44 protein-coding genes and 2 tRNA genes (1 of these 46 running past the window's edge) are annotated in these 57,671 nt (G+C 34.9%); 17 read left to right on the forward strand and 29 right to left on the reverse strand.

Annotated features, from left to right (window positions below; genetic code table 11):
- Nucleotides 1-701: 701 nt before the first annotated feature.
- The 9 genes from BZG02_RS10850 to sufB form a co-directional block, all read right to left on the reverse strand.
- On the reverse strand, nt 702-1,691 hold the full coding sequence (locus tag BZG02_RS10850) for a GSCFA domain-containing protein (protein WP_101261460.1): 990 nt from the start codon (nt 1,689-1,691) through the stop codon (nt 702-704).
- A 12-nt stretch (nt 1,692-1,703) separates the two neighbouring features.
- Complete coding sequence (locus BZG02_RS10855; RefSeq protein WP_101261461.1) at nt 1,704-2,543, reverse strand: alpha/beta hydrolase; 840 nt, start codon at nt 2,541-2,543, stop codon at nt 1,704-1,706.
- Between the two features lie 105 nt (nt 2,544-2,648).
- The gene (gene queG / locus BZG02_RS10860; protein ID WP_101261462.1) at nt 2,649-3,599 is read right to left on the reverse strand and encodes a tRNA epoxyqueuosine(34) reductase QueG; all 951 of its coding nucleotides are present in this window, start codon (nt 3,597-3,599) and stop codon (nt 2,649-2,651) included.
- 1,107 nt (nt 3,600-4,706) lie between these two features.
- Entirely contained in the window at nt 4,707-5,018 is a 312-nt protein-coding gene (locus BZG02_RS10865; RefSeq protein WP_101261463.1) for a metal-sulfur cluster assembly factor, read from the reverse strand.
- Between the two features lie 10 nt (nt 5,019-5,028).
- On the reverse strand, nt 5,029-5,451 hold the full coding sequence (locus BZG02_RS10870) for a SufE family protein (protein ID WP_101261464.1): 423 nt from the start codon (nt 5,449-5,451) through the stop codon (nt 5,029-5,031).
- Between the two features lie 132 nt (nt 5,452-5,583).
- Entirely contained in the window at nt 5,584-6,810 is a 1,227-nt protein-coding gene (locus tag BZG02_RS10875; RefSeq protein ID WP_218972225.1) for a cysteine desulfurase, read from the reverse strand.
- 56 nt (nt 6,811-6,866) lie between these two features.
- Entirely contained in the window at nt 6,867-8,228 is a 1,362-nt protein-coding gene (sufD, locus tag BZG02_RS10880; RefSeq protein WP_101261465.1) for a Fe-S cluster assembly protein SufD, read from the reverse strand.
- A gap of 76 nt (nt 8,229-8,304) precedes the next feature.
- Nucleotides 8,305-9,057 carry a Fe-S cluster assembly ATPase SufC gene (gene sufC / locus BZG02_RS10885; RefSeq protein WP_101261466.1) on the reverse strand — a complete coding sequence of 251 codons (753 nt, stop codon included), beginning with the start codon at nt 9,055-9,057 and terminating at the stop codon, nt 8,305-8,307.
- Between the two features lie 125 nt (nt 9,058-9,182).
- On the reverse strand, nt 9,183-10,634 hold the full coding sequence (gene sufB / locus BZG02_RS10890) for a Fe-S cluster assembly protein SufB (protein ID WP_101261467.1): 1,452 nt from the start codon (nt 10,632-10,634) through the stop codon (nt 9,183-9,185).
- A gap of 566 nt (nt 10,635-11,200) precedes the next feature.
- Between sufB and BZG02_RS10895 the strand changes: the two genes are divergently transcribed.
- The 8 genes from BZG02_RS10895 to thiL all read left to right on the forward strand — a co-directional run bounded on the left by BZG02_RS10895 (nt 11,201) and on the right by thiL (nt 20,256).
- Nucleotides 11,201-11,416 (forward strand): HTH domain-containing protein, encoded by a 216-nt coding sequence (locus tag BZG02_RS10895; RefSeq protein WP_101261468.1) that lies wholly within the window; start codon nt 11,201-11,203, stop codon nt 11,414-11,416.
- Nucleotides 11,417-11,754: 338 nt separating this feature from the next.
- Nucleotides 11,755-12,012: a hypothetical protein gene (locus BZG02_RS10900; protein WP_101261469.1), complete on the forward strand. Its 258-nt coding sequence runs from the start codon at nt 11,755-11,757 to the stop codon at nt 12,010-12,012.
- A gap of 50 nt (nt 12,013-12,062) precedes the next feature.
- Complete coding sequence (locus BZG02_RS10905; RefSeq protein ID WP_143470454.1) at nt 12,063-13,133, forward strand: hypothetical protein; 1,071 nt, start codon at nt 12,063-12,065, stop codon at nt 13,131-13,133.
- Nucleotides 13,134-14,636, forward strand: coding sequence for a radical SAM/SPASM domain-containing protein (locus tag BZG02_RS10910; protein WP_101261471.1), 1,503 nt, complete (start codon nt 13,134-13,136; stop codon nt 14,634-14,636).
- 12 nt (nt 14,637-14,648) lie between these two features.
- On the forward strand, nt 14,649-16,841 hold the full coding sequence (locus tag BZG02_RS10915; protein ID WP_101261472.1) for a peptidase domain-containing ABC transporter: 2,193 nt from the start codon (nt 14,649-14,651) through the stop codon (nt 16,839-16,841).
- 22 nt (nt 16,842-16,863) lie between these two features.
- On the forward strand, nt 16,864-18,150 hold the full coding sequence (locus BZG02_RS10920; protein ID WP_101261473.1) for an HlyD family secretion protein: 1,287 nt from the start codon (nt 16,864-16,866) through the stop codon (nt 18,148-18,150).
- A 30-nt stretch (nt 18,151-18,180) separates the two neighbouring features.
- Nucleotides 18,181-18,657 carry a hypothetical protein gene (locus BZG02_RS10925; RefSeq protein ID WP_101261474.1) on the forward strand — a complete coding sequence of 159 codons (477 nt, stop codon included), beginning with the start codon at nt 18,181-18,183 and terminating at the stop codon, nt 18,655-18,657.
- A 552-nt stretch (nt 18,658-19,209) separates the two neighbouring features.
- On the forward strand, nt 19,210-20,256 hold the full coding sequence (gene thiL, locus BZG02_RS10930) for a thiamine-phosphate kinase (RefSeq protein ID WP_101261475.1): 1,047 nt from the start codon (nt 19,210-19,212) through the stop codon (nt 20,254-20,256).
- A 215-nt stretch (nt 20,257-20,471) separates the two neighbouring features.
- Here the strand turns inward: thiL and BZG02_RS10935 are convergent, their stop codons facing one another.
- The 5 genes from BZG02_RS10935 to BZG02_RS10955 all read right to left on the reverse strand — a co-directional run bounded on the left by BZG02_RS10935 (nt 20,472) and on the right by BZG02_RS10955 (nt 25,951).
- Nucleotides 20,472-20,897 (reverse strand): transposase, encoded by a 426-nt coding sequence (locus BZG02_RS10935; RefSeq protein WP_245868083.1) that lies wholly within the window; start codon nt 20,895-20,897, stop codon nt 20,472-20,474.
- A 215-nt stretch (nt 20,898-21,112) separates the two neighbouring features.
- Nucleotides 21,113-21,895 carry an acyl-ACP--UDP-N-acetylglucosamine O-acyltransferase gene (lpxA, locus tag BZG02_RS10940; RefSeq protein ID WP_101261476.1) on the reverse strand — a complete coding sequence of 261 codons (783 nt, stop codon included), beginning with the start codon at nt 21,893-21,895 and terminating at the stop codon, nt 21,113-21,115.
- A gap of 75 nt (nt 21,896-21,970) precedes the next feature.
- Nucleotides 21,971-23,362: a bifunctional UDP-3-O-[3-hydroxymyristoyl] N-acetylglucosamine deacetylase/3-hydroxyacyl-ACP dehydratase gene (locus tag BZG02_RS10945; protein WP_101261477.1), complete on the reverse strand. Its 1,392-nt coding sequence runs from the start codon at nt 23,360-23,362 to the stop codon at nt 21,971-21,973.
- 57 nt (nt 23,363-23,419) lie between these two features.
- Entirely contained in the window at nt 23,420-24,457 is a 1,038-nt protein-coding gene (gene lpxD / locus BZG02_RS10950) for a UDP-3-O-(3-hydroxymyristoyl)glucosamine N-acyltransferase (protein WP_101261478.1), read from the reverse strand.
- Nucleotides 24,458-24,682: 225 nt separating this feature from the next.
- Complete coding sequence (locus BZG02_RS10955; RefSeq protein WP_101261479.1) at nt 24,683-25,951, reverse strand: HD domain-containing protein; 1,269 nt, start codon at nt 25,949-25,951, stop codon at nt 24,683-24,685.
- Between the two features lie 355 nt (nt 25,952-26,306).
- Between BZG02_RS10955 and rimP the strand changes: the two genes are divergently transcribed.
- The 3 genes from rimP to infB all read left to right on the forward strand — a co-directional run bounded on the left by rimP (nt 26,307) and on the right by infB (nt 31,099).
- The gene (rimP, locus tag BZG02_RS10960) at nt 26,307-26,771 is read left to right on the forward strand and encodes a ribosome assembly cofactor RimP (RefSeq protein WP_101261480.1); all 465 of its coding nucleotides are present in this window, start codon (nt 26,307-26,309) and stop codon (nt 26,769-26,771) included.
- 19 nt (nt 26,772-26,790) lie between these two features.
- On the forward strand, nt 26,791-28,026 hold the full coding sequence (gene nusA, locus BZG02_RS10965) for a transcription termination factor NusA (protein ID WP_101261481.1): 1,236 nt from the start codon (nt 26,791-26,793) through the stop codon (nt 28,024-28,026).
- Nucleotides 28,027-28,087: 61 nt separating this feature from the next.
- On the forward strand, nt 28,088-31,099 hold the full coding sequence (gene infB / locus BZG02_RS10970; RefSeq protein ID WP_101261482.1) for a translation initiation factor IF-2: 3,012 nt from the start codon (nt 28,088-28,090) through the stop codon (nt 31,097-31,099).
- 254 nt (nt 31,100-31,353) lie between these two features.
- Here infB and gcvH read toward each other — a convergent pair whose 3' ends face one another.
- The 15 genes from gcvH to BZG02_RS11045 form a co-directional block, all read right to left on the reverse strand.
- Entirely contained in the window at nt 31,354-31,728 is a 375-nt protein-coding gene (gcvH, locus tag BZG02_RS10975; RefSeq protein WP_101261483.1) for a glycine cleavage system protein GcvH, read from the reverse strand.
- A gap of 174 nt (nt 31,729-31,902) precedes the next feature.
- Nucleotides 31,903-39,462 carry a T9SS outer membrane translocon Sov/SprA gene (gene sov, locus BZG02_RS10980; protein WP_101261484.1) on the reverse strand — a complete coding sequence of 2,520 codons (7,560 nt, stop codon included), beginning with the start codon at nt 39,460-39,462 and terminating at the stop codon, nt 31,903-31,905.
- Nucleotides 39,463-39,505: 43 nt separating this feature from the next.
- A complete protein-coding gene (gene ruvA, locus BZG02_RS10985; protein ID WP_101261485.1) occupies nt 39,506-40,087 on the reverse strand; it encodes a Holliday junction branch migration protein RuvA in 582 nt (193 codons plus the stop codon).
- Nucleotides 40,088-40,229: 142 nt separating this feature from the next.
- Nucleotides 40,230-41,285, reverse strand: coding sequence for a 4-hydroxythreonine-4-phosphate dehydrogenase PdxA (gene pdxA / locus BZG02_RS10990; protein WP_101261486.1), 1,056 nt, complete (start codon nt 41,283-41,285; stop codon nt 40,230-40,232).
- Nucleotides 41,286-41,529: 244 nt separating this feature from the next.
- Nucleotides 41,530-42,969, reverse strand: coding sequence for a leucyl aminopeptidase family protein (locus BZG02_RS10995; protein WP_101261487.1), 1,440 nt, complete (start codon nt 42,967-42,969; stop codon nt 41,530-41,532).
- Between the two features lie 217 nt (nt 42,970-43,186).
- Nucleotides 43,187-43,567, reverse strand: a complete 381-nt coding sequence (locus tag BZG02_RS11000) for a hypothetical protein (RefSeq protein ID WP_245868084.1) — start codon at nt 43,565-43,567, stop codon at nt 43,187-43,189.
- Nucleotides 43,568-43,570: 3 nt separating this feature from the next.
- Nucleotides 43,571-44,569: a DUF4837 family protein gene (locus BZG02_RS11005; RefSeq protein ID WP_101261488.1), complete on the reverse strand. Its 999-nt coding sequence runs from the start codon at nt 44,567-44,569 to the stop codon at nt 43,571-43,573.
- A 29-nt stretch (nt 44,570-44,598) separates the two neighbouring features.
- Nucleotides 44,599-46,047, reverse strand: a complete 1,449-nt coding sequence (locus BZG02_RS11010) for a lytic transglycosylase domain-containing protein (RefSeq protein ID WP_180335696.1) — start codon at nt 46,045-46,047, stop codon at nt 44,599-44,601.
- A 215-nt stretch (nt 46,048-46,262) separates the two neighbouring features.
- Nucleotides 46,263-46,460, reverse strand: coding sequence for a twin-arginine translocase TatA/TatE family subunit (tatA, locus tag BZG02_RS11015; protein WP_101261490.1), 198 nt, complete (start codon nt 46,458-46,460; stop codon nt 46,263-46,265).
- A gap of 52 nt (nt 46,461-46,512) precedes the next feature.
- Entirely contained in the window at nt 46,513-47,868 is a 1,356-nt protein-coding gene (gene rseP / locus BZG02_RS11020) for an RIP metalloprotease RseP (RefSeq protein ID WP_101261491.1), read from the reverse strand.
- A 79-nt stretch (nt 47,869-47,947) separates the two neighbouring features.
- Entirely contained in the window at nt 47,948-49,096 is a 1,149-nt protein-coding gene (locus tag BZG02_RS11025; protein ID WP_101261492.1) for a 1-deoxy-D-xylulose-5-phosphate reductoisomerase, read from the reverse strand.
- Nucleotides 49,097-49,120: 24 nt separating this feature from the next.
- Entirely contained in the window at nt 49,121-49,993 is an 873-nt protein-coding gene (locus tag BZG02_RS11030) for a M23 family metallopeptidase (RefSeq protein WP_101261493.1), read from the reverse strand.
- A 122-nt stretch (nt 49,994-50,115) separates the two neighbouring features.
- Nucleotides 50,116-50,187: transfer RNA gene (locus BZG02_RS11035), tRNA-Met, on the reverse strand.
- Between the two features lie 62 nt (nt 50,188-50,249).
- Nucleotides 50,250-50,321: transfer RNA gene (locus tag BZG02_RS11040), tRNA-Met, on the reverse strand.
- A 175-nt stretch (nt 50,322-50,496) separates the two neighbouring features.
- Complete coding sequence (locus BZG02_RS11045) at nt 50,497-50,940, reverse strand: DUF4268 domain-containing protein (RefSeq protein WP_101261494.1); 444 nt, start codon at nt 50,938-50,940, stop codon at nt 50,497-50,499.
- A gap of 134 nt (nt 50,941-51,074) precedes the next feature.
- Here BZG02_RS11045 and BZG02_RS11050 point away from each other — a divergent pair, with 134 nt between their 5' ends.
- The 6 genes from BZG02_RS11050 to rnhA form a co-directional block, all read left to right on the forward strand.
- Nucleotides 51,075-52,223 (forward strand): metallophosphoesterase, encoded by a 1,149-nt coding sequence (locus tag BZG02_RS11050; protein WP_101261495.1) that lies wholly within the window; start codon nt 51,075-51,077, stop codon nt 52,221-52,223.
- A gap of 12 nt (nt 52,224-52,235) precedes the next feature.
- Nucleotides 52,236-52,913 carry a DUF4956 domain-containing protein gene (locus BZG02_RS11055; RefSeq protein WP_101261496.1) on the forward strand — a complete coding sequence of 226 codons (678 nt, stop codon included), beginning with the start codon at nt 52,236-52,238 and terminating at the stop codon, nt 52,911-52,913.
- Nucleotides 52,914-52,977: 64 nt separating this feature from the next.
- Nucleotides 52,978-54,012, forward strand: coding sequence for a hypothetical protein (locus BZG02_RS11060; protein WP_143470455.1), 1,035 nt, complete (start codon nt 52,978-52,980; stop codon nt 54,010-54,012).
- Between the two features lie 65 nt (nt 54,013-54,077).
- The gene (locus BZG02_RS11065) at nt 54,078-54,683 is read left to right on the forward strand and encodes a ribonuclease HII (RefSeq protein ID WP_101261498.1); all 606 of its coding nucleotides are present in this window, start codon (nt 54,078-54,080) and stop codon (nt 54,681-54,683) included.
- A gap of 267 nt (nt 54,684-54,950) precedes the next feature.
- Complete coding sequence (locus BZG02_RS11070; RefSeq protein ID WP_101261499.1) at nt 54,951-57,128, forward strand: S46 family peptidase; 2,178 nt, start codon at nt 54,951-54,953, stop codon at nt 57,126-57,128.
- A gap of 184 nt (nt 57,129-57,312) precedes the next feature.
- Nucleotides 57,313-57,671 carry the 5' portion of a ribonuclease HI gene (gene rnhA / locus BZG02_RS11075; RefSeq protein WP_101261500.1) on the forward strand. 100 nt of this gene lie beyond the right edge of the window, so only the first 359 of its 459 coding nucleotides appear in the window; it begins with the start codon at nt 57,313-57,315; the stop codon falls past the right edge of the window.

Below are 57,671 nucleotides of genomic sequence, written 5' to 3' on the forward strand. Positions count from 1 at the left end.
TTATCGTAATTCTTATTGACAAGGTTTTTATTCTTGTATTTACCTAACTTGTTGTTTCCAATATTTTCAAAGAACTCTTTTCGATCGCTTATCCTCTATCACTAAAGGCGACCTGTTCTAATAATTTTAATTCCTAAAAGACAGTCGTTACTGCCTCTAAAAGCGGTTGCAAAGATAAAGACTTTTTAAGCTCATCTGCAAGAAAAAAGTAAAGTTTTTTTTATCTTTTTTTTTGCCGGTGTAAAACCGTTTCAACCACAATCTTGTAAAGAACTTTCGCCGTTTAAAGCGGGTGCAAAGATAAAGAATTTAATTCCTAACCTGCAAATGTTTTTTCAACTTTTTTTTAAAGCTAATTGCACTCCTAAGCCCCATGTTTCCTAGTGACTCGTCGAGTTCGTTAACCCTTAAAGCGGGTGCAAAGATAAGAAATAAAAATCTACATATCCAAACCCAAAGTGAAAAAAATTCAAAGAAAAATAAACTCCGGTTTTTGTGAAACAAAAATCACTCCCTAAATCACTCTAACCGTTGCACACTTTCCGTTGAAAGCGGTGCAAAGATAACCTATTATTTTTCCCACTTCCTAATTCTTTTGAAAAGTTTTTTCACAAAAAGAAATAGCTGCCTGATTATCAGAAGCTATATTTTTAATCCGAAAGGGAAAAACAAATTACAAAATTCAAATGAGAATGTCCAGTCTAATGGTGAAGATTTTTTAATAAACGTGACTTTTCTTTATTAAATACAATATTCGGATACTCTCGCTCCAAACGCTCCAGATCATCTAAGGTATTGGTTATGAATTGCTGATGACTAATTGCATCTGCATTAAAAGGTCTGTGGTTAGATGCCACAACAATTTTATCGACCCGCTTCATCACTGCGAGTGTTTGATTAGTCATGTATGTATCGACAAAACGGGACCAAATATAATTTACCGAAGAAGAATTCATATGCAACATATCCTCGGCGTAGAAACGATAGTCTCTTAGTTCATCCATTACAATTTCGTAGGATGGAAAATAGGATACCTGGTCGAATAAATCCACTAATTGTTCTATTGCAAGCAATAACGTTGCTTTACTAAGCTGATTTCCATGCGCTCCATCTTTCCAATGACGAATAGGGCTCACTGTAAATACTATTTTCAAATTTGGGTTGAAAACGGATAAAGAAACAATCAACTTTTTATAAAATTGTACGATTTCATCAACATCTAGGCGATAACGATGAAATTCGCGTGCAGGCAATTTGTGACAATTAGATACTACAATTCCCGTATCGAGCAACTCAAAAACCCAAGAAGTACCGAATGTGATGTATAGAACATCGGAATTTGCCAGATCTAAGGATGACTTTTTAACTTCTGTATTAATAGCATCCAGGCATTCATTAACATCGGTATTTGAAAAACGACCATGATGGGCAAAGCTAAACCACCTTTCATTAGAAAAATTTAGGTCTTCTTCAGTGAACTTTTTATTCTCGATTAGTATTTTTAGACTATTGCCAACACTAATTGGATTATAAATTACCCCAAATGGATTTATATTAACATCGAATTTAAATTTTGCCAGTTGCTCACCAATGCTCTCGGTAAAACATGAACCCAGCATAATTGCCTTAGAATTATAATCGAACTTATCTTGCGAAACTGGAATCTTTACGTTGGTTCTAAAAAGTGTCATATTCTAAATAATTTACTTATTCTCTGCTAATCGAGCGTTCAACCAATTTAATATATCTGCAAAAACCTTTTGATGACAGAATTCATTATGTAGCTCATGATAAGCTTTATCGTATTGAATATGGGTACCATAATTTACAATTTTCTCTGAAAATATTCTACTGGCATTACAATCTGTAATTTGATCGGCATTCCCATGGAGTAATAACAATGGCTTTTTTACTTTGTTCGAATTTTTTAAAATATAGTAACCTGCATCATATGCATCAACAAATAACCGAAAGGAGACCATATGATGAATTAATTCATCCTCATTATATTTGATCCAAACATTCTCGATATGTGATAACTTTTTAGCATCGAAAGAGGTTTTAATACTAAAAGATGGAATAAAGTTGGCCAATGCACGTAGAAAAGGAATTAGAATTTTTGGAGGTGCCTCTTGTGTCACAATCCACGGAGAAGTAGAAATGACGCCTAAATAATTGGATTTTCGGCTAATTAAATGATTTAACACCTCTCCTCCACCCATGCTATGACCGTATAAAAAGCAAGGAATATCTCCAAAATTTGTTTTAATTTCCTCCAGAGCGAAATCGATATCGTTCATTAATTGTTCGTACGAACCAATAACACCTCTTTTCCCACTCGACAAACCATGCCCCCGTTGGTCGTAAGTACAAACAGCAATGTTCTCTTCGACGAATTGTTCGGCCCACTCGTGATATCGAGAAGAATGCTCTCCAATACCATGTACCAAACAAATTACAGCTTTTGGTTTAGACGATGGTTGCCAGACTTGGAAAAACAATTGGTTTTCGTTATCAGTATTTGCATGATAGATATGATGCATTCTTGAAAATTTAATTCGTTCTTTTATCGATAAAATAAATGTAAGAAAATTATAAGGCTTATTCAACGTTCTTTTCCATACTCCAAAGAATATATAATCTATTACTTAGTCATTTTCATTGTTAGCTTTGTTAAGAAAATCGATATTTCGTTTTAAGCCTTTCAATTTTGTTCGTTTTACCGCTGAATTTTTAAATAATTCACCAAATTTATGAGCATCCATTTGCTCCCATTCTAGTTTTGATAAAGAGAGTACATCTGGATTTGGTTCGAATTCGGGAACAGAATGAGCTTTTGCCATACGATTCCAAGGACAAACATCCTGGCAGATATCACAACCAAATGCTCGGTTTTCGAATTTCCCTTTCATTTCTTCTGGAATTTCTCCTTTTAGTTCGATTGTGAAATAGGAAATACATTTACTTCCATTCACCACATAGGGTTCGGTAATTGCACCGGTTGGACAAGCTCGAATGCACTTACTACATCCTCCACAAAAATCTTGATATTTTTCATCCTCGTACTCTAATTCCATATCGATTAACAATTCGCCCAGAAAAAGAAAGGATCCAATTTTACGATTTAGCAAAAGCGAATTTTTTCCAATCCAGCCTAAACCGGCTTTTTTTGCCCAAGCGTGTTCTAATATTGGTGCTGAATCGACAAATGCGCGACCGGAAACTTCGCCAATTTCGGTATTGATGTATTCCAAAAGCTGATTGAGTCGATCTTTTAGTACAAAATGATAATCTTTTCCGTAAGCATATTTTGCAATTATGGGTGCTTTGGGATCTTGTTGCTGTTCTTTGGGAAAATAATTCAGACCCACAACCACAACCGACTTTGTATTTTCTACCAACAAACGTGGATCTAATCGTTTTTCAATATTATTGGTCATGTAAGTCATTTCACCATGGTATTTTTTTTCTAACCACGATTGAAAATTCTCTTTCTCATCTTCCAAAAAGTCAGCCTTTGCGATTCCACAAAGATCCAAACCAAGCTCGAGAGCTTTGGCTTTAATAAGTTTTGATTTAATGGAGAGAGTGAGATTCATGTTGCTAAATTAAGATTGTTAGCGACAATTCGTGATAATTATTTTGCATTTTCTAATGATATTGTATTTCAAAATAAATATTTCAAACTTTTTTCTTGATAAAAAAGTTACAAAAAATCAAGACTATGGACCTCGGCGACCCATTACGGCTCAAAGACTAAAAAAAAGTAATGCTGAAAAAATGATTTAGAATCCCTAATCAAGTCAATTCTATTAGGATTCTTTCCTATTCATCCTTACTAAAGACTCCAATTCATTTTCCCAACGGATTTTTTTCTTAACGTCTTTTTCTCCTATGGGTACCCGCCTGCGTTACCGATGTCAATCCTTTTCGCACAAAACAAAGTGAAAATCCATGGAGATGTTCTGCAAATACCAGACAATTCTTAAACTTAAATTATTTTGCGTTAGGGATTGTAGTGGTTACCCCACAGCGAAGAATGAGCGAGGAGTAAAATATTTTGCATTTTCTAATGAAAATGTATTTACGGATAACTATTTAAAGTGTTTTCCTTTTCTATTTATAACTCAAAACCATTGCACTCTTAAAATTGTTCCACTCTCTAATTTTTCAAAATTATATTTTTTAAAATTGCTTTGTCCTTAAGCCGGACGGCTCTTACTTTTCTCCTTAAATGAGAAAAGTAAGCAAAAGAATCAAGTCAATAGAAAGCTCTTCCGCATTCTAAATCAACTAAAGTAGCACGTGGCACGCTCTATTGACAGCACTCGCTTATAATTTTAAAACTCCAAAACATTATCCATCTAATTGTTTTATCGGTAACTGCAACAAAGACGTATCTCCAAATTCAATGTTGAACCCAAATATTCAATCTGTTTTGCGTTAGGGATTGAAGTGGTTACCCCACAGCGAAGAATGAGCGAGGAGTAAAAACGGAAAGCCCGACCTGAGGAACGAAGGAAACGCCCAAAACAAAATTCGAATTACAAATCGATTTATTTCACATTACATCTATTGATTTAAAACAAAGCTTGCTGATTATTAGTAAAAACCAAGTTACACCCTGACATGAACGGCTTGGTTACAGTCTGAGCATGACCCACAGATGCACAAAAAAGGACTGTAAAAACAGCCCTTTATATTATTTAAAGAAAACCCAGTTCGAGTTTTGCTTCTTCGGTCATCATTTCTTTATCCCAAGGCGGATCGAAAGTTAACACAACGGTTACATCTTCGATTTGAGGTAGCGATTTTGTTCTTTCGTTTACCTCTTCCAAAATTTGATCGGCCATTGGGCAGTTCGGAGCTGTAAGAGTCATGGTGATTTTCACCTCATCCTCCTCGTACATATCCACTTCGTAGATTAATCCCAGATCGTAAATATTTACTGGAATTTCGGGATCGTAAATGGTTTTTAAAACCTCAACGATTATTGCTTCTGTTTCTCTTTTTCCCATTTTATCCTGATTATTTGCTTACATGATTGAAAGCAATTCCATACATTTTAATTTGTTTTACCATAGAAACTAATCCATTTGAGCGAGTAGGTGATAAATGTTGTTTTAAGCCGATTTCATCGATAAATTTAAGGTCGGCATTCATAATATCCTGAGGTGTTTGATTATTGAAAACACGAATTAACAAAGCTGCGATTCCTTTTACGATAATAGCATCGCTATCGGCCTGTAACTTTACAAGTCCATTTTCAAGAGATGCGTTAAACCAAACTTTTGACTGACAACCCTTTATAAGATTCGACTCTGTTTGATGTTTTGCATCTAGACCGGAAAGGTCTGTTCCCAACTCAATTAGATAGGCGTATTTGTCCATCCAATCTTCAAACCCTGCAAATTCTTCAATTATATCCTCTTGAATTTCGTTTATTGTCATACTATAGATTTTAGATATGAGATTTTAGGAATGAGAAAAAATCCCATTCCAAATCTACGAACGTATCTAATTTATATTTTTTTCAGCCGAAAGTTACAATAATTTTCTATCTGTGAAAATCTAACCAACGAACTATTTTACAGCAAACATTTTGCAAACTTTTACTATTCCATTATATAGTACATCGATTTCTTCCTTTGTATTGTAGAATGAAAATGACGCACGAACGGTTCCGTCGATTCCGAAATGCTGCATTACCGGCTCGGTACAATGAGTACCAGTTCTTACGGCAATTCCCATTTGATCGAGAAGCATTCCCATATCGTAGAAATGAATTCCCTTTACTAGAAAAGAAATTACCGAAGTTTTCTCTTTCGCAGTTCCATAAATTCTTAATCCATTAATAGTTAGCAATTTTTCGGTTGCGTACTCCAGCAATTCATGTTCGTGACTATCGATATTTACCATTCCAATACTCTCTACATATTCGATTGCGGCACCTAAGCCAATAGCATCGATATAATTTGGTGTTCCCGCTTCGAATTTAAAGGGAAGTTCGTTGTAGGTAGTTTTCTCGAAACTCACTTCGGCAATCATTTCCCCTCCGCCTTTCCATGGTGGCATTTGGTTTAGCAATTCTTCTTTGCCATACAAAACACCAATTCCGGTAGGTCCGTAAATTTTATGACCCGAAAAAACCAAAAAATCTACATCTAAATCCTGAACATCGATTGTTTTGTGTTGCACAGATTGAGCTGCATCGATTAAAACGCGAACATTTTTAGCATGTGCAATCTCTATTATTTTACGAATAGGATTTATGGTTCCTAAAGAATTGGAGATGTGATTAACCGCAATTATTTTTGTACGTTCGGTAATTAAACCATCCAATTTCTCAATCATCAATTCACCACGATCGTTAAAAGGCAACACTTTTAAAACTGCATTTTTTCGTTCGCAGATTAATTGCCAAGGAACGATATTGGAGTGATGCTCTAATTCAGAAACGATTACCTCATCGCCTTCGAAAATAAATTTTTCGCCAAACGAATTGGCAACTAAATTTATAGATTCAGTTGCTCCGCTGGTAAAAATAATTTCGTGCGAATGCTTTGCATGAATAAAATTCTGTACAATTATTCTTGCATTCTCGTTTCCATCGGTTGATTTGTTACTCAAATAGTGCACACCACGATGAATATTAGAATTGTACTTATAGTAATACTCGGTTAACTTATCGATTACCTGACGAGGTTTTTGAGTAGTTGCAGCATTATCGAAGTAAACAAGAGGTTTACCATGAATCAATTCCTCAAGAATAGGAAAATCTTTACGTACTTTATGGATATCTATGGTCATTCTATAAAATAATCAAATGCATCGCAACAAATACGATGCACTAAGATTAATTAATTCTAGTTTTTGCAGGCAATTGCACAAGTATTACACTTCGAAATTTCGCCCCTTAATCGTGTATCCACTAAAGCATCAATTCGATCTTTAAGTGGCTCTACTCTAATTTTTTCGATTATTTCGTGAGCGAAAGCAAACATCAACATCTGACGAGCTTCTTTTTCATCAATACCTCTTGCGCGAAGATAAAACAATGCATCCTCGTCCATTTGTCCAACGGTTGCTCCATGACTACATTTCACATCGTCGGCATCGATAATTAGCTGAGGTTTTGTATTAATTTGAGCATCGTCGCTCAATAACAAATTGTTATTGGATTGATAAGCTAAGGTTTTTTGTGCATCGGGGCGAACGTAAATTCTGCCTGCAAAAGCTGCGGTGGCTTTTCCATCCATTACACCTTTAAAATGCTCGTTGCTTAAACAGTTTGGTTTCGCGTGATCGATAGAAGTAAAATTGTCGACATGTTGATCTTTATCCATCAAATACATTCCGAAGGTATGATTTTCGCAATGCTCGCCATCTAACAAAACGTGATGATTGTTACGAATAGTTCCTCCATAAAGAGAAATTGTATTCGTAAGCACATTGGAATTTTTTTCCTGACGGATGAATGTAGAATTCAGAATTACAGAATTTAAATGCTGATTTTGCAAGGTATACAAATCGAAGACTGCATTAGTTGCCACATTTATTTCGGTTACCGCATTACTTAAGTATTTGTGGTGCGTTAAAGTATGATCGCAAACAATTATTTTTGCTTGTGCATTTTCTTCAATCACGAATAAATTTCGTTGTGTTGCCAATAAATCCCGGTCGGAACGCAAAAGATTCACTACCTGAATTGGCTTTTCGACTACTACTCCTTTTGGCACGTAAATGAATAAACCATCTTTTGCCAAAGCTGTATTCAATGCTACTAGTCCATCGTCGGCAGGCTTGGCATATTTGCCATAATGCGCCTCGAAAATAGCTGGATATTTTTTCGCAGCCTCCTGAACACCACAAACAATAACTCCTTTGGGTAATTCGGTAAGTGTTTTATTGTTGCCGTAATACCATCCGTTTGTTAGTAATACCATATTGGTATCCAACTCCGGCACATCGCACTGAAAAATATCATTCAAATCCACATCCACTTCCATATAACGAAGATTCACATTGTATGGATGATCGAAAGCAGGTATCAGATTGGTGTATTTGTAATTCTCGTTGGCACGAGTAGGTACGCCTAACTTCTGAAACTGAACGAAAGCTTTTTCGCGAGCCTTATTCATGCAGTTGGAAGAACCATTTGTAAGCAATTCTTTCCCTTGCTCGAATAAATTGGCAAAATCCTTATTTATTGTATCTATGTTGGCCATGTTTTTTTAGATATTAGTCCCGATATGAATCGGGATAAGATTTGAGAAATGAGATAAATCCAATTTCCTACATCTACTATTTTCCGTTTTCTTCCTTAATCCAGTCGTATCCTTTTTCTTCCAATTCGAGAGCAAGCTCTTTACCGGCAGTTTTTACAATTCGACCATCAAACAAAACATGTACAACATCAGGAACGATATAATCTAATAAACGTTGGTAGTGAGTAATCACGATTGTTGAGTTCTCTGCTGTTTTCAATTTATTCACTCCATTTGCTACTACACGAAGCGCATCGATATCCAAACCAGAATCAGTTTCATCTAAAACGGCCAATTTTGGTTCCAACATTGCCATTTGAAAAATCTCGTTCTTTTTCTTCTCTCCACCAGAAAACCCTTCGTTTACCGAACGATTTGTTAGTTTTGAATCGATTTCAACCAAATTTTTCTTATCGCGCATCAGTTTTAAAAAATCGGATGCCGTTAATGGTGCCAATCCTTTGTGCTTACGATGCTCGTTAACTGCAGTTTTCATGAAGTTAACGGTAGAAACTCCAGGAATTTCGATTGGATACTGAAAACCTAAGAAGATGCCTTCTTTTGCACGATCTTCCGGTGCCATATCCAATACGTCTTTTCCTTGAAATACAATCTCACCTTCGGTTACTTCGTATAAATCTCTTCCTGCCAACACCGAAGCCAAAGTACTTTTACCAGCACCATTTGGTCCCATTATAGCGTGAACTTCTCCTGGTTTCACCTCCAGATTAATTCCTTTTAAGATTTCCTTTCCATCGATGGAAACGTGTAAATTTTTAATGCTTAACATCTATATTTAGATTTTTGCCATTAGCGTATTGCCATTGGCTATTAACATTTAGTTTATTCTGCCAGTAAATAATCAACTGGTCTTTGCAAATTAGCTACAAACAATATACTAGCTAAAATTTATATTTATCCTACGGATCCTTCCAAGCTAATTGCCAAAAGCTTTTGAGCCTCAACAGCAAACTCCATAGGCATTTTATTGATTACCTCTTTGGCATATCCGTTTACAATTAAACCAATGGCATCCTCGGTAGAAATACCTCGCTGATTGCAATAGAAAATTTGATCTTCACCAATTTTAGAGGTAGTAGCTTCGTGCTCAACTTTAGCAGATTTATTGCCAATTTCGAGATAAGGGAATGTGTGTGCTCCACATTTGTCTCCTAAAAGTAATGAATCGCACTGAGAAAAGTTACGAGCTCCTTCACAATTCTTGGTTACCTTAACCAATCCCCGGTAAGAGTTGCTGCTTTTCCCTGCTGATATTCCTTTCGAGATAATCGTGCTTTTGGTATTGTTACCAATGTGAATCATTTTTGATCCGGTATCGGCTTGCTGATGATTGTTAGTAACCGCAACCGAATAAAATTCGCTCGACGAACCATCCCCTTTTAAAATAGTAGAAGGGTATTTCCAGGTTACTGCCGATCCGGTCTCCACTTGAGCCCACATCAACTTGGAATTTACACCCTGACAAATACCTCGTTTGGTTACAAAATTATAGATACCACCTTTGCCTTCTTTATTACCCGGATACCAGTTTTGCACGGTAGAATATTTCACCTCTGCATTATCCTTCACAATAATTTCGACAATGGCTGCATGCAACTGATTTTCATCACGCATAGGCGCCGTACATCCTTCCAAATAACTTACGTAACTATCATCTTCACATACAATTAAAGTACGTTCGAACTGACCCGTATTTTCGGCATTAATACGGAAATAGGTAGACAGCTCCATTGGGCAGCGAACCCCTTTCGGGATGTACACAAAAGAACCATCGGAAAATACAGCAGAATTTAAAGCTGCAAAAAAGTTATCCTGAACAGGAACTACTGTTCCCATGTATTCCTGAATTAAATCGGGATGTTCCTGAACGGCATCGCTAAATGAGCAAAAAATAACACCTTTCTCAGCCAAAGCCTGCTTAAAGGTAGTTTTCACCGACGACGAATCCATTACCACATCCACAGCAACATTCGCCAATAGTTTCTGCTCATCTAATGGAATTCCCAGCTTATCGAAAGTGGCACGAATTTCAGGATCAACATCATCCATACTTTCCAATTTCGCTTTCTGTTTTGGTGCCGAATAAAAAATGATATCCTGATAATCGATAGGAGGAATCTTTAAATATGCCCATTCCGGCATTTTCATAGTCAACCAATGACGATATGCTTTTAATCGAAATTCAAGCATAAATTCAGGCTCATTTTTCTTAGCCGATATCATTCTAATAACATCTTCGCTAAGGCCTTTGCCTATATCATCATTTTCAATATCGGTTACAAAGCCATATTTGTAATCACTTTGTGTTACCTCATCTAGTATTTTATCTTGTTCTTCTTTTGCCATGTTATTTAAGTATCAGGTAGAAAGCTTCCAAATCGAATATGATTTTTTATACTTCCTTAAAAGAATTCAATATTTTAAATTAAAAGGGAAGCAGTGAAGAGCTTCATTTCTGTAGAAAAAACTAAAACCATTCAGCGAACTCACAATTGCATGCCCCAATGAAATTTCATGCAAATATAATAAAGTATTTAGATATCTTTTTAAATTGAAGCGAATAAAATACCTAGAAGTCCTTTTATTTAGTGCCGTAATTTAAATGGAAAGGATGCATTTGCGGAGAGAAGATTTCCCAATACTTTTTCAAACTACTTTTTTAATTGAATTTACAGCTCTGTATTTTGCATGCCGCGCAATTAAAAAAAATATTAACCAACCTTACATAAATTAAACCCAATATTTTTTACACTTTGTAAAAAAGGCTGTAAATCAAGAAACATAAGAGATACAGAGTTTATTTAAACCCTACCATTGAAATATTTATCAATATTTAACAAATGAAGGGGTTACCTTTTTAACATTTTAGGAATTAATAGGTAAATCACAACAGCCAACTAATAGTTCAACACATGACACATTTAGAGTTTTTAGAAAAAGTGGAGTTCGTTAAAGAACTAATAACTATTGGAAGTACAGGCACTCCAGCAGAACTAGCCCAACGATTAAACATTTCGGAACGTAGTTTGTATCGAATTATCTCCTCTTTAAAAAATATGGGACACCCAATTACTTACAGCAGATGCAAGCAAAGCTATTGTTATGTAACTGAAAAGGAGGAGGTATGATTGTGAAAAATCTCTCTATAAGGATAAATAGATTCCTTTCGGCAACCTACTATCTATATTATATGATGTTCAATTTAACCGTTATTTAGAATGCCCCAATTACCTTTCTATTATGTGAATCACAACAATCCTAATAACTACAATAAATACAATACAAAATCAATAGGTAAATTAGACTTAATAAAAAATAATCTCACTGCCAAATAGTGGCAGTGAGCTTTCATAACTTGCTTCTCGAGTTTATCAATATGCGCATAACAAAACTCAAAGCCCTAGATCTCGTTCGAGGAGACAAGGGCAAAATTAAAGTTAATATTAATTAAAAAAAATTGTTAAATATGAAAAATTTAGCCGAATTGGATAATTCATATCCATCTTTTTCCGAAATGAAACTATCAAACAAAGAAATGAATTTACTTGCAGGTGGTAGATGTGAATCTGTTTGTTACAAACAATGTACAACAAAGAAAAAAACAACAACAGTTAAAATCGAATGTGGAAATAAGAAAAAAGCCAGTGCACTGGTTCAAGATCTTCCAAATCTAGCGCCTGAATATCCAGGAGAAATAGGTCATATTACTATTATTCATCCTTAAATTAAATGGGTGTCCTATTTATTAGTGACACCTATTTTCATCAAAAACATATGAAATACTTCATCTATTGTATTATGCTCCTTTTGCCGTATTCTGTAACAGGACAGAACAACTATGACACTTTTTTAAAGCAAGACCATCCAACCCCAAACAATTATCTAAAATCGATTTTTAAGCAGAAAGATATTGTTGTCTTTTGCGAAAGAGATCATCCGGAAACCACTCAATACGATTTTTTTTATGGACTTGTTTCTCAAAACTGGTTCATCGAAAATGTTGGAACAATAATTATCGAAGTTGCAACACAAAGTATTCAAAAAGAATTGGATGATTATCTAATTAATGGAAATAATACGTTACTACTTAGTATATGCCGTAATAATACACATAGTCCTTTATGGCAAAAAACCAACTTTCATGATTTTCTGAAAAGAATACATACGTTAAACTTCAGCTTAAAAAAGGAACAAAGGATAAGAATTATAGGTGCAGACATACCGTTTAACTGGAGCAATATCAAAAACAAAACTGATTTAGCTAATTTTAAAAATAGCTCTGTATACTTGAATAGAGATGAATCAATGAGCACGTTTATAATCGATTGGTATAAGAAAGCACCAAAAATTAAAAACAAGGCTTTAGTAATAATGAACTATCGACATTCGTATGGAAATTTATATTCTACTAGTGCTCAAAATTCATATACACCCAACTGCTATAGATTTATTAGAATAGCTTTACCTGAAATCAGCACCAATGTATTTTTGAATAGGTTCACATACTCCAAATTTCTAGGATTAAGAAAGAAGCATGGTAAAGGTAAATGGGATAAATCATTTCTTAAAAACGATAATAAGCCCCTTGGTTTTGCATTAAAAGACTCTCCCTTTGGAATTGACCTATTTGATGATTACCCATATCTTAAAACGGATTTAAAGTGGCAGGATTTTTTTGATCATTTTATATTTTATAATCCAATTAATGAATTCATTAATTCTTTTGGAGTGAAAAACCTTGTTGATGATAGTTTCAAATCTGAATTAACAAGAAGATACCGCCTGTTTGGTAATAAATTATCGGATAAAAAAATTCTAAAAATAAATACAATTAAAACTTATTAAATGCTAGAAAAAATAATAATATTTAATCCTTACTATCATATACATCATGATATAAATAGAGCATTTATCTTAAATGATAATTTTTTTCAAATTGATAACGAAGTTGCAAAATCAGAATTTCATACCTTAATACATCCTATTCAAGCTTCTTTTTTATCTTTTTTTGATGGTGAACATAAACTTTCAGAAATTCTACCTAAAATTGCTAATTTTCTAAGAATATCAGAAGAAGAAGCGCTTGAAAAAGTTAATATGTTTTACTATAACCAGGAAATAAATGTAGAATATGATAATCATGTTTTTGGCCTACCTCCTAACTTACTTATAGAAAAATCAAATGTTCCAAGAAAAACGAAATACAACCCATCTGATTTTTTAATGACCAAGAATTTTTTAGATCTAAAGCAGAATAGATTTAACAAGCCTAATAATTTTACAATTGTTATTAATAATATTTGCTATACAAACTGCAAGTATTGTTATGCTGATAAGAAAGAAGCTCGTCAGTGTCAGTTATCCTCTATGCAATTTGGGAAAATAATTAGTGATGCTCATCAATTGGGAATTAAACAAATTGACATAACTGGAGGTGAGTTATTCCTATATAAAGAATGGTATGAGTTACTTACAGAACTAAAAAACTATAATTACTTCCCATATATATCTACAAAAGTACCAATTAACGAACAACAGATCATAAAGTTAAAAGGGCTTGGTTACGATTTTATACAGTTCTCTTTAGACTCTGCTGATCCACTAACACTTACAGATCTTTTAGATGTCGATGAGAATTACATTTCTAAAGTAAAAGAGACACTAAGCAATTTACAAAAACATGGTTTTAAGGTTACTATAAACACTGTCCTAACCAATAAAAACTCAGACAGAAACCAGTTAAACCAACTTATAAATTTCCTAAACAAGTATGAAAATGTAAAAGAAGTTCAGTTTGCAGTTATGGGTTATTCAATCAATATGACATATGAAAATTATATGGACTATAAAATGAAAAAATCTAAATTGGCTGAATTAGATAAGATTGTAGATGAATTACAATCAGTATATTCGAAGAAAAAAATAGCTATAGCAGGATTTTCAGAAGAAAAAGAATATGTTGCATCCGTAAGTGAAAAAACTAAATCATTTAATGAAAGAGCCATGTGTTCTGGGAATTTCAATAGCTTTATTATGCTTCCTAATGGAGATGTAACCATCTGTGAAGAGTTATATTTTAGAGAAAACTTTATTATGGGCAATCTTCTAGAAAATACAATTGATGAAGTTTGGAATTCAGATAAAGCTAAAAATTTATTCTATTTAAAAAACCTATTTGAAAACAGCCATTCTATCTGCAAGGAGTGCTCAATTATCGATGAATGCAGGATATCTGGTTTAGGAGTTTGTTGGACAGAAATAATAGGTGCTTACGGAGAAAATAATCTAAGTTATCCAGATCCAAGATGCCCACATGCCCCAACATTCAATAAAGAGGTATATTATTAATCTTTATTTTTTATGAAATTCAATACTTATATCCAACACGATGCAATGGATTGTGGAGCCACTTGCTTAAGAATGATTGCCAAATATTATGGCAAGAATTATAATGCACACAAATTGCAAAGTCGAACTTACATATCAAGAGAAGGGGTAACTTTACTAGGTATAAGTGATGCCTCAGAAAGCATAGGCATGCGAACATTAGGGGTTAAAACCACCTTTGATAAGCTTGAAAAAGAAAAAGTTACCCCTTTTATTGTTCATTGGAGACAAGAACATTTTGTTGTGGTTTACAAAATCACAGCAAATAATGTTTTTGTTGCCGATCCTGCAATAGGTAAAGTAAATTATTCAAAAAGTGAATTTATAAAACATTGGGCAAGTACAGTAGAAAATAGCGAAAAAAAAGGTGTTGCATTGTTGTTAAATCCTTCACCTGATTTTTATTTGCAAAATGATGAAGATATAGATAAGGCAAAAGTAGGCTTCCTTTTAGAATATCTTCGTCCACATCGTAAGCTTATTATCCAGCTTTTTATAGGCTTTACTGTGGGTAGTTTATTACAATTGATACTTCCATTTTTAATGCAAAGCATTGTTGATTTTGGAATATCTAATCAAAATTTGAATTTTGTTTATCTCGTCCTCATCGCTCAAATGATTCTATTGATCAGTCAAATGTCAGTCGAGTTTATTAGCTCATGGATATTATTACATATTAGTACAAGAATTAATATTTCGCTAATATCCGATTTTTTGATAAAATTAATGAAGCTTCCAATTAGTTTTTTTGATTCGAAAATGACTGGTGATCTAATACAACGTATTGATGATCACACGAGAATAGAGGATTTCCTGACAACGCAAATAATATCTACAGTATTCTCCGCTTTTAACCTAATTGTTTTTGGAGCTGTTCTTGCTTGGTATTCGTTGAAATTATTAATGATATTTCTTTTGGGTTCGACTCTCTATATTTTATGGATTTCAATTTTCATGAAGAAACGTCGAGAATTAGATTATAAACGTTTTCAGGAATCTTCTTCAGAACAAAGTAGTGTAATCCAGTTAATTCAGGGTATGCAAGAAATCAAACTTCATAATGCAGAAAAACAAATGAGATGGGGTTGGGAGCATATTCAAGCGAGATTATTTAAAATAAGTATAAAAGGTTTAACCCTTAGTCAGTTTCAGCAATCAGGAACTATTTTTATTAATGGTGGTAAAAATATTTTCATTTCATTTTTCGCTGCTTATTCGGTTATAAAAGGTGATATGACTTTAGGTATGATGTTAGCGATACAATACATCATTGGCCAGTTAAATGGACCAATAGATAATTTTATTGGATTTTTACACTCTTTACAAGATGCCAAAATAAGCCTGGAAAGACTCGGCGATATTCACAAGACTAAAAATGAAGAAAGTGATGATTCAATTATCACATCAATAATGCCAGCAAATCATACGATAGAACTTAAAAATGTTGATTTTTATTATAACAATCCTCATAATGAAAAAGTTCTTAAAAATGTTTCTTTAGTAATTCCTCCAAATAAAGTAACTGCTATTGTAGGTTCAAGCGGAAGTGGTAAAACAACATTATTTAAATTACTTCTAGGTTTTTACCAAATTAAGCAAGGTGAAATATTATTAGGTAACAATCATTTAAAAAACTACTCCCAATCGTGGTGGCGAGGACAAGTTGGTGCAGTATTACAAGATGGCTATATTTTTAATAGTTCAATTGCTACAAATATTGCTATAGGCCATGAATCCATTGATAAAACAAGACTTGAAGAAGCATCTAAGATCGCTAATATTCAAGAATTTATTGAGAATTTACCACTAGGTTATAATACTAAAATTGGTGGTGAAGGCCACGGCCTAAGTCAAGGTCAAAAACAGCGTATTTTAATTGCCAGGGCTGTATACAAAAATCCTAAGTTTATTTTTTTTGATGAAGCTACAAACGCCTTAGACTCTACAAATGAAAAAATCATTATGAATAACCTTAATCAGTTTTTTAATGGCAGAACGGTACTCATAATTGCACACAGACTTAGTACTGTGAAAAATGCCGATCAAATTGTCGTACTTAAAAAAGGCGAAATACTAGAGATAGGAACTCATAAAGAGTTAATTGCAAAACAGGGTGCTTATTATTCCCTCGTTGAAGATCAACTTGAACTAGAAGATATAAAGTAAAATAACAATTAATTTTTTCAACTTGGAAAAACCTAAAAATATAGAAATAAGAAGTGAAGAAATACAGGATATTCTCGGATCTGTTCCCTCTCGTATTGTTCGTATAGGAATAGGTATCGTTTTTTGTATTATAATATTCGTTATTTCCGGAACTTGGTTCTTCAAATATCCTGACATAATACAAGCAAAAATAACTCTTTACACAAAAACGCCACCAGTAGCATTGCAAGCAAAATCCAACGGAATGATAACGAGTCTATTTGTAAGTGAAAATCAGCAAATAAATAAAAACCATGTCGTCGCTATTATTGAAAACACAGCTAACTATAATGATATCCAAATCTTAAAAGAAATTCTTGACACTCTAAATTATACTCAGGAATTCCGTATACAAAGGAAACTTGAGTTAGGAGAATTACAATCAGCCTACACATCATTTTTAAGGCTCTGCAAAGATTATATGTGTTTTATTAAAATAGATTATCATCAAAATCAAATACACTCAATAAATAGTCATATTACTGACCAAATAACTTATTTCAATATCCTTCAAAATCAAAAAGAAATTAAAATACAAGAACTCAATTTAGCGAAAGAACAATATGAAAGAGACAAAAATCTCTTTAATCAAGGTATATATTCGAAATTAGATTTTGAACAATCACAAAAAAAATACCTCCAAGAAAAATTATCATATAATGATACAGAATCTTCTCTCGCAAATATAAAAATGCAAATCAATCAACTAAAACATAAAATAAGTGAATTAAACCTACAACACTTAAAAGAGAAACAAACCCAAGAAATAATCCTAAATGAATCAATTGAAAACCTTAAAAGTTTAATTAAGAATTGGGAAATGAAATTTGTCTTAAAGTCTCCAATAAATGGTGAAATCACATTAACAAAAATCTGGAGCAAAAATCAAAACATTAATACTGGCGAAACCGTAGCAACCATTATCCCAACAGACAACTCAAATATTATTGGACGACTCGAAATTCCAACTACAGGTATCGGCAAAGTCAAAATCAATCAACCAGTAAATATTAAATTAGATAATTTTCCATATATGGAATTCGGACTGCTAAGAGGAACTATCTCTAACATTTCTCTTATCCCTTCTTCCATAAACGGTAATACCATATATACCGCAGAATTAAATATTCCTGATAGCCTTATATCAAATTATGGAGAACATTTAAAATTTAATCAGAAAATGACAGGTATTGCCGAAATTTTAACCGATGACACAAGATTATTAGAACGATTATTACATCCACTTAAAATGATCTATCACAAAAATTAACATAGTTAATAATTAAAAAAACAACTCAAAATGAAAAACAACGACTTAATTCAGGTCACATTTAACCCAGAAGAATTGACCGAAAACAATGCTCATTTAGATGCTTTGTTGGCATCGGCCAATAAAAATGCACCCGGTTTAACTCCCGAGCAGCGCTCCACCTATGGTTCGATAAACGAAACCAATAAATTATTGGTGAATAAAGCACGGGCAATTATGCATGAAAACCCTAAGTATGTGCCTAATTTTGTAGGCTTGGATGAGTTCGAGCGAGATTTCAGAGCCAGAGAAGTAATTGAAGACATGTTACGAAAAGTGGCTCAGATTCAACAAAAATTAAACGACACCAAAATTTTGCTGGACAACGACAATTATCAGGATGTAATGGCCTATTATCGTGCAATTCGTTACTATACCAGCGAACACGATCAGGAAGCCATGCCGCTTTACAATGAATTAAAACAGTTCTTCCCAAATCATAAAAACGGACAAAAGGAAGAAGAATAAAATTTCGAATTAAAAAAGGTGATCCAAAAAGTTCCATTTTATTGTCATTCTGAGCTTATCGAAGAATCTGCCGTATTAAGAGACAGATGTTTCGACTTCGCTCAATAGGACAACCCGATGCGAATTCTTCCTTTTTGGACCGCCTCTTTTCTTTTGCCACATCTCTGCGCATACTGCCTTTTTTAGGTGCAATCGAATATCGAAGCTCCCAAACCGAGTATTGAACCACGGTTCGAGTTAAAAAAACCACACCGTATCGTGCTTCGAGGCACGAAAATCGAGTATCGAAACACGGTTGCGATTAAAAATTTTAACACGAAGTGTGGTTCCACCCTCGAAAATCGAGTATCGAGATACACTTCCGATCAAAAAGTTTGACAAGAATCGTGGTTCGATACTCGATTGAGCCTAAAAGTTTTGACTTGGAACCTAAAAAACTATTGTTAACAATCACAATGCCTGGCAAGATTCTAAAACCCGTCCCAGCTCCCCTCAATTCTATTTCCAATTTTTAGCTATCTTTGCAGGCAAATATCAATAATTAAGGATACTATGCAGGAAAACAATGCTAAAGGAACTGATATCTCAACATTAGGAGAATTCGGATTGATTAAACACCTTACTAAAAATATAAAACTAAAACACGCAAGTACCAATGTGGGTGTTGGCGACGATGCTGCTATTTTAGATTATCAGAATAAAAAAACTGTGGTTACCACCGATTTACTGCTGGAAGGTATCCATTTTGATTTAATGTACACCCCGCTTAAACATCTAGGCTATAAAGCAATTGCTGTAAATGTTTCGGATATTTATGCCATGAATGCTTTGCCAAAGCAGGTAACGGTTTCTATTGCTATTTCGAAGCGATTTACTGTGGAAGCTCTTGAAGAAATTTACGAAGGAATCAATTTGGCTTGCGAAAATTACAATGTTGATTTAGTTGGTGGAGATACTACCTCCTCTTTAACCGGATTGTGTATTTCGGTTACTGCAATTGGTGAAGCTGATGCAGATCAATTGACTTATCGAAGTGGTGCAAAAGAAAATGATCTAATCTGCGTAAGCGGAAATTTAGGTGCAGCCTTTGCAGGATTACAACTACTGGAACGTGAAAAACGCGTTTTCGATAACAATCCAGCCATGCAACCCGACTTAACGGGTCATGATTACATTCTGGAGCGTCAGTTAAAGCCAGAGGCTCGAAAAGACATTTATGAACGTTTACAGGAAGCAAAGATTGTTCCTACTTCAATGATTGATATTTCTGATGGTTTGTCGTCGGATATCATGCACATTTGCGAGGAATCGAAAGTTGGCTGTCAGATTTACGAAGAGAAAATTCCTGTTGACTATGAAACGCACAAAATGGCCGAAGAGCTAAATATGAATTACAGTACTTTCTCGCTAAATGGTGGTGAAGATTACGAATTGCTGTTTACTGTTCCTTTGGATCAGTTCGATGCAATTCAAAAAATCGAAGATGTGAAAGTGATTGGTCACATCACGGCTATCTCGAAAGGAAAATATTTAGTAACACGAGATGGAGTAGAAATTGAATTACAGGCACAAGGCTGGAATCCAATTGGAGAAGAGTAAAAGCTTTAAATATTCGGGCTGAAAGCCCAATTAAATTCAGCCCAGGGATATTTCCCTGGGTATTTTTGTGCTCGCAGAAAAACGCCCTGAAAGGGCAACTTATACCTATTTAACTCTCAAAACTCCTTAAATATATATAGACATGAAGTCAACACAATTAGGCATATTATATCAGTACTCAATATTAATCCTTCCACAAATATTCTTCGTTATATTCAATTCCATACTCTTTTAAAAAATAGAAGATATTCATCTCTAAATGTCAGTTTTAGATGATGTTCTTCCTGATTTTCAATACATTGTTTCGTTTTATCGTACACAGAAAAACTAACAGAAAAGCCAACATAGCCTCCTTGCCAAGCAAATTTTGAGTAGTTAGATCCCTTCGTCTTAATCCAACGACTACTATGTCTCTTGATCTCTTCAACCAACTTTGCAAGTGCAATATTCATGGACATTATACACAATATATGTACATGATCTTCAACTCCATTAATTATTATCGGAATTGAATCGTTATCTTTTATAATGGCACCAATATATGCATACAATTCTGCTCGGTTTTCCTTGCTTATTTTAATAGTATTATTCTTCACATGAAAAATAATGTGAACAAACAGTTTGGATAATGATTGTGCCATAAAATATAAAGCTACCCTTTCAGGGCGTTTAATTAATATATCTTTATCGACCCAAGGCATTGCTTTGGGCTGAATTAAATTGCCACTTTGTGGCGCTAAACCGCACTTAAGTTAACAATATCATTTAATATTAATCACCCCTACAACCATTTAAAAACAAAAAGTGAGATCCTCAATTGAAGATCTCACTTTTTGTTTTTTTTTATCTATCGGTATTACTCAGGAAAATATCCTCTCATAATGCCACGCTTCGAATTCTTTACAAACAGAATAATATCATCACGCTCAGGAGAAGCAGGCATTTCAGCCTCTATAGCTTCAAGAGCATTAAAATTATTCATTCCTTTTTGGTATAGGTAACGGTAAACATCCTGAATTTCACGGATTTTTTCATTTCCAAATTCACGACGACGCAAACCAATTGAATTCACACCAATGTAAGAAACCGGTTCACGACCTGCTTTTACAAATGGAGGAACATCTTTACGTACCAATGATCCACCCGAAATCATAACGTGTGAACCAATATGAACAAACTGGTGAATAGCAACCAATCCACTTAAAATAGCGAAATCGTCAATAATTACCTCGCCTGCAATTTGAGTTGCATTACCAATAATACAATTGTTACCAATAACACAATCGTGTGCTACGTGCACATAAGCCATTAACAAACAGTTACTACCTACAACAGTTTTTCCTTTAGCGGCAGTACCTCTATTAATGGTAACACACTCGCGAATGGTAGTATTGTCGCCAATTTCAACAGTCGTTTTTTCACCACGAAACTTTAAATCCTGAGGCACAGCTCCAATAACTGCTCCAGGAAACACCACGCAATTTTTACCAATACGGGTTCCTTCCATGATAGTGGCATTGGAACCAATACGAGTTCCCTCTTCAATTACCACATTTTTATCAATGGTTACAAACGGTTCAATCACTACATTATCAGCTATTTTCGCCTCAGGATGTACATATGCTAACGGTTGCTTCATCTTTTTTATATTTCGTTTTATGCAAAACTCCACTTTTAGGAAGTTATTGCGTAGCAGTAGTTACTAACTAATTAATTATTTTTTCTTTGCGATTTGAGCCATAAACTCACCTTCGGCAACAACAGTATCACCAACAAAAGCTAAACCGCGCATGTTAGCAACTCCCCTACGAATAGGAGATAAAAATGATAATTTAAAAATTAAAGTATCACCTGGCACCACCTTACGTCTAAACTTAATGTTGTTCTGAGTAAGGAAGTAAGTGCCGTAATTTTCAGGATCTTCAACCTGATTAAGCACTAAAATCCCTCCACATTGAGCCATTGCTTCTACCATAAGAACACCTGGCATTACCGGTTCTCCTGGGAAATGACCAACAAAATAAGGCTCGTTCATGGAAACATTCTTCACGCCAACAATACTATCGTCTTGAATATCAATAATCTTGTCGACCAACAAAAATGGAGGACGGTGAGGCAACAAGTTCATTATACCAACGATGTCTAATACAGGCTCCTTATTCGGATCATAAGCCGGAACTGAATCTTTTCCCATTTCTTTCTTAATTCGTTTGATTAATAATTTCGCCATTTCGGTGTTTGGTCCATGACCAGGACAGGTTGCAATAACCCTTCCCTTAATAAACTTTCCGCAGAGAGCAAGGTCGCCAATCACATCTAATAATTTGTGACGAGCACACTCATTATCAAAATAAAGTTCCAAATTACTTAAAATTCCTTCCTTTACCTCAACATGCTGATGGTCGAATAAATCGGCAATACGGTTTAACTCATTTTGCTCCATCATTTGGTCCATTATAACAATGGCATTATCCAAATCTCCACCTTTAACTAAATTGTGGTTTAATAAAAATTCTAGTTCCCGTACAAACACAAACGTACGACACATCGAGATTTCCTCTTTGTAGTCTTTTAAAGAACTTAAGCGGGCATACTGATTCCTCAACACTTTAGAGTCGAATGAAATCATTGTATCAATACTATATTCATCATCAGGCAAAATCGTGATTTCAGAACCACGAGCTTCGTCCCTGTAGGTTATTTTTTCTTTAGGTACAAAATACTCACGAATAGCATTCTGCTCTACGATACCAACTTTTTCAATTCCTTCCACATAAAATCTGGCACTTCCATCTAAAATGGGAGGCTCAGGAGAATTCATCTCAATTAAGCAGTTATCAACTCCTAAACCATATAATGCAGACAATGCATGTTCAACAGTTTGAACTTTACATTCTCCTTTTTCCAATACGGTTCCTCTCGAAGTATCTCCAACAAATTCTGCACTTGCTACAATAACAGGCTGACCTTCTAAATCTACTCGTTTAAACTGATATCCGTGATTTTCGGATGCCGGCACAAACTTAATCGAAACTTCTAATCCTGTATGAAGTCCTTTTCCTGTTAAAGTAAATTCTTTTGCTAATGTTCTTTGTTTATCTGCCATAACTTGACATCAATATTTTTAAATTTCAGGTTCAATAATTGAAGGAACAACCTCCTCTTATTTTTCCTTTAATGCTTTTATTTCCTTTTCCAACTCAATAATTTGCTGTCTCATCTGAGGCAAATTTCTAAACAAAACATATGATTTCTGATAAGGACCAAATTCGAAGGCTGGAGATCCCTGAACCACCGTACCAACTTTTTTGATGTTTTTTCCAAGACCAGATTGTGCAGCTATTTTTACTTCATCAGCAACAGTCATGTGTCCAGCAAAACCAACCTGTCCACCAATCATACAATTTTTACCAATTTTTGTGCTTCCGGCAACACCGGTTTGAGCAGCAATTACGGTATTTTCATCGATCTCTACATTATGAGCCACTTGAATTAAGTTATCCAACTTAACTCCTTTACGGATAATTGTAGATCCCATAGTAGCACGATCAACACAAGTATTTGCACCTATTTCCACGAAATCTTCGATTACCACATTACCCACCTGAGGTACTTTCTTATAATTATTTTCTGATGAAGGTGCAAAACCAAATCCATCGCCACCAATTACTACTCCAGAGTGAAAAATGCAACCTGCACCAATCTTACATCCTTCATAAATCTTAACTCCTGAATTTAAAATAGTATTGTCACCAATCACCACATTATCGCCCACGTAAGTGTGAGGATAAATTTTTACATTATTTCCAATTTGAACGTTACTTCCAATATATGCGAAAGCACCAATGTAAATTTTCTCTCCCAATTTCGACGACTTACTCACAAAAGAAGGTTCTTCAATTCCTGTCTTTTGTGGCTTACTTTGCTCATACATTTCTAGTAATTGAGCCAAGGCCTGATAAGCATCCTCCACACGAATAAGCGTAGCTTCAACTGCTCTTTCGGCTACAAAAGTTTTGTTTACCAATACTATTGACGACTGCGTTGAGTAAATATAATGTTCGTACTTTGGGTTTGCTAAAAATGAAAGAGTTCCAGGCTTCCCTTCTTCAATTCTGGAAACATTGGTTACCTTAACCAAAGCATTCCCATCAACTTCTCCGTTGAGAAACTCTGCAATATCTTCTGCTGTAAATTCCATTCGTTCTATTTTTTATCAGATTCATTAAATGCTTCAAAAGCTGGCATTTTTACACTATAAATCCCAAGCACAAATCATCCAACATAGCTGATTTATAAGAAAAAAATTTCTGCAAATCTAATAATTATTTCATGCACTTAAAATTTTTTCTCCTATTCCCTGCTTTATCCATAGAAAAAGTACGCTTAAAAATGAGGTAGAAATCACCCCTTACGACTTAAAAAATTAGAACCTATCCTCCTGTATTTTAGGATAACACAAATAATATTTCTTAACCGTTTTGGAAAGAACCGAAGCATCCAACATATCCGAAGCCTCGCCTATATCACACTGAGTGCCATCTTTATACAGAATATTTATTTGATCATCATCCGAGCTATAAGCATTATTACTAATTGAATTTGAAATTACCATAAATTCCAAAGCATGATTTGAACACCCAAAATAATCTCCTACTCTTTTTTTTACTTGATCAATATATTCTTTAGTGAACGCTGTTTTTTGAATCTCTATTTTAAACAATTTACGGTCTCGTATACATTTACACAAATAGGAAAGCACCCTATCCTTATGTCTTGCCCACACCTTAATACTCACCATGATATCATCATCATCCAAATCGGCAAAAATCTCCAATGCACTTCTTCCATTTAAAACAACATTCGGATTTTCGAATTCCAATTCCCCTACTTTATGATACAAAAAGTAGGCTAAAGAGGGAGTTGTAAATAATTCCTCTCCTCTTTCGGCAAGGTATTTTGCTCTTTTTAATACATGCACAAGCATTTCTTCTGCTGCAATTACAGTTTTATGCAAATATACCTGCCAATACATTAGGCGTCGTGCTATCAAAAACTTCTCGATGGAATAGATTCCTTTTGCCTCTACTACCAACTGATCGTTGCGAACGTCTAACATTTTTATGATTCGAGCCGACCCCACAACACCTTCGGTTACTCCAGCAAAAAAACTATCGCGCCTCAAATAATCCAAACGATCCATATCCAGCTGACTTGATACCAACTGATTCAAAAAATGTTTTGGGTATTCGTTCCGGAATATTTTTATCGCCAAATCCAATCTACCTCCAAATTGCTGATTTAGTTGCCTCATGAATAGTTCAGAAATCCGTTCATGCGTAATACCATCAACAATACTATACTCCAGCGCATGAGAAAATGGTCCGTGTCCAATATCATGCAATAAAATTGCCACACTCACTCCTTCTTCTTCTTCCGGAGTAATTTCGTGACCTTTCGATCGAATTGTTTCTATAGCGAGACTCATTAAATGAGTTGCTCCCAAAGCATGTTGAAAACGGTTATGAAAAGTTCCTGGAAAAACCAGATAGGTAAGTCCTAACTGCTTTATTCTTCTTAATCGCTGAAAAAAAGAATGCTCCACCAAATCGCTAGCAATTCCGGAAGGAATATGAATAAATCCGTGAACAGGGTCATTTACAATTCTTTTCTTACCGCTTGTTTTTAAAGTCATACACATTTGTATCAATTGCATTCCATCAAATGTATAAAAAGTAGCGAAAAAAGCCTATCTTAGTGCTATTCAAACCCCAATTAATTTTCGTTTGCTAAAAAAGTATTTTTCCTGAGATAGGAATGATTTAGCCAAATGGGTTAAAATCATCCAATTGAACAAAAGAGGGAATTGGAATTCATCAAAAAAACTCATCCTCAGAAGAATTATTTTTCATTAGCAATTAGAATACAATAATTTAGAGGTGTGTCATTTGTTTTTTAGAACATTTATCTCTAATTTTGCATCGAAAAGCAAGCAAATTGTAAGCTTTAGGGGACAAAAAGTCCCCTATTTTATTGATATTAACCGACATATGATTGATAAGAAGACTATAACTGAAATTGTTGAAAGTGAAATTGCCGACACCGACCTGTTTTTGGTTGATGTAAGTGTTTCATCCGGAAACGCTATTTCTGTTGTAATTGATAGCTTTAAAGGAGTACCGATCATTACCTGTATCGAGCTAAGCAAAGCTATCGAAGGACATTTTGATCGTGAAGTTGAAGACTTTGAATTGCAAGTAGCTTCAGCGGGAATCGGTCAACCTTTTCAGGTGTTTAAGCAATACCACAAATACATTGATAAAGATGTTGAGGTATTAACAACTGAAGGAGTTAAATTTTCAGGGAAACTGATCACCGTAGGTGAAAATCAAATAGAAATTGAAGTTGAACAAATGGAGAAAGTAGAAGGAAAGAAAAAGAAGCAACTTGTTGTGAAAACTTATTCTTTTACTTTGGATCAAATTAAATCAACAAAAGACATTATTACTTTTTAACAAGTAAATAGCTGAATACATGAACCTTATTGAAACTTTTTCAGAATTTAAGGAGTTGAAAAGCATCGACCGCGCTACTATGATGAGCGTGCTTGAAGATGTTTTCAGAAATCTTCTATTGAAAAATTATGGTACCGACGAAAACTTTGATATTATTATTAATCCAGACAAAGGTGACTTAGAGATCTGGAGAAATAGAGAAGTTGTAGTGGACGGACAAGTAGAAGACGAAAACCTACAGATATCACTTTCTGAAGCCAAAAAAATTGATGCCGATTACGAAGTTGGTGAAGAAGTTACCGACGAAGTAAAATTCATGGATTTTGGTCGACGTTCGATTCTAACTCTACGTCAGAATCTTTCTGCCCGAATTTTAGAATTAGAGAAAGACAATATCTTTAACTTGTACAAAGATCGGGTTGGCGAAATTGTTACCGGTGAGGTTTATCAAATCTGGAAAAAAGAAATTTTGATTCTAGATGATGAAGAAAACGAATTAATTCTGCCAAAAACAGAACAAATCCCATCTGATTATTTCCGTAAAGGAGAAACCGTTAGAGCGGTAGTTGTTCGTGTCGAGGTAAAAAATAACAGTCCACTTATTGTTGTTTCAAGAACTTCTCCAGTTTTCTTGGAGAGATTATTTGAACTGGAAGTACCAGAAATTTTTGATGGTTTAATTACAATAAAAAATATTGTTCGAATTCCAGGAGAAAGAGCTAAGGTAGCTGTTGAATCGTACGATGAAAGAATTGATCCTGTTGGAGCGTGTGTTGGGATGAAAGGATCGAGAATACATGGTATTGTTCGTGAATTACGAAACGAAAATATCGATGTAATAAACTACACCTCCAACACTCAGTTATTTATTACAAGAGCTCTAAACCCAGCTAAGGTTTCCTCGGTAAAATTAAACGAAGAAACCAAACGTGCTGAAGTTTATTTGGATCCTGAAGAGGTTTCCTTAGCAATTGGTAAAGGTGGATTAAACATCAAATTGGCAAGTCAGTTATCAGGATATGAAATAGATGTATATCGTGAGAAATCTGAAGAAGAAGTCGAGGAAGATGTAAACTTATCAGAATTTACGGATGAAATTGATGCCTGGATAATTGATGAGTTGAAAAAGATTGGTTGTGATACAGCAAGAAGCGTTCTTGATTTATCTCCAGAGGAGTTGGAAAAAAGAACTGATCTTGAAATAGAGACCATTAATGAGATTTTGAATATTTTTAAATCCGAGTTCGATAATTAAATTCTTCAGAATCATGATGTAAATTTTTGAAACGGGACATTTTAACAGTTAACTTTTAAATATGGTGAAAGTCGATAAAAATATAAGACTTAGTAAATTAGCGAGAGAACTAAACGTTGGTACTTCAACAATTGTTGAATTTCTGAACAAAAAAGGTATTCCGATTGATTCCAATCCAAATACTAAAGTTTCGGAAGAAGCATATAATATGCTTGCCAAAGAGTATAGCTCTGACTTGAATCTAAAAAAGGAATCTGAAAAGGTAAATCTGAAAAATACCCGCGAAAGAAAAGAGACAGTTTCAATCGAAAAAATTTCTAAAGAATCGGAGTCTGAAACTCATAGTAAAGAAAAATCTGTTGTAAAAACAGAAGAAGTAGTTCCGAAAAAAGAACCTGTAAAAATAGTTGGTAAAATTGATTTAGATGCATTAAAGCCTAAAGCAAAGAAACCACAAGAAACAAAACCGGAAGTCGCAGCAAAAGCGAATCCAGATAAGGTAGAAAAAACTATTAAGCCAGTTCAGTCTGAGGCTCCTAAAAAAGAGGCACCAAAGGCGGAGGTTACTACAGATAAACCTGTGGTTGGGATAGTTAAACCTCCAAAAGAAAAAACTGAACAAACATCGGAAGCGGTTAAAAAACCAGTTTCTGATGACCAAAATGTTAAAATGGAAACCCCGAAAAAAGAGGAAAAAGTTCGAGCTCCTAAAGAGGAGAAAAAAGATGAACTTAAAGTGGTTGGCAAAATTGATTTATCTGCTTTAAATCAAAAAACCAGACCAACCAAAAAAACCAAAGCTGAAAAAGAGGTTGAAAGAAGAGAGAAACAAAAAACACCTTCTTCAAAACCTTCAGCACAGGAAAATCCAGCATCTGGAAAAGAAGAAATTTACAAATCTTCTACCCAAAAACTAGCTGGTCCTACTGTAGTTGGAAAAATTGAACTTCCAGTTGAGAAAAAACCAAGTAGTAATAAAGATAAAGTATCTGCCAATCAGCGCAAGAAGCGCAAGAGAATTAAGAAAGATACTGAAAAGGTTAATATAGCTAACCCAGGACAGGGAAGATCTGGAAAACCAGGAACTCCAAGCGACAGACCAAGAGGAACCGGAGCAGGAGCAGCTAAGTTCAACAAACTGAAGAAGAAAAAAGTCGTTAAAAAAGAGGTTAGCGAAGAAGACGTACAAAAACAAATTAAGGATACCCTTGCCAGATTAACTTCTAAAGGAGGTAAATCTAAAGGATCTAGACACCGTAGAGATAAGCGTGACAGTGAAAGCGCAAAACGTGAGAGAATTGCAGAACAAATTGAAGCTGAAAAAAATATTTTAAAGCTTACTGAATTTGTTACAGTAAATGAGCTTGCTACTATGATGGCTGTTCCGGTTACAAATATTATTGCAACCTGTATGGGATTAGGTTTATTTGTGTCGATCAATCAACGATTAGATGCAGAAACCATTGCTATTGTTGCCGACGAATTTGACTATAAAGCTGAGTTTGTAAGTGTTGAACTTCAGGAATCAATTGAAGAAGAAGTTGATGAAGAAGGAGATTTATTAGATCGTGCACCTATTGTTACTGTAATGGGACACGTTGACCATGGTAAAACTTCGCTACTGGATTATATTCGTCATGCAAATGTTATTGCCGGTGAAGCCGGAGGAATTACCCAGCACATTGGAGCTTATAACGTGAAGCTTGATGATGGCAGAAGAGTTTCATTCCTTGATACTCCAGGTCACGAAGCTTTTACCGCGATGCGTGCACGTGGTGCTCAGGTTACTGATATTGCTATTATTATTGTAGCCGCTGATGATAACGTAATGCCACAAACAATTGAAGCAATCAATCACGCAAGTGCAGCAGGAGTTCCTATTGTATTTGCCATTAACAAGATTGATAAGCCAGGTGCTGACCCTGAGAGAATCAAAGGAGAATTGGCAAATATGAACTATTTAGTTGAGGACTGGGGTGGTAAATACCAGTGTCAGGAAATCTCGGCAAAGAATGGTATTAATATTGCAGAATTACTAGAAAAAGTTCTTTTAGAAGCAGAAATGCTGGAACTTAGAGCAAATCCAAATAAACGTGCTATTGGATCGGTAATCGAGTCATCATTAGATAAAGGTAGAGGTTATGTTACTACATTGCTGGTACAAGCTGGAACCTTAAAAATTGGAGATATTCTTTTGGCAGGTAGTTATACTGGTCACGTTAAGGCGATGTATAATGAGCGTGGTAATAGAATTGAGAAAGTTGGTCCGTCGGAGCCAGCATTAATTCTTGGTTTGAATGGTGCACCTCAGGCAGGAGACAACTTTAATGTGATGGAAAGTGAAAAAGAAGCACGTGGAATCGCTAATAAGCGTGAACAATTACAACGTGAGCAAGGACTTCGTACACAAAAACACATTACCCTTGACGAGATTGGTCGTCGTATTGCAATTGGAAACTTCCAGGAGTTGAATGTTATTGTGAAAGGTGATGTGGATGGATCGATTGAAGCTCTTTCTGATTCATTAATCAAACTATCTACCGAAGAGATTCAAGTAAATGTTATTCACAAAGCTGTTGGTCAGATTTCCGAATCGGATGTATTGCTTGCAACTGCCTCTAACGCTATTATTGTTGGATTCCAGGTTAGACCTTCAATCGGAGCAAGAAAACTTGCTGAGAAGGAAGAAATCGACATCCGCTTGTACTCTATCATCTACGATGCAATTGACGAATTAAAATCAGCAATGGAAGGTATGCTTTCTCCTGAAATTAAGGAAGAGATTACCGCTACTGTTGAAGTTGTTGAGGTATTTAATATTACCAAAGTGGGTAATATTGCAGGTTGTCTTGTTCGTGATGGAAAAATCAACCGTAACTCTAAAATCCGTTTGATTCGCGATGGTATTGTTGTTTACACTGGAGTACTTGGTTCGCTAAAACGTTTCAAAGACGATGTGAAAGAAGTAGCTAAAGGTTATGAATGTGGATTGAATATCGATAAATATAACGACATTAAAGTTGGCGATATGGTAGAAGCATTTGAAGAAATTGAAGTGAAAAAGAAATTGTAGTACACAATTCTATAGATAATAAAAAGCAGGCTATGTAGCCTGCTTTTTTTATACCTGAAATTTTGAAACAGTTTTTCCATAGAAACATAATTACTAATCAACATGTACTCTTTATTAGATAGAAAGATTCAAAAAAATCAGGAACAACTTTACTTACAAACTTTATGGGAAACTACTAATTGAGCTGTGTAACTTTAAGGGCACAAAAAATCCCTCCTACGAAGTGTAGAAGGGTTACTGTATATTTAAAAGAATTACAATAATTCTTTGTACTGTGCTGCGCTTAATAATTCATTCAATTCTGAACTATCAGTAATTTTGATTTTAACAATCCAACCTTCACCATAAGGATCTGAGTTGATCAAATCCGGAGCATCTTCCAGTTTTTCGTTGAACTGTAACACTTCACCCCCAATAGGCATAAACATGTCTGAAACCGTCTTCACCGCCTCAATAGTTCCGAATATTTCTTCTTTATCTAATTCATCGCCTTCTGTTTCCACTTCAACAAAAACGATATCTCCAAGCTCTCCTTGAGCAAAGTCAGTAACACCAACAAAAGCTTCTTTGCCTTCAACACGAATCCATTCGTGATCTTTAGTATACTTTAAATTTTCAGGTACATTCATGATAATATGTTGTTTATTAAGAGTATTAAATTACTGGTCAAATTTACATTTTTTTTTTAATTATAAAATATCACCTCCTACCGAATTGAATGTTTAATAACTTATTCTTATTCATTCTAGATGACACAACAAAAAAATTGATACTCTTCCCTGTTAACAAGCCAAATTATCTGATTAATTCGAAAGAGTAAAACGAATACTTGCTCCAAACTCGGTTGTTGTAGTTGGATACGAAAGCGAAACATAAGGAGTATTCACAATACGATCGTAATACAATCTTAAATTAAACCGATTACTCAATACATAGTCGGCACTAAATTTAAGCGTTACTACTTTTTGTCCTGAAGTTAGCTGATCTACCTCGTCAACAATTTTCCGGATAATCGTATTATTTTTTCTAATGGACAAGTCGCCACGTAAATTTAAATCAGATTTAAACTTCTTTTGTCGAGAACCAGAACCTATTATCATTCCAAAATCATCGAAGCGGTAACCAAGTCCAAAAATCATTTCGTTGGAAGCAACTTCGGTAAGCTGTGTGTTCGACAAACTGAGAATTAAATTTCTTGTTCTTTTAATTTCAAAACTAGTAGAGAAATTATTTTTCCAGATCATATCCACATTAATCAGTGGATTAAACTGTTCATTTATAGAAATAGAGTTGGCTTCGTATAGAGGTAAAAAGTTATCCGACATATCACGAATAATACTAAATCCATCTTCACCTTCCTCATAAGTTAAGTTTGTATTATAGGAACCCACATCGTAGGTAGCAGAATAAGAATGACTCAAATTGATCGATTTAAAATACCTTTTAATTAAAGGTAATTTAGACAAACCTTCGAAGGTAACCCTCCAATTTGGTTTCATTTGAGTAATAGCAGGAAACAGTTTGTCATACCCCTTTCCACCGTTGCCATATGCCTTAAGGAAAGCTGGAATTAAAACTTCCTGGGATGTTTCTCCATAACCTTCATAATAGCCGGTCTCCACAGTTGTTACTTCAGTTCCTTTCATAACTTGTTCGGTTATCATTTTTTCGTCGTAATCTGCTCCATATCTCGCTTTTGCCAATCGCAAACTTTCATTCTTTCTAATTTCTAAAAACTTATCGAAGTATTCAGAAGAATAGTCACCAGTATTTCCAATGGTAAAAAAGGCAGATTTTATACTCATAAAACTCATACTGAAGTTACCAGATTTAACCAAATTTTCGGCAGTAAATTTATCACTTCCCGAATCATAAATATAGTATTCGCTCCGGTTACGAGAATAATTTCGATTTGCTGTTAAATCAATTTTTAATCCTTTTAAAGGTTCAATAGTACTTCGAATAGTAAAGTTTTGAGTATGACTCATAACGTATGGTTCATACAAGCTTTCATCTGTTGTAATCCAACCTTTGTCCGCAGCAGTTTGAGCAAAATTATTGTCCTGATTACCAATTAGGAAATTAAACCCTGGAGCTTTGGTTCCATTATACGATTCACCACCAAAATAATTCGTTTGTGGCATATATCCTGATAAAGTGGTGGAATTAATTTCCGAGTAATTAATTGAAATATTACGAACACTCATTACACCTCTAAGTATATTTTCACCAATTAAAGCAAAAATTCCGTCGCTTTCTGAAAGCTTTCCGTTTACTCTTACCCTAACATTTCGCACATCCTCGCTCGCTGTAATCTTAGCCCGGTTTCCTGTTACTGCTTTCACTTTAACATTTACTTCCTTACCTTGCGTATCGTATACCTTAATACTGATATCTTCGGTGGATAGTTTGTGATAAATTGAATAAGGAATTCCTGCTTTTAACTCTTCAACCGTACTTTCGTAATTTACTTTTTTGTAGCTATCAGTTTTCTTTTTGTATTTCCGGTTGGAGCTGTATTTTTGATTGATTCTTTTTAAAATACCAACCTTATTATACAAATTAACCATGTTTAACTGCCCGTTTACCTGAATGTTGTTCGAATTACGAATGGTATTTCCTAATTCGATAGTATCAGCGGTAATTGCCCCTGCATTCCAATCGTACGCACCCGCATAACGGGCAGTAACTGAAGTCCAATTCAGCAATGGAATTTTATTTATTGGAACCGTATACGTAAGATTGAAGTTATGATGGTACTGAATATTTCTACCACCATCCATCAAATTATTCCAAATAGAATCTTTCCATATATTATAGGATTCACGATCTCTATCTTTATCCACAATACCATCAGGTTCATCAATTCGAGAAGTATTAGTAGCAGAAAAATCAAACTTCAATCCTTTGGTTAGGTTGTATTTTAAATCGTAATACCGATACCAAATAAAATCTTTATCAAAAGTTGGATCGATTTTAATTGTGGTTAAGTCTGTACTTCCAACTTCAGGAATATTTCGTTTTTCTATTTCGCGGTAATAGCGTTGCAAATCCGATCGGAACGAAAGCTGTGTTGGCAAGTAGTAAAAATTAAAATCCTTCAGCAATCTAAACATCGGCTTTTGAAAAGCTTTCACCCGCTTAAATGGTTGCACATTTTTAGGAACATTATTATAGTTATAACTCAGCACACCTCTGTAATTTTTTTCCAAATCGCGAACTGTACTTATATCTCTCGAATAAGTTTCATTATAAGAATAGGTAAGCGACAAATTGGAAACGTCAAGTAATTTTGCTTTTCCCTCTGCCTTTTCAATACGAACATTGGTCAAGTTAAAACTCTTTCTTTTTGTATATTCTTGAGAAATTTTTTCAATAGAGTCACGCTCCGATTTAGAACCTGCATTATCCAGTGCAACATCCAATGGGATATCTGGATCTAACGGATTGTACTCCGGACTTACCGTTTCTTCGGAAATAGCATAATACATAGGAATTCGCACTCCAGATTTTTCAGGAAAGAATTTACCTAACTCAAAACTAGCGGACAAATCGTACTGAAAAATATTATCTTGGTAACGATCGTTCACACCATCTTCAATTCCTCCGAATCCAGAAGTAATTTTACTTCCTGCCCAAGTCACTGTACCAAAATCGGCCAACTTTGTTGTAACCCTAAGGTTAGCAGCCCAACCACCATCTTCATCAAAATCAGTTAGTCGCATTTCGTTTAACCAAACTTCAACAGATTTTAACTGATTATCGTCCATGCCTGTACCATCATCAGAAGGATTTTTCACCCCAATCATAATGGTTTTAATAGTTGCAAGATTTGGATTTCCCTTTATTCTAACAATATGCTCGTCGTGCAAGGCATCCGCGTCGCTAGACAAGGCTGCAACTTTTAAATCGTATACATCGGAATAATTTGCACTAGAACTCCGAACAGCATCATTTCTTAATTGTTTTATGGTTTGAAACAAACTAAGTTTAAAATCGAATCGATTTTCATCTGGCCAAACGGTTAAACGATCATCGTCACTATCTCCATTATAAAGACCAGCTGGAGTTAATTTTAATGGAATTTCATATTCGTAGTAATTGTCCTGATAATCTGAACCTAAACGAACAAATACACTTACTTCATCGTCTCCAAGAGCATAACCTTCAATTTGTTCCGCATGAACATCCATTTTAAACTTACCATATTTTCGAACGTCCATGTTAAGGGTTTTGTATGCCCCTCTCCCTTTTCCATCTTCCAAATCAGTAATCTTTAACAGTATCGCTTGTTCGTTCAATTGGATCAATTGAGGATTACTTGGATCCACCACGCGATCGATACCTGGAGGTAAAATATAATTAACTGGTTCTTTACTTGCATTCTCCTCGATATTTACTGCTGTAATATCAAAACCTGCTTCCGAAACGATATCATCCATTTCATTTTCATTGATCGATTGATCGTATCTTCTCCAATCATCACGCACTAAATCAAGAGTTGCAAATCGAAGAACCACATCTTCTTCAAAATCTTTCATGAACATTCTCATAAAACGAATGGATGTAAAATCACTTATATTACCATAAGAATCGTCAAACTCATCAACCGGAATCTTAAATTGGTACCAATTAACAGAACCTTCTGTACCGTTTTCCAAATCCACAGTGCTGGTTACCTTATCAACAATGAAGTTTTGCCCCACCTGCATTTCTGTTGGTGTCAAATGTACTTTGTATTGATAATATGCTTCTGTTTCACTTAAAGTATTATCATGGTTAATGTCCTCAACATCCGGCAATGTGGTTGCAGATGTAGGATAAGAACTACCCGATAATTCCGATGTAGGTGAGTTACCCTCCGGACCATTATATTTTTTATAACGATCCAAAATACTCACTTCATCGCTATCGTAATCGGCTCCTCTAAAGTAATGATAATCATCACCCGATGGATCATTTTGAGCCAATACATATGCTCCTGAACCAGCTCCTAAGTTTGCAGAAATACTTATTGCTTGAATATATTCATTAAAGTAAGTCAACTCATCCTCCGAATTCAATCCGTCCAATCCAACATCCTGATACCTTCTGGAATTTGTATTGTTATCGAAAGCATTTACCAAAGATTGAACCAAAGGAACACGACCCCATTTTGTACTGTCTACCAAAGTAACCACTTCATCGGTTGGCAAACCGTTCTCAAATGATTTTCTAGAATCTCTTAATATATCCTCTGAAACATTTCCAAGGTTAAAATACAAATCCCCTCCTTTATGATTTTGCTCGTAAACGAATGGATCCATCATCCAAAACTCCACGTAGGCAATATTTGCTGCTTCGAAATCATTAGTTTCAATTTTCCGCATAATACCACCCCATCTCGATTCTGGCGCTTTAAGAGAACCATCCGGATTCATCCCTTGAGAAATCCCAGCCTGTCCGTCTACATCAAAATTATAAGGACCTTTTTCGTCTGGATAATAAGCCATATTCAACACAGAAATATTGGTTGGAACCCCCGAAGCAGTTTCTTTATTTGGCCAGATTTCTTCTTCGTATATTTCTCGAACAAAATGATTCGATTGTTGATCCTTATCGGATTTTATATGCCCCGGTGTTGCCGAACTATTTCGTAGAAATAAAGGATCAATAACGTACCAAGCTAATTTCGCACGGTTATATCCATAAGCTAAATCATTATTCAAATTTCCTTCCGGGAAAAGGCTTTCATTATTTTGAGGAGTACTTGCCAAAACCCAAGAACTTAAACTTTTCATGTCAATCGAAGTTTCTGTTCCCTCAAAATCATCGATATATGATGTTCCCGAACTACCAATTGCTTTATTGTGACCAGGAATCAGCTGAGCAAATTCACCTTCAATAGCAATTGATGACGGTTCTTTGGTTTCAATAAATGGAATTTTATCGACCATCCGGGTTAAAAATTCAGATTCGGTTCTATAACTACCATTTAATCCCCAAATAGTATTTGATATTGGCTCATCGCCAATATTAACTTTTTGTGTTAAAGGCTGTTCCGAAAGATGCATCATGGTGGCACCAAGATTAAAATCATCATTAAACTGATAATCCATTTGAACACCCATTAATGTTTTAGTTTGGATATTAAATAGTGAATTATTTTCTGATGAAATAGAAATTGGGGTGCTTGATTCCAATAAACTTTGATTGATAATTTTCACCCTTCCTAAGGTGTAATCAACCGTATAATCAATATTTTCGACAAGCTCCCGTCCCCCCGCTTTAACACTAACCGAACCTGGTTCCACATTTAGGGCATTTAACGAGATCTCCGAACTTGTTGATGATTTGTAACTACCTTTTAAACTATACTTATTTTTTTCGGCAATTTGTTGTGCATCGTTCTGCGTTAAGGTATAAAGTTCCTCGAATACATACTTATCTGCAATTGCATCGTTATTAATTTTTTCTCTTAAGTAACTACCAAAAGGCTCAATCTCTGGAAATATAATTCGTCCATTGGTTGAGTAAATTGTAATTCCATCAATAAAATCGAACATGCCATCGGCACCCGGATCCAATTGTGAATTCAAATTATCAACATTTAAAACCTCAAGCAGACTTTTATTTTTAATATCTCCTTCGGTAATGTAGTTAATTGAGGTACCAGCATTCGCATTTTGGTACAATACGTTTAATATAAAATCCTCTTGATTTACTTGAAAAGCACCAATATTATAGATGTTTTTCATCATTAATTTCCAGGTAGGCATTTTAGGACTCAGATTGGTTCCTTTCAGCAACTTCATAATAAGGGTTTGAGGAGCACTAACACCATCGCTGGTAAATTCTCCCACTCGAAACACTTGTCCTCTGTAAGTATACTCGAACGAAACCGCTAAAACTTCATCTGCATTTAATGCTTGGCTTAATGAAATATAACCCAATTTTTCATTCACCGAATATTCCGATTCGGATAGTTTTCGTGCATTTTCCACTTTTTCGTAATCGGTACCGCTAACAAAACTGGGAGCTAATGGATTCAATGTACTTGTAACCTGATTAATATCACGAATACCAGAATAGGTGCTTGTCATTTGCTGATACAGATCATTCAACTCGTTGTTCGGTAAATTACCTGTTCCTGTTTGCGAAAATACTGAGGGATTAGAAATATTAGCAGCATCCTCGGCCAAATCTACATAAGCAACAAGGTTTCTGGAATCCTGAAAATTGGAAGTTTTATTTGTTACCCAAACCTCCACTTTATTTATGGCAATCCCCGAATTAATAACAGGAAGATTTTTCAATGCCTGATCGTAATGATCGTAAAAATATTTGGATAGGAAAAAATGTCGGTTTGCTTCGTATTTATCTACTGAAATTTCAAACTCATTTTCTTGAGCACCATTCTCCATTTCAATAACGCTAGTTTCCCCTTTTTGCTGAGAAAAAATAGATGTAACAGATAACTTTCCGAATTGCATTTGCGCCTTTACCCCAAACAAATTTTGACCGCCTGTGATCAGTGTATTGGAGATTGGCATTGAAACATTCCCAGCTTCAATTTTCTTAATAATTTCATCTTCGTCACCAGAATATTCCAAACGCATCTGATTTTCGAAATCAAAAGTAGCCTCGGTATTGTAATTTACATCCATTTTCAACTTCTCGCCAACGGTACCCGTTACGTTCATTTGAATCTTCTCATCGAAATCGAAGCTGGTTGTTTTTCTAAGATTTACAGGAAGGGTTGGATTTTCGACCTTGGTAGTATTAATACCAAAAGTTAATTCAGCTGATCCCTGCGGTTTGATTGAAATTGTATTGCTGCCAAAAATTTTATCAACAAATTGTCCTCCTAATTTCAAATCTGGAACTAATTCATCTCCACCAGCACCATCACTTTTACTTCTCTCCATCCAATAATCTCGAAGCGACTTATCTGCTTCGTATTGTTTGTACTCTTCCTCAGTCATGCTAATTGGACGACGATAATCCACATCGCCAATTCGAGTTACTAAAATATAGTTGCCCGAAACAGGATCGTACTCAATAGAGGTTTGAATATTTTGAGGATCTTTAAGATAAAGAGGAGATTGATTCTGAGATCCAAATTCCAAATTATCATTTACATCATCAAAAGGATAAGGTAAAGAGTTGTCTTTAGCATCAGGATTATCTTTGTAGAATGGAGATTTTGCATTAACTACGCGATTCGTTCCGCTTTTTGTTCGTTTGGTAGTATCCTGTTGCTGTGTTACTTGTAACTCATTATTCAAAATGGAGTTACGAGCATTCAGACTGTAGTTACTTCCCAGAGCACTACAGAACAATACTATAAAAACAGTCAATATAAATTTAATCAGTTTCTTCAATGGTTGATTACCTTAGGTTAGTAAAGCAATTACGTTCTTTAAATTACAATTGTTTCAAGGCCAGTTTAATTAGATCCTCAACACTTGCATCGCGATTCGCTGTAAAAAGTTTATCTATAACTTTAGTCACCGAATTCTTTGCAAATCCTAACATTACTAAAGCAGATAACGCTTCTTCTTTGGTAGTATTGTTCTGCGGCAAAGAAAAGTCGGATATATCAGTATCTTTTCCAAGTTTATCTTTTAGTTCGATAATAATTCGCTGTGCCGACTTAGCACCAATTCCTTTTACTCCCTGTAATGTTTTTACATCACTCGAAATAATTGCAGTTTGAATTTCGGAAGGCGTTAAAGAGGAAAGCATCATTCGAGCAGTGTTTGCACCAACACCCGACACCGATATTAGATAACGAAAAATTCCTCTCTCATTCGCATCTATAAAACCAAACAAAATATGTGCATCTTCGCGCACCACCTGATGCAAATACAACTGCACCTCTCTATGTCCAGACAATTTAGAATAGGTATTTAATGATATATTTAAAAAATACCCAATTCCGTTAGTTTCAATAACTACCGAGGTTGGTGTTAGCTCAGCAATTATTCCTTTGATATACTCAAACATAAAATATGAATTGGATTTCCTTGTTTAGAACGTTAAAATATGTAAAATTATGCAATTTTTATAATCAATACTTCCCTTTTAACAAAAAATAAAAGAGCGATTTAGATTCAACCGCTCTTTTCACTATTTTTTTGAAAGTTAATTACGAATTTTTTGATGCTTCTGATGTTTGCATCGGATTCTTACTAATTTCTTCGAAATTTTCTCGATTTCTATAAACATCAATTGCCATATACAAGGCTTGCTGAAAAGATTTTTCAGACGCAACATTTGTTCCTGCAATAGAATAGGCTGTTCCGTGTGCTGGTGATGTTCTAATTTTAGATAATCCAGCTGTAAAATTCACACCAGAATCAAAAGCCAAAGCTTTAAAAGGAGCCAAGCCTTGATCATGATACATTGCCAAAATAGCATCAAATTTTAGATAATCTGACGAACCAAAGAAACCATCGGCAGGATAAGGTCCTAAGGCCATAATTCCCTTTTCGCGAGCTTCATCCAAAGCAGGAATTATTACATCGATTTCTTCTGTGCCAATTAACCCTTCGTCGCCAGCATGCGGATTTAAGCTTAAGACCGCAATTCGTGGTTTTCTAATTCCAAAATCCTTCTGTAAAGAACTATTCAGGATATTCAACTTACTTATAATATTCTCTTTTGTAACTACTTCGGGAACTTTCGAAATAGGTACATGACCTGCAACAACTCCCACTCTAAGCTTATCACTAATTAAAAGCATTAATGATTTTCCAGAATTCAATTTGCTTTCTAGATATTCGGTGTGACCTGGAAATACAAAATCTTTAGATTGAATATTCTTTTTATTGATTGGAGCTGTCACCAACACATCAATTAATCCCTTTTCTAAATCGGCAACTGCAGCTTCTAAAGCCTTAAATGCTGATTCGCCAGCACTACTTGTGGATTTTCCTAATTCAACTTTTATATTTTCATCGACACAATTAATAATATTGGTTCGATTCGGATGTGCTTCCTGAGCTTCCTTTATATTATTTAAACTAAAGGTTTCTATATCAAGAGCTTTTCGGTGATAGGCTGCTACTTTTGGAGAACCATAAATAATAGGTGTACAAAGCTCGTACATCCTTTCATCCATCAAACTTTTAATAATAACCTCGTAGCCTATTCCGTTAATATCGCCATGAGTGATTCCAACTCTTATTTTAGTGTTTTTCATCTGTCATTCATTTTATATCAGTGGACTGATATTACTTTCAATTGTTCTATTGTAATTTGCTATTACCAAAAATACTGAACAAGAAAATAATCAGTTATATCTATACTTCTGCAGCCATCTGCCTTTGTAAATACAAAGAACCGAAGGATTAAGAAACACATTTGCAAGACATTGTGCTTTCATTTTAGAAAATCATTACAAAAATAGAAAGATTCAATAAAAGAGCATCATCTTTTCAATTATTCTATGAGCGATATTGTTTAATAAATTCAAATAACAATCGTACACCAACCCCTGTACCACCTTTCCCTCTATAATTATCGGTAGCACTTATAAATGCAGGTCCGGCAATATCCAGATGAATCCATGGATAATTGGTAAAATGCTCTAAAAACTTCCCAGCAGTAATTGCTCCTCCATCCCGGCCACCAAGGTTCTTTAAATCTGCAATGTCCGACTTTATTAACTCTCCAAACTCTTCCCAGAAAGGAAACTCAACCAATCGTTCATACACTTTTTCTCCCGACACCTTTAGTTGAATCATTTTATCTTTACTCGCATCGTTTCCCATTGCAACCATACCATATTGACCAATGGCAACGGCGGCTGCACCTGTTAAAGTAGCCAAATCAACAACAAATTCTGGTTTGTACATATCGGCGTAACTAAGAGCATCGGCCAAAAGCATTCTTCCTTCGGCATCGGTATTTAAAACCTCCACTGTTTTCCCATTATACATTTCAACAACATCACCAGGAACATAAGCATTCCCACCAGGGCGATTATCGGTTGCTGGAATCAAACCAATAACATGAATTGGTAATTTAGCTTTCGCGATTGCATAAATAGCTCCGGCTACCGATGCAGCACCACCCATGTCCGATTTCATCAAATCCATGCTATCTTTAGTAGGCTTCAGGCTCAATCCTCCTGTATCGTAAACAACTCCTTTCCCAACAAAAACAATAGGTTTGGCATTTACTGCGTCTTTTGATTTCCACTCTAAAATAGAAAAAGTTGGCTCATCAATACTTCCTTTATTCACTGCCAGCAAACCTCCCATTTTTAAACTTTCAATTTTTTTCTTTCCAAAAACTTCCACCGAAAATCCAGCTTTACTTCCCATTGTACGAATTTCCTCGCTAAGTTTTTCTGCTGTAAGGTAGCTTAATGGTTCATTTACCAATTCACGAGCAAACCGTACTCCCTCTACTATAGCAATTAACTCATCCACATGGTTTTGACCTACAACACTACTATCAATAAAAACTTCTTGAAGCGTATGCTTTAATTTTTTTGTATCCGTAAAGTATTTTAGAAATTGATAATTACTTAATGCAATACCTTCTGTTAAAGCAAGAATTGCCTCCAAATCGTTCAGCATATCCTGCAAAACAATTTTGGTGATTTTACTTTCCTGAATTTTGCCATGCAAAGAGAAACCCAATTTCCTCATTTTTTCTAAATCGGAATCGGCAAACTTCTTGGTATCAGTTACATGTAAATACAGCTTTTGTGTATAACGATTCAGTTCAATTAAAAGAACTTCGTCGGCAATTTGCGCATCGACAAACTTCATTTCCTGCTCGGAAAGAGGAAGATTTTTATAATTTTCACTTGTAGCTAAAAAAAGAACATTATCGTTCTTGTTCAACTTCTGATTGCTTTTTACTTCTATTTTCATGGAAACTACTATTTAGAGTGAAGTCCTGATTTATCAACGTGAACACTTGTATTACCGCAAGATACAACTACTACTTTCATTGCATCCCCTTAATGTAGTAATAAACAAATATCTTCAGTTGATTTTTATAGTCAAGTAAAAATAGTAAAAAACCAGGCGGAAAACATTACTCCTTGAGTATGAAAATAAAAACCGCAGTTCAAAGCTGCGGTTGTTTTTACAATTTATCGGGATTTTCTTTGAAATAATTTCTAATGAGTACTTTCTTCAGTTCTCGTAAAATAATTAATTCTGTCAGTAATTCTGATTTCGGAACATCCGGAAAATCCAATTCTGTTCTAATTATTTGTTTCTCGTTCACATCGATCTGATACAATAGTAACACTAATCGGTGATAATCCCGATCCAGCAAATAAGCGATATGCTCATTTAATTGATTAAAAAGTTCTTCGTAAGCATTATGAATTTCCCCGGAAAATTTCACCTCCAAACCAAACTGATCAAAATCTTTTTCGATTTGGGCTGCCACTTGCCGAATTACCTCCTCGCGATTACGATAAGGTTCAATGCTCAAATTTTTTAAATCGGGTAAATTCACGTTCTATTTTTTTTCGATACTAGTGTAAGAGTACATGATCGCTTCCAATTCCCTCAACAATTCTCGTTTGTCGTGGTTCGGATAGTAAACGTATGAATCCAAGCAAACTACTCTATTGTTCTTTTGGTCGAGAAAAGTGATATTAACAAAAGGACCACCCATAAAATCGCCATTCACTTTCCACAAGCCTCGTGTTTCGGAAGCATAATTGTCGAAAAACTCGAATTGACGATTCGAGATCGGAAAACCCATTTCAGTACACATATAGCTCCCTTCCTTAGGTCCAGGGACATATTTTTCCAGTAAGAAATTTCTCTTTTTTACTACCGCTTCTTTTAAAAATGCATCTTCGGAAAGATAATCGTAGGTATAAATAAACATACCTTGACTGGTACTTGGTGTTTCTTTACTCACCCAAATAAAATCAGCCTCTTCCTTATTAATAGTATATCCAGGAGGAAAAGACAAGGTGAAACCATTTTTCTCTTTTAGTTTTTCAAAAATTTCCTGAACAGCACTCTTTTTGAAAACTTTAAGTATTCGATCCCGTTCTCCAACATGAAAATAAGCGATAATTTTATTTTTATTTTCACTCAAAAGTTGAATCATCTCCTTATTACTCTTTGCTTCGATTTTCATGAACGATTGTGTTTTTGCATACAATTCATTCTTAACGGAAATCTTATTCTCGGTAACTTTTGACGACACCCGTAGATCCAAGATACTTCGGTGAGTTTTAAACATACTGGAAAACTCATTGTGCGTAAGTTGCAGTATGTTAAATAGAGACTCATCTTGTGGCAATCCAATTTGAGTATCATTTAATACAGATTTTAAAGTATCTCCCACACTTCCTTCATATAAAGCATCGTTGATTAATACTACTACTTCTCCAGATGCTCCAGTTACAGTAGGCCGTAAGCCCTGTGTTGTTTTTTTGCAGGAAGAAATACTTACTACCACAAGCAAACTAAATAATACTGTTTGAATTATTCTCTTCATAATTTTTAAGTTTACAGAGACAAATGTTTCTATTCGTAATGAACTATTTTTAATACCATTCCAGGCACTAATTCCTTAGAACGAGTAATACTATTTAATTCTACCAAATCGTTCGTCGATTCTAACTGAAACCTGTCAGCAATTGATCTTAAACTATCTCCCGACTGAACTTCATATAACAAAAACCGGCTTTTTTTCAACGACGGATCTCTTTGTGGCTTTTGAGCCAAAGTATCGGAAGGATATACCCAAATTTTTAATTTCTGTCCAATAAAAATATCCGGACTCTCCATATCGTTCCACTCTTTGATATTATTAATTGTACAAGCGTATTTCATTGCTATTTTATGAAAATACTCTCCTGCCTCCACTTTGTGAAGAATACAATATTTTCCGTCGGTACTAGAAAGATCTTTTTGCAATTCCAGATACTTTTTAGGTTCCTCTTTCATGCCATAAATAATCTCTTCCGAATCGATAAAATCTCCAACTTTAGCAATTGGAAGCACTAATTTAGCAGGAAGCTCACACAAAGGAATTAAATCGCATTTATAAATTGGATTCAATTCTCGAACCGCCTCCAAAGACAAATCGAGAACTTTAGCAACATACTTAAAAGAAACTGGCTTATTTACAGTAACCGGCGAAATTCGAAAGTAGGGATAAACATTTTTAGCTGGAACAATATTGTGTTCTGAACTATAATTCATTACGTAATTTACGGCAATAAATGCCGGTACATAATTTCTGGTTTGTTCAGGTAAATAAGGAGATATTTCCCAAAAATTGGTTTTCCCACCAGAACGTTGAATGGCCTCGCGAACAATACCAGGTCCACCGTTATAGGCAGCCAATGCCAGTTGCCAATCGCCAAAAATCCGATGCAAATATTGCAAATATTTGCATGCTGCTTCTGTCGATTTCTCTGGATCCATTCTCTCGTCTATATAAGAAGTAATTCTTAAATCGAACATTTTACTGGCATTAAACATGAACTGCCATAAACCCATAGCTCCGGATCGTGATTTTGCTTTTGGATCGAGTGCAGATTCTATCACTGCCAAATATTTTAATTCAAGTGGCAACTCATATTTATCCAGATACTCTTCAAATAATGGAAAATACAATTCGGAGCGTTCAATAATTTTGGCGGTTTTTGCCCGATGACGAATAGCGTAGGCATCAATATATCTTCTTACAATAGGCTTAAAATCCAATTCAATTGGACTTTGCATATTGAGTTTATTCATTCTTTCCTGATATATTTCATCGGTAAAAACAGGAATATAATTCGCATCAAGAATCACATTTTTAGGAAGATCTTCTTTTAGTATCTCCGATGTAAAATGGATTAGTCGCTGATTAATTTCATTAATATTCTCCGGTTTTTCTTTATTAAGAACATCAAAAAGAGACTGGGCATCTGTCTGAGTGACAAAAGCCAAGTTAATAATGAAAAGAAGTAAATATTTCCCCATAGATATTAACATTTAAGTGCCCTTAAATTTCGTAATTTAATGCGACACGATGCTATTTCAAGACCAAAATAACATAAAAAAAACATTTATTTCTAAATGTTACACGCAAAATGAATCTAAATAACTAAAAAGTTAGTTTTCAGTGCCATTTTATTGAGTTTTAAATAAAAAAATCACAAAAAAAAAGGCAGGAAGTAAATCCCGCCTTTAATGAATTATTTATTTTCTGATTCTTTATCTTTACTCTTATCCTTATCGTCCTGATCTGTAGCTTTTTTAAACTCCTTCATTCCTTGCCCTAATCCTTTCATTAGTTCCGGAATTTTTTTCCCTCCAAAAAGAAGTACAATTACAAATACAATAATTACGATTTGCCAGGGGCCAACCATTCCGGCTAAAACAAAAAGATTCATATCTATTTTTTTAATGATTTATACTACTAAGTTACTAATTTTAATGAAATTCTTATTTCATATTAGAAATCCATTTCACGATATCATTACCATTCGCAAATATTAGAAGCCCAAACAGTAATACCATCCCGGTAATCTGTGCATACTCCATAAATTTATCGCCAGGCTTTCTTCCAGTAACTATCTCATACATCAAGAACATTACATGACCACCATCTAAGGCAGGAATTGGAAGAATATTCATAATTGCTAAAATAATAGACAAGAATGCTGTTAAGTTCCAGAAAGCATGCCAATCCCAAACGCCCGGAAATATACTGCCTATTGTTATAAAACCACCAATTGATTTATATGCTTTAGTTTCCGAAGAGAAAATCAGTTTAAACTGCTTTAAATAATCCGATAATTTATCGATGCCTTTATTAAAACCTGCAGGAATTGATTCAACGAAACTATATTTTAAAGTTGCATACTCTAATACTCCAGCTTCCATTTGAGGGTAGAACCCTAATTTTCCATCATCACCAACGGTAAGCTTAACTTGCAACAATTCTCCATCACGATTTAACTGCACTAAAACCTCCTTACTTTTATTTGCAAGCAAATTAGTTTGCAGTTGATCGTAGTACTCGAAGCCAACAGAATCGATCGAAACAATTTTATCTCCTTTCAAAATTCCAGCTTCACTTGCCGGAGATTCTTCTACTACTTTACCAATAGATATGGCGCTATATGGATAACGAATATCGAATACTGGACTTAAAGCAAACCCTTTACTACTTCTCTCCAATAAAGCAGGAACAAAAGAGGAAGGAATCTCGATACTTTGTTGCTCATTATTTCTTATAAACTGAATCGATTTTGGACCATTCAAAAGAATATCAGGAATAATATCATTAAATTTTTCAATCTTCTTATTATCTAAGGAAACGATCTTGTCGCCATCCTGCAAACCGATACTCTCGGCCAATGAATCGCAAACAACTCCATATTTTACATTTTCGACAGGAAGGTATTGTTCTCCCCAAGAATAAAGAACTGCGATATAGATAACAAATGCTAAAATAAAATTTACCAAAACGCCACCAACCATAATCAATAGTCGTTGCCATGCTGGTTTCGATCGAAACTCATAAGGTTCTGGTGGTAATTTCATCTGCTCCTTATCCATCGATTCATCGATCATTCCAGAAATTTTCACATACCCACCAAGTGGTAACCATCCAATACCATATTCTGTTTCTCCTTTTGTGAATTTAAACAAAGAAAATCCAGGATTAAAAAACATGTAGAACTTCTCCACTCTAGTTTTAAACAATTTTGCAAATGCAAAGTGTCCTAATTCATGTAACACAACCAAGATGGACAAACTCAACAAAAACTGTCCTATTTTAACAACTACTTCCATTCAATTTCAATTAATAATTTAAACACTTTTATCGGCAAAAACCTCCAATAAATTAGCGGATGCCTAAGATAGGTATTTTTTACAACATAGATAAAGCAAGCTTTCTAGCTTCCTTATCGGTAAACACATAATCTTCGTAGCCTGGATTTTTAATAAAATCGGCTTTATGCATACAATTTTCAATAATATCGCTCATTTGTAAAAATCCGACCTCATTTCTTAGGAAAGCCTCCACCATAATTTCGTTAGCTGCATTTATAATACAAGGTAAATTCCCACCTTTCTCCATGGCTTGATAAGCCAAATCTAGATTTTTAAAATTCTTTGAATCAGCAGCCTCGAAACTCAGACTCGGATAATCCAGAAAATTGAAACGGGCAAAATTGGTTTTTAATCTTTTCGGATAAGTTAGTGCAAACTGGATGGGAAGTTTCATATCCGGCAATCCCATTTGTGCTTTCATAGAACCATCTTCAAATTGCACAATAGAATGAACAATTGATTGCGGATGCACAATTACATCAATCTGAGAGGCCTTTAAATCGAACAACCACTTGGCCTCTATCGCCTCAAAGCCTTTATTCATCATACTAGCAGAGTCGATAGTAATTTTTGCTCCCATCTCCCAATTGGGATGCTTCAAAGCCTGCTTAGAAGTAACCTTTTCGAGAAATTTCTTATCCTTCCCTCGAAATGGACCTCCTGAAGCTGTTAAGTATATCTTTTCAATAGAATTCTCGAACTCTCCTGATAAGCATTGGAATATTGCTGAATGTTCCGAATCTACCGGATAAATATTCACTCCATTCTCTAAAGCCAGCTTTTGAATAATTTCGCCAGCAACCACTAGAGTTTCTTTGTTTGCCAAAGCGATATTCTTTTTAGCCTCGATTGCTTTAATGGTAGGAAGAAGTCCTGAATAGCCAACCATTGCAGTAACTACAACATCGATAGACGACATTTGAACTACTTGTGCAATGGCATCAATTCCAGCATATACCTTTATAGGCTCCTCTTTTAGAGCTTCGGAAAGTGCTGCATATTTTTCTTCGCAAGCAATGACAACAACATCTGGATGAAATTTTTTCGCTTGTTGAATTAACAATTCAATATTCGTATTTGCTGTTAGCACATCCACAATAAATTCATCAGGATTTGCCTCCACCACTTCTAAGGTCTGTGTTCCTATGGAACCAGTAGATCCCAAAATGGCAATATGTTTACTCATCAATAATTAGAGTTTTGTTTGTATTTAGAATTTGATAAAATCCTCAGGATTTAATGCTTGACCATTGTGCCACAATTCGAAATGTAAATGAGGTCCGGATGTAAGTTCTCCCGAATTACCAAGCAAAGCAATTGCCTCACCAGCCTTCACATGCTCGCCTGTTTTCTTTAACAATTCGGAGTTGTGTTTATAAATAGACAATAAATTATTGGAATGTTGAATTTGAATTACGTAACCAGTATTTAATGTCCATTCGGAGAAAACTACGGTTCCGTCTAATACCGAAGATATCCTTTCATTTAAACCTCCAACAATATCGGTTCCAAAGTGTTCAATTCTACTATCGTAATGATTTGTAATCATTCCTTTAATTGGTGCAAAAAAGTGAGTATTTGATAACCCACGAGCCTTTACGGCACCACCTAATGATAAATTATATTTTTCATCCTCCTCATGCTCCTTCCGAAAAACAGAATCGTTAGAAGAGGTAGTAAAACTCAAATCTTTATACTTAGGATCAACAATTGAATCATCCGCATTCTCAACAACATTATCAAAATCATTTCCTGAAACAACGTTTCGAATTCCCTGAAAAAACCGATCTTTTTTATCGAGCTCAACAATTAAAGAATCAACTAAAATTGCATTATTCTCGATATTTCTTCTCATTTCACCATCGGGATAACCAGGAATATATTCACGCAAAGGAGTAAAAGCAATGAACAATGTTACCAAAGCAATCAGAATAATAGAAAACAATCCTGTAACGGTAAAAACATTTAAACGTGATAATCGAATCGATAATACCTCATCAAAAGTACCTTCATTGGAAATAGTTAACCTGTATTTGTTTTTTAATTTCTCAAGTAAAGGTTTTTTATCTTTTAAACGACTCATAATCAAAGGATCTAAAATATTTACGCAAAGGTAAGAGAATTAGCGTAAAATATTCACTTCTGAGAGGGTAAAAATTGGCAATAAAAAAAGGGCTTTGGATTTCTCCAAAGCCCTTTCGGTAGTAGCGGGAGCCAGACTCGAACTGACGACCTTTGGGTTATGAGCCCAACGAGCTACCACTGCTCCATCCCGCAATATATTTTCAAAAGATACAATCTTATAATGTCTTTTTAGGCTTTCTTATCCTAAATCTTAGTAGCGGGAGCCAGACTCGAACTGACGACCTTTGGGTTATGAGCCCAACGAGCTACCACTGCTCCATCCCGCAATATATTTTTAAGACATATCTTTCGTTTTGCGGTTGCAAAGATAGGAGGCTTTTGTTCGAAAACAAAATTATTGGAATAATATTTCGACAACCCCTTACAAATATTGAGCTAAAGCAAGATGTACCCTCTGTCAATCATACAGATACGAAGCTCAAAAAAAATATCAAAAACTTGTTACAATACAACCTCTTTCACGTCTAAAAACGCTTCCTCTAAAATTGTCATTTTCGCAAACATGAATTCATAGTAGCTATTCCAATCCTCTTTATTGTAGATCGAAGCTCCTTTTAAGTGATAATAAATCATACCTACCTCTTTAAATCCTTCAATAAAGTAATCTTTTTCCCATTTTAAATCTGCTCCACACGTTTCCATTATTACCGGCTTATATTTTTCAAACCGCTCATAAACAGAATGTCTTTTCGATTCTAATTTGCTATCAAATTGCAAAATTACAAATGCGCCATTCTCATTCAAATCAAACTTCAACTGCACTTCCTTAATTTGGGTTCCGCGCAAAACCCAGGATGTCATTTTTCTACCTTTCTCTTTTGAATATCTTTTAAATCCATCCCAAAACTGGATCTTTGCTTCTTTCGCTTCTTCCTTTGTATACATGTTGCAACTTTATTTTTTACAAAAATAAGGATATCTTGCTAGATATAATGGCTTGGAAGAATATGAATTCGAATTAAATTAAGATGAAAATTAATCTTATCTTTAAACACTCTAAATAACACAATAAAATTTTAATGCCGATAAAACAGATTTCCATATATATACAATTCTTATTCCTGCTTATTTCCCTGCCATCGCAGGCATCTTTTACTCAGGATACTATCTGTAAAGATTCTCTTTTGGTTGCAAGTTACGTTGAAGGTCCTCATGTAAGATACGTCTCCTTGTCGAGAATGGAAGTTTTTTATGTGGTGCACGACAGTATAAAAAACAGAACCAAAAAAATCAGTAAAACATTTCGTTTTAAAAATGACACCCTCATGTTCCGCGGATTTGCCGGAAAAGATACGTTAACCTATTTTATTCCGAACAAGATTAAATCAGAAAATGGAGAAAACCCTTCAAGTAACAAAATAGTTGTTTTGGGAGATATTCATGGGGAATTTGAATCCTTACTGGCCATTTTACGCTACAACAATATTATTGATGCAAGCAATAGATGGAATTTTGGGGATGGGCAAATAGTTTTTACAGGAGATGTTTTTGACAGAGGTGATAAGGTTACCGAATGTTTATGGTTCATTTTTCAATTAGAAATTCAAGCGAAGAAACAGGGAGGAATGGTTCATTACCTGCTTGGAAATCATGAAATGATGGCCCTACTATTCGATGATCGATATGTGGTGAATAAATATCAACATGCGGCTCATCATATTCAATTTCACTACTCTCATTTTTTCGACAAAAAGTCGGTTTTGGGCAGATGGTTACGTTCAAAAAATACACTTGTACGTATTGGAGAACAGTTATTTGTACACGGTGGCATTTCCCCTGAATTTCTGGAACAAAAAATGAGTATAAACGAGGTAAATACTAAAATGAGATACCATCTGAACAACTACACAGCTCTTGAAGATACCACACAAGTAGATTTATTTTTATATTCGAATAGTCCGTTATGGTATCGTGGCTACTTATCCAGAACTCCAAGTTACGAACGTATCTCTTTACAGGATGTATTAAAGACTCTGGAATTTTACAATTCTAATGTTATCATTTTTGGGCATACACCTGTTGCTAAAGTATATGCATTTTATTCGTTTAAACTAATTGGTATGGATGTACCGATAGGTGATCCAAACTATATTGACCAAGCTCTACTTATAGAGAATCAGAAATATTATCGGATATTTGCACATAAGGAAAAAGAACGATTACAATAAAACGGAAAGAATATGGATTTTTTTACTGCTATAATAACAAACTCGAATATTCCAACATCATTTATGTACTCGAATAATATTCTGGAATTAATGCTTCGATTCCTTCTGAATTTGGGGGTAACCGTTTTTGTAATTAACTACGTTTATTTTAGAGCTACAGGAAAACGATCCTACGTTTTTACCTATATCATGATTAGTACAACCGTATTTTTTCTTTGTTTCCTACTTGGAAGCATTGAGTTACAACTAGGTTTTGCTCTCGGATTATTTGCAATCTTTGGGATTATAAGGTACCGAACCGATACCATACCCATTCGCGAAATGACTTATCTATTTTTAGTCATTACCATATCTGTAATTAATGCGCTAACCAGAGGAGAAGTTAGTTTTAGTGAAATTGCGTTTACCAACACTGCTTTTATGGCTACCACTTGGGTAATGGAACGAGTGTGGATGAAACGCCATCTTGCCAGAAGAACCATAGTATACGACCGGCTTGATTTAATTCATCCCAGTCGGCATGCAGAATTAATCGACGACATACAAACCCGAACAGGAATGGTGGTTGCAAAATTTAGTATTGGACAAATAGATTTAGCAAAAAAAAGCATAAAACTAATTGTATTCTACAAAGAAGCCGCAACTCCCAATATATTAACCGATGCTGAACTAAGCGAAAGAAGCACCTGATTAACGAAACCCTTGCTTGATGACAATACTTTTTCGACACTACACTTTTTTAATACTTCTTTTTTTGACGACAGGAAGTACATGCCTTTTTGCAACTATACAGGAGAAAATAGATTCTGTTTATCATGCTCCCGATTTATTTGAATCCGATTCCCTTCTCGAAATTTCGATAACCACCGATTTAAAAGGCCTGGTAAAAGACGTTGGTGAGGATAACGAATATCACAAAGGACGACTTTCCTACGTACTTGGAGATTCAATTGTATCGATGATTGTGAATCTTAAAACCAGAGGGAATTTTAGAAAAGATCGAAGCATATGTGCATTTCCGCCTCTCACCATAAAATTTAATAAATCAGAGTCGAACTATTCCGTTTTCCACGATAATCACAAACTAAAATTGGTATCACATTGCCAAAATCGAAATTCTAAATTCGAACAAATGCTTGTGCAAGAATATCTTATTTATAAAGCATATTCTATTTTCACTCCCGAAAGCTTTCGGGTTAGAATGGTAAAAATAACCTATAAAGACAGTGAAGACGACCTAAAAGAGCTTACAAAACTGGCTTTTTTTATTGAAGATTTTAAAAAAATGGCTCGCCGAAATGGGAAGATAACCCGCTACGACAAAAAAGTACATCAAGATCGTACTAACATTGGTAAAATAACCAAACTCGCTATTTTTCAATACATGATAGGAAATACCGATTGGGGAGTCCCTACCCTTCATAATATTAAACTAATTTCTAAAAAGCCAACTTCGCGTTTAATAGCAGTACCTTACGACTTCGACTGGTCTAGCTTAGTGAATGCTCCTTATGCCGTTCCTAACGCAAAACTCGATATTAAATCCATTCATGATCGCTTATACCGAGGATATCAAAGAACAGAAGAAGAACTTGAATCTATATTTAAGGAGTTTAGAATGAAAAAGAAGTTTGTGTATGATTTATACACCAATTGTAGCTATTTAGAGGATAGCGAAAAAGAACGCGCTTTAAATTATTTCGATGAATTTTATGAGATAATAGACGATTCGAAACAGGTAAATTCTGAATTTATTGATGCCGCCCGAATAATAAAGCACAAAAAATAAATAGCACACCGCATACTTGATTCCACTGAAAATACTGTCTATTTTTACAGACAAATACTATATCGATGACTAATTTAGCTCCCTTTTTACACAAAAATTTGATTGAGGCTGGTTGCGACGAAGCTGGACGCGGATGCCTAGCCGGCCCTGTTTTCGCCGCTGCTGTAATCCTACCCAAAAACTTCTCCAACCATTTATTAAACGATTCAAAAAAACTATCCGAAAAGAATAGATATCTGCTTCGGGAAATTATTGAGAAAGAAGCAATTGCCTGGGCTGTAGGCATTGTAAGTCATACCGAAATCGACCAAATAAATATATTAAATGCCTCGTTTTTAGCAATGCACAGAGCTGTTGAACAACTTAAAACGAGCCCTGAGCACCTACTTATTGATGGCAACCGTTTCAATCCCTATCCCAATATCAATCATACCTGCATAGTAAAAGGAGATGGAAAATACTTATCTATTGCAGCGGCCTCTGTATTGGCAAAAACTTACCGCGATGACTTTATGTTATTAGAGCATGAAAAATTTCCATATTACGATTGGAAAAATAACAAAGGATATCCGACTAAAAAACATCGTATGGCGATTCGAGAACATGGAATAAACAGCATCCACCGAAAAACTTTTGCCTTGTTACCCGATCAACTTGAACTGAAATTCTAAAGAAGAAAGGCTCATTAGCAAGCAATTATCAATTCTCTTTAACGAGAAAAACACAGGGTTCATCTAATTTTAAGAATTCACAATAAATACAACAATCTGATTATCAATAATAAACAATAACAATGTGCTTTTTTCAATTTCTACAGAAAAATGGAATTGCATATTAATATTAACTTTGCTAATCGACTAAATACTTATAACAACAAATAACCATATTGGCTTATTAAAGCTAGCTGGGTTACATTAAAAAAATTTAAAGAAAACAAAATGAGAAAATTTGCATCATTAATTTTGGGACTAAGCTTATTACTTAGCTATTCCAATGCAAAAGCAGATGAAGGCATGTGGCTTTTATCTTTATTAAATAAAAATGTTGCCGAAATGCAGGCAAAAGGCTTAAAATTATCTGCCGATGATATTTATAACATCAATAAAAGCAGTTTAAAAGATGCTATTGTTGGTTTAGGATCAGAAGGAAGACCATTCCGTCATTTCTGTACCGGAGAAATTATTTCTGACCAAGGATTATTCCTTACCAATCATCACTGTGGATTTAATTCCATACAATCGCACTCCACCACAGAACACGATTACCTTTCGGATGGTTTTTGGGCTTACAATAAAAAAGAAGAGTTAACCAATCCTGGAATTACCGCTTCGATCTTAGTTCGCATGCAGGATGTATCGGAAGAAGTTCTTTCTACCGTAACAGACGAAATGACGGAAGAAGAACGTTACAACGCAATTGAAAAAATTGCCGTTGAAATAGAGAAAAAAGCCGAAGAAGGAAGCGATTACAAAGCAAATGTACAAAGCATGTTTGAAGGAAATCAATATTTTCTTTTTGTATATGTAATTTATAGAGATGTACGTTTAGTTGGAGCTCCTCCACAATCAATGGGAAAATTTGGCGGCGATACCGACAACTGGATGTGGCCTCGTCATACTGCAGATTTTTCAATGTTCAGAATCTATACTGGTCCTGATGGAAAACCTGCTTCGTACTCAGAAGAAAACATTCCATTAAAACCAAATCATCACCTTCCTGTTTCTGCTAAAGGAGTAGAAGAGCAAGATTTTGCTATGATTATGGGATTTCCTGGAACTACCGATCGTTATTTAACTTCTTTTGGTTTGGAAGAAACAATGAAAATTACCAACCAAAACCGTTACGATATCCGTACTTTAAAACTGGATATTATGAAGAAAGATATGCTTAAAGATGCGAAAGTTCGTATTCAATATGCATCGAAACACGCCGGAAGTGCCAATTATTGGAAATACTCAAATGAGCAAAATAAAGCACTTGCTAAGTTGAATACAATGGGTCACAAACAAGAAATTGAAAAAGAATATTTGGCTTGGGCAGATAAAAAATCGAAACGAGAAGCTAAATATGGAAAAGCTCTTGATATGATTGCCCAAGTTTATGCAGAACGTAAAGAAGTAATGAATTCAAACTCCTACTTAAGAGAAGCCTTATTAAGTGGTGCTGAAATGCCAATTTTCGCAATTCAACTAGGTGCATTACAAAGTCTTCTTACTGCAGAAACGCAAGATACTGAAGCAATTGAAAAAACTATAGAAGCTTTACGTGAAGGTGCCGAAGGATTCTATAAAGATTACAATGCTCCAACAGATCAAAAACTAATGGCCGGCATGTACAAAATGTATGCTGAAAATATTACTGCAGATCAGCAACCAACAATATTCAAAACTTTTAGCGAAAAGTATAGTAACGATTTCGATAAATTAGCCGAATATGTGTACGGCAACTCTATTTGTGCAACTTCTGAAAGCTTTAATAAGTTTCTTGATGCTCCAAAATTAGAAACTCTTGAAAATGATATCGCCTTCCAAATTGGAAGCTCAATTTTAGATAAATACAAAGAGGTTAGTGGCGAACTATCAAAAGGAGCAGAACAATTACAAAAAGGGAAACGACTTTTCGTTGATGGCTTAATGCAAATTAACAAGAAGAAAAATTTAGCTCCTGATGCGAACTCCTCTATCCGTTTAACTTACGGAAATGTTGGCGGTTATGTACCTAAAGATGGTGTTTACTACAAGCATTTTACTACACTAAAAGGAGTAATGGAAAAAGAAGATCCTACAAATGATGAATTTGTAGTTCCTGCAAAATTAAAAGAGCTTTACAACAAAAAAGACTTTGGTGCATATGCTAACAAAGAAGGTAATCTTCCTGTTTGTTTCCTAACCAACAGCGATATTACTGGTGGTAATTCAGGATCTCCTGTAATTAACGGAAAAGGCGAATTAATAGGAACTGCTTTTGATGGTAACTCCGAAGCTATGTCAGGCGATATCGATTTTGAAGAAAATCTACAAAGATGTATCAACTTAGATATTCGTTATACACTTTTTATTATCGACAAATTTGCCGGTGCTAAAAATTTAATTGACGAAATGACAATTGTGAAATAACAAAATAGATATGAGATTTTAGAGGTGAGTAATTAGATTGACTTCCCTATTATATTATATCAAAAAATGAATAAAAAGGATGTTCGAATTTTCGGACATCCTTTTCCTTCTTTAAGTACTTGGAAACAGACCGTGAAAATTATAAATTTTGTTACTTTTGATTTGAAAATCGCAAACCAAGAATATGTCGACAAAAATAATCATGTATACTGATGGAGCAGCAAGTGGAAACCCCGGACCTGGTGGATACGGAACTGTTCTAATTTCGGGAAAACATCGAAAAGATTTAAACCAAGGATTTAAGCTAACCACCAACAATAGAATGGAGCTTATGGCTGTAATTGTTGGCTTAGAGGCACTTAAAACACCTAATTGCGACGTTACTATTTACTCCGATTCGAAATACGTAGTTGATTCGGTAGAAAAAAAATGGGTTTTTGGCTGGGTACAAAAGCGATTTAAAGGAAAAAAGAATGCCGATTTATGGATGCGCTTTCTTGAGGTATACAAAAAGCACCAGGTAAAATTTGTTTGGATTAAGGG

Origin of the sequence: Labilibaculum filiforme (genome assembly GCF_002843315.1) — a bacterium.
Lineage (GTDB): Bacteria > Bacteroidota > Bacteroidia > Bacteroidales > Marinifilaceae > Labilibaculum > Labilibaculum filiforme.

Bases quoted from the DNA above. Each gene is read 5' to 3' on its own strand.
- BZG02_RS11055 (WP_101261496.1), top strand. From the start codon at position 52,236: ATGGATTTTTTTACTGCTATAATAACAAACTCGAATATTCCAACATCA.
- BZG02_RS10900 (WP_101261469.1), top strand. From the start codon at position 11,755: ATGAAAAATTTAGCCGAATTGGATAATTCATATCCATCTTTTTCCGAA.
- BZG02_RS11025 (WP_101261492.1), bottom strand. From the start codon at position 49,096: ATGAGTAAACATATTGCCATTTTGGGATCTACTGGTTCCATAGGAACA.
- BZG02_RS11030 (WP_101261493.1), bottom strand. From the start codon at position 49,993: ATGAGTCGTTTAAAAGATAAAAAACCTTTACTTGAGAAATTAAAAAAC.
- BZG02_RS10905 (WP_143470454.1), top strand. From the start codon at position 12,063: ATGAAATACTTCATCTATTGTATTATGCTCCTTTTGCCGTATTCTGTA.
- BZG02_RS11050 (WP_101261495.1), top strand. From the start codon at position 51,075: ATGCCGATAAAACAGATTTCCATATATATACAATTCTTATTCCTGCTT.
- gcvH (WP_101261483.1), bottom strand. From the start codon at position 31,728: ATGAATGTACCTGAAAATTTAAAGTATACTAAAGATCACGAATGGATT.
- lpxD (WP_101261478.1), bottom strand. From the start codon at position 24,457: ATGGAATTTACAGCAGAAGATATTGCAGAGTTTCTCAACGGAGAAGTT.
- BZG02_RS10955 (WP_101261479.1), bottom strand. From the start codon at position 25,951: ATGACTTTAAAAACAAGCGGTAAGAAAAGAATTGTAAATGACCCTGTT.
- BZG02_RS11045 (WP_101261494.1), bottom strand. From the start codon at position 50,940: ATGTATACAAAGGAAGAAGCGAAAGAAGCAAAGATCCAGTTTTGGGAT.
- tatA (WP_101261490.1), bottom strand. From the start codon at position 46,460: ATGAATCTTTTTGTTTTAGCCGGAATGGTTGGCCCCTGGCAAATCGTA.
- BZG02_RS10915 (WP_101261472.1), top strand. From the start codon at position 14,649: ATGAAATTCAATACTTATATCCAACACGATGCAATGGATTGTGGAGCC.
- infB (WP_101261482.1), top strand. From the start codon at position 28,088: ATGGTGAAAGTCGATAAAAATATAAGACTTAGTAAATTAGCGAGAGAA.
- nusA (WP_101261481.1), top strand. From the start codon at position 26,791: ATGAACCTTATTGAAACTTTTTCAGAATTTAAGGAGTTGAAAAGCATC.
- BZG02_RS10850 (WP_101261460.1), bottom strand. From the start codon at position 1,691: ATGACACTTTTTAGAACCAACGTAAAGATTCCAGTTTCGCAAGATAAG.
- BZG02_RS10910 (WP_101261471.1), top strand. From the start codon at position 13,134: ATGCTAGAAAAAATAATAATATTTAATCCTTACTATCATATACATCAT.
- rimP (WP_101261480.1), top strand. From the start codon at position 26,307: ATGATTGATAAGAAGACTATAACTGAAATTGTTGAAAGTGAAATTGCC.
- ruvA (WP_101261485.1), bottom strand. From the start codon at position 40,087: ATGTTTGAGTATATCAAAGGAATAATTGCTGAGCTAACACCAACCTCG.
- BZG02_RS11010 (WP_180335696.1), bottom strand. From the start codon at position 46,047: ATGGGGAAATATTTACTTCTTTTCATTATTAACTTGGCTTTTGTCACT.
- BZG02_RS10895 (WP_101261468.1), top strand. From the start codon at position 11,201: ATGACACATTTAGAGTTTTTAGAAAAAGTGGAGTTCGTTAAAGAACTA.
- BZG02_RS10855 (WP_101261461.1), bottom strand. From the start codon at position 2,543: ATGCATCATATCTATCATGCAAATACTGATAACGAAAACCAATTGTTT.
- BZG02_RS10875 (WP_218972225.1), bottom strand. From the start codon at position 6,810: ATGACCATAGATATCCATAAAGTACGTAAAGATTTTCCTATTCTTGAG.
- rseP (WP_101261491.1), bottom strand. From the start codon at position 47,868: ATGGAAGTAGTTGTTAAAATAGGACAGTTTTTGTTGAGTTTGTCCATC.
- sufD (WP_101261465.1), bottom strand. From the start codon at position 8,228: ATGGCCAACATAGATACAATAAATAAGGATTTTGCCAATTTATTCGAG.
- BZG02_RS10935 (WP_245868083.1), bottom strand. From the start codon at position 20,897: ATGGCACAATCATTATCCAAACTGTTTGTTCACATTATTTTTCATGTG.
- sufC (WP_101261466.1), bottom strand. From the start codon at position 9,057: ATGTTAAGCATTAAAAATTTACACGTTTCCATCGATGGAAAGGAAATC.
- BZG02_RS11070 (WP_101261499.1), top strand. From the start codon at position 54,951: ATGAGAAAATTTGCATCATTAATTTTGGGACTAAGCTTATTACTTAGC.
- BZG02_RS10870 (WP_101261464.1), bottom strand. From the start codon at position 5,451: ATGACAATAAACGAAATTCAAGAGGATATAATTGAAGAATTTGCAGGG.
- BZG02_RS10925 (WP_101261474.1), top strand. From the start codon at position 18,181: ATGAAAAACAACGACTTAATTCAGGTCACATTTAACCCAGAAGAATTG.
- thiL (WP_101261475.1), top strand. From the start codon at position 19,210: ATGCAGGAAAACAATGCTAAAGGAACTGATATCTCAACATTAGGAGAA.
- BZG02_RS11065 (WP_101261498.1), top strand. From the start codon at position 54,078: ATGACTAATTTAGCTCCCTTTTTACACAAAAATTTGATTGAGGCTGGT.
- BZG02_RS11005 (WP_101261488.1), bottom strand. From the start codon at position 44,569: ATGAAGAGAATAATTCAAACAGTATTATTTAGTTTGCTTGTGGTAGTA.
- BZG02_RS10945 (WP_101261477.1), bottom strand. From the start codon at position 23,362: ATGGCAGATAAACAAAGAACATTAGCAAAAGAATTTACTTTAACAGGA.
- sufB (WP_101261467.1), bottom strand. From the start codon at position 10,634: ATGGCAAAAGAAGAACAAGATAAAATACTAGATGAGGTAACACAAAGT.
- BZG02_RS10865 (WP_101261463.1), bottom strand. From the start codon at position 5,018: ATGGGAAAAAGAGAAACAGAAGCAATAATCGTTGAGGTTTTAAAAACC.
- pdxA (WP_101261486.1), bottom strand. From the start codon at position 41,285: ATGAAAAACACTAAAATAAGAGTTGGAATCACTCATGGCGATATTAAC.
- BZG02_RS10995 (WP_101261487.1), bottom strand. From the start codon at position 42,969: ATGAAAATAGAAGTAAAAAGCAATCAGAAGTTGAACAAGAACGATAAT.
- queG (WP_101261462.1), bottom strand. From the start codon at position 3,599: ATGAATCTCACTCTCTCCATTAAATCAAAACTTATTAAAGCCAAAGCT.
- lpxA (WP_101261476.1), bottom strand. From the start codon at position 21,895: ATGAAGCAACCGTTAGCATATGTACATCCTGAGGCGAAAATAGCTGAT.